General features: G+C 67.0%; 45 protein-coding genes and 1 pseudogene. 33 read left to right on the forward strand and 13 right to left on the reverse strand.

Features of this window, described 5'->3' with window-relative positions; genetic code table 11:
* Window positions 1-321: 321 nt before the first annotated feature.
* Window positions 322-1191 carry a LysR substrate-binding domain-containing protein gene (locus AB1I47_RS18090; protein WP_354685118.1) on the reverse strand — a complete coding sequence of 290 codons (870 nt, stop codon included), beginning with the start codon at window positions 1189-1191 and terminating at the stop codon, window positions 322-324.
* A gap of 80 nt (window positions 1192-1271) precedes the next feature.
* On the opposite strand from AB1I47_RS18090, the gene AB1I47_RS18095 reads away from it, so the two are divergent.
* Complete coding sequence (locus AB1I47_RS18095; RefSeq protein WP_354685119.1) at window positions 1272-2336, forward strand: NAD(P)H-dependent flavin oxidoreductase; 1065 nt, start codon at window positions 1272-1274, stop codon at window positions 2334-2336.
* A gap of 340 nt (window positions 2337-2676) precedes the next feature.
* Here the strand turns inward: AB1I47_RS18095 and AB1I47_RS18100 are convergent, their stop codons facing one another.
* The 3 genes from AB1I47_RS18100 to AB1I47_RS18110 all read right to left on the reverse strand — a co-directional run bounded on the left by AB1I47_RS18100 (window position 2677) and on the right by AB1I47_RS18110 (window position 6257).
* The gene (locus AB1I47_RS18100; protein WP_354685120.1) at window positions 2677-3543 is read right to left on the reverse strand and encodes an HTD2 family dehydratase; all 867 of its coding nucleotides are present in this window, start codon (window positions 3541-3543) and stop codon (window positions 2677-2679) included.
* A gap of 34 nt (window positions 3544-3577) precedes the next feature.
* Window positions 3578-4960: an MmgE/PrpD family protein gene (locus AB1I47_RS18105; RefSeq protein ID WP_354685121.1), complete on the reverse strand. Its 1383-nt coding sequence runs from the start codon at window positions 4958-4960 to the stop codon at window positions 3578-3580.
* Between the two features lie 127 nt (window positions 4961-5087).
* Window positions 5088-6257: an acyl-CoA dehydrogenase family protein gene (locus AB1I47_RS18110; RefSeq protein ID WP_354685122.1), complete on the reverse strand. Its 1170-nt coding sequence runs from the start codon at window positions 6255-6257 to the stop codon at window positions 5088-5090.
* Window positions 6258-6788: 531 nt separating this feature from the next.
* Between AB1I47_RS18110 and AB1I47_RS18115 the strand changes: the two genes are divergently transcribed.
* Together AB1I47_RS18115 and AB1I47_RS18120 are read left to right on the forward strand one after the other, a co-directional pair.
* The gene (locus AB1I47_RS18115) at window positions 6789-7256 is read left to right on the forward strand and encodes an MgtC/SapB family protein (protein WP_354685123.1); all 468 of its coding nucleotides are present in this window, start codon (window positions 6789-6791) and stop codon (window positions 7254-7256) included.
* A 146-nt stretch (window positions 7257-7402) separates the two neighbouring features.
* Window positions 7403-7912 carry a DUF2628 domain-containing protein gene (locus AB1I47_RS18120; protein WP_354685124.1) on the forward strand — a complete coding sequence of 170 codons (510 nt, stop codon included), beginning with the start codon at window positions 7403-7405 and terminating at the stop codon, window positions 7910-7912.
* Window positions 7913-7930: 18 nt separating this feature from the next.
* Here the strand turns inward: AB1I47_RS18120 and AB1I47_RS18125 are convergent, their stop codons facing one another.
* Window positions 7931-8833, reverse strand: a complete 903-nt coding sequence (locus AB1I47_RS18125; RefSeq protein WP_354685125.1) for a LysR family transcriptional regulator — start codon at window positions 8831-8833, stop codon at window positions 7931-7933.
* 203 nt (window positions 8834-9036) lie between these two features.
* Here AB1I47_RS18125 and AB1I47_RS18130 point away from each other — a divergent pair, with 203 nt between their 5' ends.
* The 7 genes from AB1I47_RS18130 (at window position 9037) to AB1I47_RS18160 (ending at window position 21927) form a co-directional block, all read left to right on the forward strand.
* Window positions 9037-9951, forward strand: coding sequence for an SDR family NAD(P)-dependent oxidoreductase (locus AB1I47_RS18130; protein WP_354685126.1), 915 nt, complete (start codon window positions 9037-9039; stop codon window positions 9949-9951).
* A gap of 26 nt (window positions 9952-9977) precedes the next feature.
* Entirely contained in the window at window positions 9978-11201 is a 1224-nt protein-coding gene (locus AB1I47_RS18135) for a CaiB/BaiF CoA transferase family protein (protein ID WP_354685127.1), read from the forward strand.
* A 98-nt stretch (window positions 11202-11299) separates the two neighbouring features.
* Window positions 11300-11506, forward strand: coding sequence for a DUF6494 family protein (locus AB1I47_RS18140; protein WP_354685128.1), 207 nt, complete (start codon window positions 11300-11302; stop codon window positions 11504-11506).
* 275 nt (window positions 11507-11781) lie between these two features.
* A complete protein-coding gene (locus AB1I47_RS18145) occupies window positions 11782-13980 on the forward strand; it encodes a type I secretion system permease/ATPase (RefSeq protein ID WP_354685129.1) in 2199 nt (732 codons plus the stop codon).
* Entirely contained in the window at window positions 13964-15364 is a 1401-nt protein-coding gene (locus AB1I47_RS18150) for an HlyD family type I secretion periplasmic adaptor subunit (protein WP_354685130.1), read from the forward strand. The genes AB1I47_RS18145 and AB1I47_RS18150 overlap by 17 nt, the downstream gene beginning before the upstream one ends.
* Window positions 15365-15438: 74 nt before the next feature.
* Window positions 15439-20376, forward strand: coding sequence for a beta strand repeat-containing protein (locus tag AB1I47_RS18155; protein WP_354685131.1), 4938 nt, complete (start codon window positions 15439-15441; stop codon window positions 20374-20376).
* 195 nt (window positions 20377-20571) lie between these two features.
* Entirely contained in the window at window positions 20572-21927 is a 1356-nt protein-coding gene (locus tag AB1I47_RS18160; protein ID WP_354685132.1) for a TolC family outer membrane protein, read from the forward strand.
* Between the two features lie 9 nt (window positions 21928-21936).
* Here the strand turns inward: AB1I47_RS18160 and AB1I47_RS18165 are convergent, their stop codons facing one another.
* Window positions 21937-23100 (reverse strand): AraC family transcriptional regulator, encoded by a 1164-nt coding sequence (locus AB1I47_RS18165; RefSeq protein ID WP_354685133.1) that lies wholly within the window; start codon window positions 23098-23100, stop codon window positions 21937-21939.
* A gap of 305 nt (window positions 23101-23405) precedes the next feature.
* On the opposite strand from AB1I47_RS18165, the gene AB1I47_RS18170 reads away from it, so the two are divergent.
* The 8 genes from AB1I47_RS18170 (at window position 23406) to AB1I47_RS18205 (ending at window position 34666) form a co-directional block, all read left to right on the forward strand.
* The gene (locus tag AB1I47_RS18170; protein ID WP_354685134.1) at window positions 23406-24410 is read left to right on the forward strand and encodes a tripartite tricarboxylate transporter substrate binding protein; all 1005 of its coding nucleotides are present in this window, start codon (window positions 23406-23408) and stop codon (window positions 24408-24410) included.
* Between the two features lie 34 nt (window positions 24411-24444).
* Window positions 24445-26178: a long-chain fatty acid--CoA ligase gene (locus AB1I47_RS18175; protein ID WP_354685135.1), complete on the forward strand. Its 1734-nt coding sequence runs from the start codon at window positions 24445-24447 to the stop codon at window positions 26176-26178.
* A 34-nt stretch (window positions 26179-26212) separates the two neighbouring features.
* Window positions 26213-27196 (forward strand): tripartite tricarboxylate transporter substrate binding protein, encoded by a 984-nt coding sequence (locus tag AB1I47_RS18180; protein ID WP_354685136.1) that lies wholly within the window; start codon window positions 26213-26215, stop codon window positions 27194-27196.
* Between the two features lie 14 nt (window positions 27197-27210).
* Complete coding sequence (locus AB1I47_RS18185; protein ID WP_354685137.1) at window positions 27211-27987, forward strand: enoyl-CoA hydratase/isomerase family protein; 777 nt, start codon at window positions 27211-27213, stop codon at window positions 27985-27987.
* A gap of 153 nt (window positions 27988-28140) precedes the next feature.
* The gene (locus AB1I47_RS18190; RefSeq protein ID WP_354685138.1) at window positions 28141-29328 is read left to right on the forward strand and encodes an acyl-CoA dehydrogenase family protein; all 1188 of its coding nucleotides are present in this window, start codon (window positions 28141-28143) and stop codon (window positions 29326-29328) included.
* Between the two features lie 409 nt (window positions 29329-29737).
* Complete coding sequence (locus AB1I47_RS18195) at window positions 29738-31660, forward strand: PrkA family serine protein kinase (RefSeq protein WP_354685139.1); 1923 nt, start codon at window positions 29738-29740, stop codon at window positions 31658-31660.
* 37 nt (window positions 31661-31697) lie between these two features.
* The gene (locus tag AB1I47_RS18200; RefSeq protein ID WP_354685140.1) at window positions 31698-32960 is read left to right on the forward strand and encodes a YeaH/YhbH family protein; all 1263 of its coding nucleotides are present in this window, start codon (window positions 31698-31700) and stop codon (window positions 32958-32960) included.
* A gap of 152 nt (window positions 32961-33112) precedes the next feature.
* Entirely contained in the window at window positions 33113-34666 is a 1554-nt protein-coding gene (locus tag AB1I47_RS18205) for a SpoVR family protein (RefSeq protein WP_354685141.1), read from the forward strand.
* Between the two features lie 309 nt (window positions 34667-34975).
* Here the strand turns inward: AB1I47_RS18205 and AB1I47_RS18210 are convergent, their stop codons facing one another.
* Entirely contained in the window at window positions 34976-36166 is a 1191-nt protein-coding gene (locus AB1I47_RS18210) for a helix-turn-helix transcriptional regulator (protein ID WP_354685142.1), read from the reverse strand.
* A gap of 621 nt (window positions 36167-36787) precedes the next feature.
* On the opposite strand from AB1I47_RS18210, the gene AB1I47_RS18215 reads away from it, so the two are divergent.
* Window positions 36788-37570: an SDR family NAD(P)-dependent oxidoreductase gene (locus AB1I47_RS18215; RefSeq protein WP_354685143.1), complete on the forward strand. Its 783-nt coding sequence runs from the start codon at window positions 36788-36790 to the stop codon at window positions 37568-37570.
* Window positions 37571-37606: 36 nt separating this feature from the next.
* Window positions 37607-39190, forward strand: coding sequence for a fatty acid--CoA ligase (locus AB1I47_RS18220; protein ID WP_354685144.1), 1584 nt, complete (start codon window positions 37607-37609; stop codon window positions 39188-39190).
* Window positions 39191-39277: 87 nt separating this feature from the next.
* Here the strand turns inward: AB1I47_RS18220 and AB1I47_RS18225 are convergent, their stop codons facing one another.
* The 3 genes from AB1I47_RS18225 to AB1I47_RS18235 all read right to left on the reverse strand — a co-directional run bounded on the left by AB1I47_RS18225 (window position 39278) and on the right by AB1I47_RS18235 (window position 42125).
* Entirely contained in the window at window positions 39278-39769 is a 492-nt protein-coding gene (locus AB1I47_RS18225) for a DUF421 domain-containing protein (protein ID WP_354685145.1), read from the reverse strand.
* Between the two features lie 156 nt (window positions 39770-39925).
* Window positions 39926-40921: a Bug family tripartite tricarboxylate transporter substrate binding protein gene (locus AB1I47_RS18230; protein ID WP_354685146.1), complete on the reverse strand. Its 996-nt coding sequence runs from the start codon at window positions 40919-40921 to the stop codon at window positions 39926-39928.
* A 109-nt stretch (window positions 40922-41030) separates the two neighbouring features.
* Complete coding sequence (locus AB1I47_RS18235; protein ID WP_354685147.1) at window positions 41031-42125, reverse strand: porin; 1095 nt, start codon at window positions 42123-42125, stop codon at window positions 41031-41033.
* Between the two features lie 314 nt (window positions 42126-42439).
* On the opposite strand from AB1I47_RS18235, the gene AB1I47_RS18240 reads away from it, so the two are divergent.
* The 13 genes from AB1I47_RS18240 to AB1I47_RS18300 all read left to right on the forward strand — a co-directional run bounded on the left by AB1I47_RS18240 (window position 42440) and on the right by AB1I47_RS18300 (window position 55726).
* Window positions 42440-43318 carry an alpha/beta fold hydrolase gene (locus tag AB1I47_RS18240; protein WP_354685148.1) on the forward strand — a complete coding sequence of 293 codons (879 nt, stop codon included), beginning with the start codon at window positions 42440-42442 and terminating at the stop codon, window positions 43316-43318.
* Between the two features lie 230 nt (window positions 43319-43548).
* Window positions 43549-43854, forward strand: a complete 306-nt coding sequence (locus AB1I47_RS18245; RefSeq protein WP_407935859.1) for a recombinase-like helix-turn-helix domain-containing protein — start codon at window positions 43549-43551, stop codon at window positions 43852-43854.
* Window positions 43855-43902: 48 nt separating this feature from the next.
* Window positions 43903-44976 carry an aromatic ring-hydroxylating dioxygenase subunit alpha gene (locus AB1I47_RS18250; RefSeq protein ID WP_354685150.1) on the forward strand — a complete coding sequence of 358 codons (1074 nt, stop codon included), beginning with the start codon at window positions 43903-43905 and terminating at the stop codon, window positions 44974-44976.
* The gene (locus AB1I47_RS18255) at window positions 44969-45742 is read left to right on the forward strand and encodes an SDR family oxidoreductase (RefSeq protein WP_354685151.1); all 774 of its coding nucleotides are present in this window, start codon (window positions 44969-44971) and stop codon (window positions 45740-45742) included. Before AB1I47_RS18250 ends, AB1I47_RS18255 begins: the two co-directional genes overlap by 8 nt.
* 40 nt (window positions 45743-45782) lie before the next feature.
* The gene (locus AB1I47_RS18260) at window positions 45783-46319 is read left to right on the forward strand and encodes a cupin domain-containing protein (RefSeq protein ID WP_354685152.1); all 537 of its coding nucleotides are present in this window, start codon (window positions 45783-45785) and stop codon (window positions 46317-46319) included.
* Window positions 46320-46350: 31 nt separating this feature from the next.
* Entirely contained in the window at window positions 46351-47199 is an 849-nt protein-coding gene (locus AB1I47_RS18265; RefSeq protein WP_354685153.1) for an IclR family transcriptional regulator, read from the forward strand.
* A gap of 5 nt (window positions 47200-47204) precedes the next feature.
* Window positions 47205-48008, forward strand: coding sequence for an SDR family oxidoreductase (locus AB1I47_RS18270; RefSeq protein WP_354685154.1), 804 nt, complete (start codon window positions 47205-47207; stop codon window positions 48006-48008).
* Window positions 48001-49716, forward strand: a complete 1716-nt coding sequence (locus AB1I47_RS18275) for a thiamine pyrophosphate-binding protein (protein ID WP_354685155.1) — start codon at window positions 48001-48003, stop codon at window positions 49714-49716. Before AB1I47_RS18270 ends, AB1I47_RS18275 begins: the two co-directional genes overlap by 8 nt.
* A gap of 12 nt (window positions 49717-49728) precedes the next feature.
* The gene (locus AB1I47_RS18280) at window positions 49729-50529 is read left to right on the forward strand and encodes an aspartate dehydrogenase (protein WP_354685156.1); all 801 of its coding nucleotides are present in this window, start codon (window positions 49729-49731) and stop codon (window positions 50527-50529) included.
* Window positions 50530-50680: 151 nt separating this feature from the next.
* Entirely contained in the window at window positions 50681-52159 is a 1479-nt protein-coding gene (locus AB1I47_RS18285) for an aldehyde dehydrogenase (RefSeq protein ID WP_354685157.1), read from the forward strand.
* Between the two features lie 22 nt (window positions 52160-52181).
* Window positions 52182-53156 carry a VOC family protein gene (locus tag AB1I47_RS18290; protein ID WP_354685158.1) on the forward strand — a complete coding sequence of 325 codons (975 nt, stop codon included), beginning with the start codon at window positions 52182-52184 and terminating at the stop codon, window positions 53154-53156.
* Between the two features lie 31 nt (window positions 53157-53187).
* Window positions 53188-54144, forward strand: coding sequence for a PDR/VanB family oxidoreductase (locus tag AB1I47_RS18295; protein WP_354685159.1), 957 nt, complete (start codon window positions 53188-53190; stop codon window positions 54142-54144).
* Window positions 54145-54418: 274 nt separating this feature from the next.
* Window positions 54419-55726 (forward strand): MFS transporter, encoded by a 1308-nt coding sequence (locus tag AB1I47_RS18300; RefSeq protein ID WP_407935862.1) that lies wholly within the window; start codon window positions 54419-54421, stop codon window positions 55724-55726.
* Between the two features lie 75 nt (window positions 55727-55801).
* Here the strand turns inward: AB1I47_RS18300 and AB1I47_RS18305 are convergent, their stop codons facing one another.
* From AB1I47_RS18305 to AB1I47_RS18315, 3 genes and pseudogenes are all read right to left on the reverse strand, one after another.
* Window positions 55802-56146 (reverse strand): tripartite tricarboxylate transporter substrate-binding protein, encoded by a 345-nt coding sequence (locus tag AB1I47_RS18305; protein WP_354685160.1) that lies wholly within the window; start codon window positions 56144-56146, stop codon window positions 55802-55804.
* 53 nt (window positions 56147-56199) lie between these two features.
* A pseudogene (locus AB1I47_RS18310) lies at window positions 56200-56406 on the reverse strand (isocitrate lyase/phosphoenolpyruvate mutase family protein); the annotation flags it as partial.
* 11 nt (window positions 56407-56417) lie between these two features.
* Window positions 56418-57509, reverse strand: a complete 1092-nt coding sequence (locus AB1I47_RS18315; protein ID WP_354685161.1) for a TauD/TfdA family dioxygenase — start codon at window positions 57507-57509, stop codon at window positions 56418-56420.
* Between the last annotated feature and the right edge of the window lie 162 nt (window positions 57510-57671).

The raw sequence follows: 57671 nt of genomic DNA on the forward strand, positions 1-57671 counted from the left end.
TGTCCGGACTGGAAGCGCTGCAGCTGCTGGTGGAAGACCTGCCGCAGACCGCGGTGATCGTGCTGACCGTGTCGGGGGGGGGGGGGGGGGGGGGGGGGGCCCGGGGGGGGGGGGCGGGGGGGGGGTTGGGGGGGGGGGGTTTACAGCGGCCGAAGATACAGGCGGATTGAGGGGTGGGGGGATGGCTCGCGCTGATTGTCTCGATGCTTGACGGCTCGCGTAGCTGGTGACATGTTGTCGCCTCTCGTTAGTGTCGCCTACAGAGACCACTCGGCGTGAGGCGGGCCCCGCCGACGTTGAGCATCGGCAGGGCATCCGTCGTCAGATTCTCTTCAGCTGGTTCAACAGATTCTGGAATGCCGGCACGTCATATCCGGTACGCCAGACCAGGCAGGTGTCGGCGCGGCCGGCTGGCAGGGTCTTGAGAGCGTGAGGTGCTTTGCTCAGGTCGAGCACGCTCTTCGGCAGCAGCGTTACGCTTGCACCTGCCGCCACGCAGGCGATCATGGCGTGGTAAGACCCCATCTCCTGTACCGTCCAGTCGGTGTTCTCGGCAATGCCCAGTTGCTCTTCAGCGAGGGCACGGTATGTGCAGCCCTGTGCAAACGCGGCCAGGCATCGTGTCTGTACGTCGGCAGGCCTCTTCGCAGACGACTCGCTCGCTGGCAGGACAAACAGCAGCTCTTCAGACCACGCTGCTTTCGCTGTCATGCCCATTTTTTCGAGTGTTTCTTCTTCCTCAAGACCCGGCGGCAACGCCAGGAAGGCGCAATCCAGTTGACCCGTGCGCACATGTTCGAAAAGCAAGCGTGAAGGGCCTGTACTGACCTGCAGACGAGTGCGCGGGTAGCGGGAATGATAGGCAGCGAGCAATGCCGGCAGGCGACTCGCTGCGGTGCTCTCCATGCAGCCCAATCGTAAAGCGCCGCCTGCCAGGCCACCTGTCACGACGTTTCGCGCCTCCTCTTCCAGGGCAAGAAAGCGTTGTGCGTAACCGAGAAAACGCTCGCCTGCGGTCGACAGACTCATGCGTTTGCCGGTGCGCACGAACAACTCCACGCCGATGTCTGCCTCGAGCAATTGAATCCGCGTGGTCACGTTCGACTGAGCTCGTCCCAGCCGCGCGGCAGCACGCGTGATGCTCAATTCTGCCGCCACCATGCAAAAGATCCTGAGCGACTCCAGATCCACGATGTTCTCTTACAAAGATCGATAATGTGATTATACTCTCAGAAAGAGAATCTCTACTACCTACTCAACCGGGAGTCATCATGGCCATATCCAGTCCCTTTCTCGCGCAGTTTGGCATCCAGCACCCCATCATTCAGGCGCCCATGGCGGGCGTTTCCACGCCTCGGCTGGCAGCGGAGGTCTCGAACGCAGGGGCGCTCGGGTCAATTGGCATCGGTGCCAGTACGGCTGCACAGGCTCGTCAGATGATCGAGGAGACTTTTGCTCTCACATCGAAGCCCTTTAACGTCAATGTCTTCTGTCATGCGCCAGCGCATCGCGACGCCGCTCGCGAGGCTGCCTGGCTGCAGTACCTCGCGCCGCTGTTTACCGAGGCGGGCATCGAGGTGCCGACATCACTGGTCGAGATATACAAGTCCTTCATCGAGGACGACGACATGCTTCAAGTGCTGCTCGATCTGCGCCCGGCCGTGGTCAGCTTCCATTTCGGCCTGCCGACCCGCGACCGCATCCAGGCCTTGCATCAGGCAGGCATTAAGACCCTGGCGACTGCTACCGATCTTGATGAGGCGCTCCAGATCGAGCAGGCCGGCGTGCATGCCATCGTGGCACAAGGCATTGAGGCAGGCGGCCACCGCGGGATGTTCGACCCGGAGGCTGTCGACCAGCGCTTGTCTACGTCTGTACTCGTGCGGCTGCTGGCGCGGCGGTCAAAGCTGCCAATCATTGCTGCCGGCGGCATGATGGACGGGCAGGGCATCAAGGCGGCGCTTGACCTTGGCGCCGTGGCGGCGCAGATGGGTACGGCCTTTATCCTGTGCCCGGAATCCTCGGCCAACGCAAGTTATCGTGAGAATCTCAAGAGCGAGCGTGCCGCGGTAACGCAGCTTACTGCTGCGTTGTCGGGTCGGCCCGCGCGCGGCATGGTCAATCGCTTGATTGCCCATGGGGAAGCACCGGGAAGCCCGCGACCCGCCGACTACCCCGTGGCCTACGATGCAGCGAAGCAACTGTCTGCGGCTGCAGTGAAGCGCGGCAACAATGAATTTGCAGCGCAATGGGCTGGTCAGGGGGCGCTCCTGGCTCGCGAACTCCCGGCGCGCGAACTTGTGCAGCGACTCGTTGAGGAGTTGCGCGACGCTTAATCGTGACGCCCCGAACTCATCATTGATGGTGAATTCGAGCATCACTATTCGTCATTTCACGTGATGGGCTGGCTCGCCTATCGTAAGGTCCTCTGGAAGCGTTCCTTCATCGATCGTTGATTTTTGGTTCTGATTGAACCTTAGAAACCTCAACGAGCCCAGCAGGGAGGGCTAGACCGGCATTTGAGGGCTCGCGGTACTGGTGGTCCTCTGCATGCGCACACGAGGGGATGCATCGATTATCAAAACGGACGTGCCGCAGCGCATTTTCAATTGCCAATGTGTACTCCCTCTCCCGCAAGCGGGCGCAAGCGGGAGAGGGGAGCAACCCGCCAGCGCATTAACCTTCCACTTCCGCCCACCCCTGCATCGCCTGCCCGCCAGCATCATCTCCCGTCCACAACACCAGCCGCCCCGGCTGCGCCGGATCCGCGGCACCGCCAACACTGACCAGATCCTGATCAAACAGCGGCGCCAGCCCCCGAAAGCCAAAGCGTTTCACCCGCGTCTGCGGCATTTCCCGCGCCACCAGGTCCAGCATCAGCATCGCCTGCATCGGCCCGTGCACCACCAGACCCGGGTAGCCCTCCACGTTGCGCGTGTATTCGCGATCGTAGTGAATGCGGTGCCCGTTGAACGTCAGCGCTGAATAGCGGAACAGCATCACCGGATCCGCCCGCAGCGTGCGCTGCCACTGGGCAGTATGTCCCAGCCGCGGACGCGGCGGCTGCGGCGTGGCCGGATCCGGCATCGCGCGGTAGACGATATTGTGCCGCTCGTTCACCGCAGCCTTGCCGTTGACAGTCAGCTCATGGTCGACCGCAACGAACCACAACTCGCCGGTGCGTCCCGTCTTGTACTGCACGTCCTTGATGGTGGAGGTGCGCGTCACGGTATCGCCGATATGCAGCGGGTGGTGGAAGCTCAGCTCGCTGCCGGCCCACATGCGGCGCGGCAGCGGCACCGGCGGGAAGAAGCCGCCGAGCGCGGGATGGCCGTCGCGGCCCAGTTCGCGTTGGGGCGCGCGCGGCAGGAAGTACAGCCAGTGCCACAGCGGCGGCAGCGGACCGGCGGCAATGGCTTCGGGGTCGAGGTCGAACGTGGCCGCGAGGCCGATGACCGGTTCCGGCGACAGCGTTTCGGTGCGGGATTCGCTGCGGCCGATCCAGCCGCGCAGGCGTTCGAGTTCGGCGTTGGCGTCAGTCATGGAGTCAGTGCTCGGTTTGGACATGTGGTGGTTCTCAGCCCGCGGCGGGCAGCCAGTCGTTGACGTTCGGGGCCTGCTCAAGGCCCCACACGCGCTGGATGATGGCGCGCATCTCGGCCTCGCTGGCACCGTGGCGGAAGGCGCCGAGCTGCAGCGCCTTGGCTTCCAGCTCCGGGCGCGACAGCGTGTTGTCGGGATCGCCCTTGGGCACGTCGACGCGCGCGGCCAGCGTGCGGCCATCGGTCGTCTTTACGGTCACGCGGCCGATCCACTGGCGCGGGTAGGCGGCGTTGATCTCGTCGTCGAGTTCCATCTCCACCTTGCCGCGGAAGGCGGCCACCTGCGGGTCAGGCAGCGCATGCTGCTCGAACTCGCCCAGCCCGGCATGGCCATGCACGGCCACCAGCCCCAGCACCGTGCCCATCGAGAACTTGGCCTGGTGGATGGTGGCCGGGTTGACCACCGGGCCCAGCACGTCGATGGCGCCCTGGTGCACATGCGTGGTGACGCTGGCGATCTGGTCCGCGGTGATGCCTTCGCGCTGCATCAGCGCCTTGAGCGCATCGGCGGCCGGATGCGTATGCCGGCAGGAGGCAAAGAACTTGAACGAGGTCTCGGCCGTGGCCCAGCGCGTGCCGAGGCCGTCGGTCAGGCAGGCGGGATTGGCGTCGCTCGACATGCCCGCGGCCATGCCCTGCTTGCCTTCGAGGATCTGTTTGGCGCCGGTAAAGCCCGCACGCGCGAGCCACGCGGACTGCAGCCCGTCGGCAGCGGCCTTGGCGGTGTGCAGTTGCTTGGAGTCGGCGGCGTCGCGCAGGAATTCCCACAGGCCGGCGGCCTGCGTGCCTGCGGAGCCCAGCGCCTGGTTGATGCCTTCGGCATCAAGGCCATAGAGCTTGGCGACCGCAACGGCGGCGGCCAGCGTGCCGACGGTGCCGGTGGTGTGGAACACGCGATAGTGCGAGCGGCCCATGAACTCGCCGATGCGGATGCCGGCCTCGTAGCCGGCGATCGAGGCCAGCAGCACTTCGGCGCCGGTCTTGCCCTCGGCCTGCGCGGCGGCCACCACCGCGGGGAATACCACCGCGGCCGGGTGCAGCACCGAGCCGTTATGCACGTCGTCCTGCTCGACCACGTGCGACGAAGCGCCGTTGATCAGCGCGGCGAAGTAAGGCGAGGTACGGCGGCGGTCGACCAGCACCTCGGCGCCGCCCTGCGCCGGACCCATGGCCGCGGCGAACTCCTGCAGCTTGCGCACGGCCGGCGCGTCCTTGCCGGCGATGGCCGAGGCGATCCAGTCGAGAAACAGGTCCTTGGTGCGCTCGATCACGGGCGCGGGCACGTCGGCCAGCCTGAGATTGGCGAGGAAATCGCAAAGCTGGCGGGTGGGGTAGGTAGTGTCTGCGGATTGGCTCATGCCGGCTCCGGTGATCAGGTACGGTCTTGCGGAAAAGAAAAAGGCGCCCGTTGTCCGGGCGCCGCGATGGCTCAGATGGTCTTCCGGTCCACCAGCGCGGCGCTCTCCCGGACAGACATGCGCCGCCTCAGAACGAACGCGGCAGTTCGAGCACGTGCTCGGCCACGAAGGACAGGATCAGGTTGGTCGAGATCGGCGCCACCTGGTACAGGCGCGTCTCGCGGAACTTGCGCTCGATGTCGTACTCGGCGGCAAAACCGAAGCCGCCGTGGGTCTGCAGGCAGACGTTGGCCGCTTCCCACGAGGCGTCGGCGGCCAGCAGCTTGGAGATATTGGCCTCCTTGCCGCAGGGCTTGCCGGCGTCGAACCGCTGCGCCGCCTTGTAGCGCATCAGGCTGGCGGCCTCGACGTTGATATACGAGCGCGCGATCGGGAATTGCACGCCCTGGTTCTGGCCGATCGGGCGGTCGAACACGATGCGGTCGCGCGCATAGTTGCTGGCGCGCTCGACGAACCAGTAGCCGTCGCCGATGCATTCGGCGGCGATCAGGATGCGCTCGGCGTTGAGGCCGTCGAGGATGTACTTGAGCCCCTTGCCTTCCTCGCCGATCAGGTTCTCGGCCGGGACTTCGAGGTTGTCGAAGAACAGCTCGTTGGTTTCGTGGTTGACCATGTTGCGGATCGGCTTGACCGTCAGCCCCTTGCCGATGGCGTCGCGCAGGTCGACCACGAACACCGACAGCCCTTCGGACTTGCGCTTGACCTGGTCCAGCGGCGTGGTGCGCGCCAGCAGCAGCATCAGGTCCGAGTGCTGCACGCGCGAAATCCAGACCTTCTGGCCATTGACGATGTACTTGTCGCCCTGGCGCACCGCGGTGGTCTTGAGCTTGGTGGTGTCGGTGCCGGTGGTGGGTTCGGTCACCGCCATCGACTGCATGCGCAACTCGCCCGAGGCGATGCCGGGGAGCCAGCGCTTTTTCTGCTCGTCGGAGCCATGGCGCAGCAGGCAGCCCATCACATACATCTGGCCGTGGCAGGCGCCCGAATTGCCGCCGCTGCGATTGATTTCTTCCATGATGACCGAGGCCGCGGTCAGCGACAGGCCCGAGCCGCCATACGATTCAGGGATCAGTGCCGAGAGCCAGCCGGCCTGCGTCAGCGCCTGGACGAACTGCTCGGGGAACGCGTTCTGTTCTTCCACGCGCTGCCAGTAAGCCGAATCGAAGCCGGCGCAGAGGTCGCGCACGGCTTCACGGATTTCGGGGTAGAGCTGGTCGTGGTCCTTTTCTGCAAGCATGGGATGGCCCGGTTCGATTTGAATGGAGGCCATTATTCCCGACCCCCCGGCATGCCGAAATTCGGATTTGCGAAAGAGCGGCTTAGGGCGGCCGGAAGCGGGGTGCAGCGAAAGAAGGGCGGAACGGGGGCACTGCGCGACAACGCCCGGCAGGGCCGGGCGTTGCGATGCGCGGGCGCCTGGGCGGCGCCGCGCGGTTGGGCAGGGGCCGGTGGCCGCAGCCGGGCCCCGCGGATCAGTGTACGAACAGCCAGATCAGAATCAGTACAAAGGCTGGGACACCAAGTAGCCAGGCGAGGATGTAGGGCATGGTGTGGCTCCTGTCGAAGTCTTGTCTCGGTGATTCCAATATAGGAATCCCGATATAACGGGGCTGTCGGGGAGGTTCCGCTTGCCTTGTAGGACGCCGCCGCACGTGCAAAAACGCGCTAATCGGGCAGGTGCCGCCGGCGTCCCGCGCCGCATCGCCGGGTTATGCGCGCGCATCCCGTGCTACGCTCAGGTCTGCATCACTGCACCCGGAGGGACGCGATGGATGGAGTCTGGTCGGACATCTACACTGCCTTGCGCGCGGAATTCGCCGATGTGACTGACGCTGGCGAGTTGACCCGCATCCTGGTGCGGCTGACCGTGGCGGTAGTGCTGGGCGGGCTGATCGGCTATGAGCGCGAGTCGTCCGGCAAGGCCGCCGGGCTGCGCACCCATATGCTGGTGGCGCTGGGCTCGGCGCTGTTCGTGCTGGTGCCGCTGCAGGCGGGCGTGCCGCTGGCCGACATGAGCCGCGTGCTGCAGGGCCTGACCGCGGGCATCGGTTTTCTCGGCGCCGGCGCCATCCTGAAGCAGAGCGACGAAGCCCATATCAAGGGCCTGACCACCGCGGCCAGCATCTGGATGGTCGCGGCCATCGGCGTGGCCGCCGGGCTGGGGCGCGACACCACCGCGGTGATCGCCACCGTCTTCACGCTGATCATCCTGCAGATCCTGCAGCGCTGGAAATAGGCCGCCGGCGCCACCGTACCCGCCGGGTTTGCCCCAATCTCCACCGCAATGCGCGCCAGCGCACGCAGCGCGCGCGCGGCGCGGCCTATGCTGTGGCACAGGTTGCGCCGCGATGGCAAGGCGCCGCCGCTGCAGGGGAGGTTGGCATGAAAGCATCGATCCGTGACGACGCGGCGCTGGCCGCGTTCGTGGGCGCGCGCTACCCGTTCTACCACGCGCGCTGGGCCAGGGCCGAAGTCAGTGGCGGCATGTCGTGGAACTGGGCGGCGTGCCTGCTGGGGCCGTTCTGGATGGCCTACCGGCGCATGTACTGGCAGGTGGGCGTGTATGCGCTGATCGTCTGCGCGGAGCCGGTGGTGCATGCGCTGTTGCGGCTCGACATGCCGCTGATCCTGTCGCGGCCGATGCTGGTTGTGCTGGCGCTGCTGCTGGGCATGTACGGCAACGAGCTGTACCGCTGGCATGCCGAAGGCACCGTGCGGCGCCTGCGCGAATACCACTGGTCGCCCGAGCGGGTCAACGATTCGCTGGCGCGCTGCGGGCGCACGAGCTGGCCGGGCGTCTTTGCCATGGCCTTGCTGCTGGCGGTGATGGCGGTGTCGCTGTTGCCGCTGGCGCGGCTGGTGGCGCATTCCGTGGGGCTGGCCGCGGGCTGAGCAGCAAGGCCAGCGGGCTTACACCGGCTCGCGCGCCGCGTCCACCAGGTACTGGATCAGCGTTTCCGCAAACTGGGGCAGCTCGCGCCCCGGGCGGCGGCACAGCCGCAGCTCGCGCTTGGCCCAGTCGTCTTCCAGCTGGATAAAGCGCAGCACCTTGCGGCTGGCGTAGCGCCGCGCGCAGCTGTTGGGCACGATGGCGATGCCCGCGCCTGCCTCCACCATGCGGCACACCGCATCGAAGCTGCCCACCTGGATGCGCAGGCTGATGCGCTTGCCCATGCCGCTGGCGATGCGGTCCAGGAACGACTGGATCGCGCTGAACTGGTTCAGGCCGACGAAGCGGCAGGTATCGAGCAGGTCGGCGAAATGCAGCCGCTTGAACGCCGGCAGCGGGTGGTTGACCGGCGCGATCACGATCAGCTCGTCGCTGCACAGGTGCATCACGTCCAGGTCCTCGGTGGCGACCTCACCGGCAACGATGCCAAGATCGGCCGCACCCGCGCTGATCGCCGAGACGATCTCCTGCGACAGGTGCTCTTCCAGCTCGATGTCCACGTCCGGGTTTTCCGTCAGGAAGCGCGACACGCCGGTCGCCAGGAAGGAATTGGTGGCGGTAGTGTTGGCCAGCAGCCGCACCCGGCCCTTGACGCCCTTGGCGTAGGGGCGCAGGTCGGCATGCAGGCACTCCAGCTCGCGGAAGACCTCGCGCGCATGGCGCAGCAGCGCATCGCCGGCCGGCGTGAGCCGCACGCCCTTGACCTGGCGGATCAGCAGTTGTGTCTGGAACGCCTCTTCCAGTTGCTTGATGCGCGTGCTGGCCGCGGGCAGCGACAGGAAGCTGCGCTCGGCTGCGCGGGTCAGGTTCTCCGTCTCGCCGACGTTGAGAAAGAGGCGGAGGTCGGTCAGGTCGTAATGCATGGGCTTCCGTCGGGCCTAAGGCCACTTTTGTGATTCGTGAATTCCAAAGTCGCGGGTGCCAATTTATCGTAACCCGTGCGGCCTGGACATCCGGATTGACCGCATCGGCGGGCCTTATGCCCGCGGCAAAGGGGTGTTCGCACGGTTTGCGGTCGGTGACCGCACAAAAAGTATTCAGAGGACGAGTTCACAGGAGACATGCAATGAGCGGTTTGATGGCGGGCAAGGTTGCGCTGGTAACGGGCGCGGGTGGTGGGATCGGGCGCGGCATCGCGCTCGCAATGGCCGCCGCCGGCGCCAGGGTGGTGGTCAATGACCTGGGCGTGTCGATGACCGGCGAAGGCGGCGATACCGGGCCCGCGCAGCGCGTGGTGGAGGAAATCCGCGCCGCCGGCGGCGAGGCCGTGGCCAACACGGACAGCGTGTCGACCTGGAACGGCGCCAATGCGATCGTGCAATGCGCGCTGGATAACTTCGGCCGCATCGACGCCGTGGTCAACAACGCCGGCAACCTGCGCGACCGCATGTTCTTCAAGATGAACGAGGAGGAATGGCGCTCGGTGATCGACGTGCACCTGCACGGCACCTTCTTCGTCAGCCGCGCCGCCGCCAACTACTTCAAGGACCAGGAGAGCGGCGCCTACGTGCACATGACCTCGACCTCGGGCCTGATCGGCAACCTGGGCCAGGCCAACTACTCCGCGGCCAAGCTGGGCATCGCCGCGCTGTCCAAGTCGATCGCGCTCGACATGCAGCGCTTCAACGTGCGCTCGAACTGCATCGCGCCGTTCGCCTGGAGCCGCATGACCAGCTCGATCCCGGCCGAGACCCCGGAAGAGAAGGCGCGCGTGGCCAAGCTGCAGAAGATGGAAGCCGGCAAGATCGCCCCGGTGGCGGTCTACCTCGCCAGCCCCGCGGCCAGCGAAGTCAACGCCCAGATCTTCGCGGTGCGCGCCAACGAGATCATGCTGATGAGCCAGCCGCGCCCGGTGCGCTCGGTGCATCTGAGCGAAGGCTGGACCCCGGAGAGCGTGGCGGAGATCGCGATGCCCGCGATGCGCAACAGCTTCTTCAAGCTGGAGCGTTCGCCCGACGTGATCGGCTGGGACCCGATCTGATGCCGGCCGCGCAAGGCGCGCCACGGATGCAGGGCGCTCTGGCCGGCGTGCGCGTGCTGGACCTGTCGCGCATCCTGGCCGGCCCGTGGTGCGCGCAGAACCTGGCCGACCTTGGCGCCGAAGTGATCAAGGTCGAGCGCCCCGGCGCGGGCGACGACACGCGCTCGTGGGGGCCGCCGTGGCTGCCCGGCGCGGACGGCCAGCCTTCGCGCGATGCCACCTACTTTGCCGGCGCCAACCGCGGCAAGCAGTCAGTGACGCTGGATATCGCCAGCCCGCAAGGGCAGGCGATCGTGCGCGAGCTGGCGGCGCAGTCGCAGATCGTGCTGGAGAACTACAAGGTCGGCGACCTGAAGCGCTACGGGCTGGACTACGACAGCCTCAAGGCGATCAATCCTTCGCTCGTCTATTGCTCCATCACCGGCTACGGCCAGACCGGCCCGAGCGCGCACAAGCCGGGCTATGACTTCATCTTCCAGGGCCTGGGCGGCCTGATGAGCGTCACCGGCGAGCGCGACGACCTGCCTGGCGGCGGGCCGCAGAAGGTGGGCGTCGCGGTGGTGGACATGCTCACCGGCATGTACGCCACGGTGGCCGTGCTGGCCGCGCTGCGCCATGCCGAGCGCACCGGCGAAGGCCAGCATATCGACATGGCACTGCTGGATGCGGTGGTCGCGGTCGGCGCCACGCCGATCATCGCGCAGCGCGTGACCGGCAAGGCGATGCCGCGCTTTGGCAATGCGCACGCCAACATGGTGCCCTACCATGTGTTCGCCACCGCCGATGGCTACATGATCGTGGCGGCCGGCAACGACGGGCAATGGCAGGGCTACTGCCGCGGCATCGAGCGTCCCGATCTTGCCGCGGACGAGCGCTTCGCCACCGGCTCCGGCCGCATCGTCCACCGCGAAACGCTGGTGCCGATGCTCGAGGCCCACATGCGCACGCGCCCGACGGCGCACTGGGTGCGGGCGCTGGAGGCGCAGGGCATTCCGTGCGGGCCGATCAACGACTACGGCCAGGTGCTGGAAGACCCGCAGGTGCGGCATCGCGAGCTGCAGGTGGACCTGGTGCGCGAAGACGGCAGCGTCTGCCCGACGGTCAAGAGCCCGCTGCGGCTGGCGGCAACCCCGGTGCAGTACGACGCGCCGCCGCCGCGGCTGGGCGAGCATACCGAGCGCGTGCTGCAAGGCGTGCTGGGCCTGTCGGCAGAACGGATCGCGCAGTTGCGGGAGCAGGGCGTGATCTGATCGGCCGGCCACGGCGGGGGCCTGCACAAGGCCCCCGCATCGCCTAGGCTGTCTGGGTAGCGGCCAAAAGCCGGGTTCCGGGAGACAGGGAGACAGCCATGAACGAGGAAACCTTCAACCTCAGCATCCGCAAGTTCCTGAAGGTCGTCGGCGTCAGTTCGCAGCGCGAGATCGAGCAGGCGATATCGAAGGCGCTGGCCGACGGCACCATTGCCGGCACCGAGCACTTCCCGGTCTCGGTGACGCTGGAAATGCCGGGCGTGCGGCTCAATGTGCGCTTCGACGGGGAAATCCATCTCGAGTAAGCCAGCTGTACCGGGTTATCCGTTTCGCGCGTGAAACGCCAAACGGATGATCCGGCCCCATCTTTTTGCTGCGCGCATTGATCCATCTGTCCGATGTGCGCGCAAGTCCCCCTCGCATATTCTTGCGAAACACGACAAACCAATGGGACCGGGGGGACACCATGGCTCGATGCACGCTACCCATGCGCTGCGCACGCGGCGCGCAAGGCCGCAGGGTTCGCCACGCCCGCCGTTGCGCCGGCCACTGGCCGCGCTGAAGCGCTCCGGCCTTTGCCATGCATGCCGCTGCCGCTGCGCCTGCACCCCACGGCGAGGACACGGGCTGGCACATGCCGGAGCCGGCATGCCGGCACGACCGTCCCGACGATCCGCTGCTGGCGTGCCTGCTCTGGCTGGCCCGGCGCTTCGAGCGGCCGGTCTCGGCCGAAGCGCTGGTCGCGGGCCTGCCGCTTGAAGCGCACCGCCTGACCCCGGCGTTGTTTGCGCGCGCGGCAGCGCGTGCCGGCATGTCGGCACGGCTGGTCAGGCGCCGGCTCGACGCAATCCCCGAACTGGTACTGCCCGCCATCCTGCTGCTCGACCAGGCGCAGGCCTGCGTACTGCTGCGCCGCGGCAACGACGGCATGCTGACGGTCTGCTGGCCGGAGTGGGGCGAAGGCGAGCAGGCGGTCCGCAGCGAAGACCTGCTGGCCCGATACACCGGACATGCCATCTTCGCCCGGCCAGCGCACCGCTTTGAAGCCACGGACAACGATGCCGCGCAGGCGCCGCCGCACCAATGGTTCTGGGGCGTGATGCGGCAGTCGTGGCCGGTCTACGGCGAGGTGATGGTGGCCTCGCTGCTGCTCAGCGTGTTCGCGCTGGTGATGCCGCTGTTCACCATGAACGTCTATGACCGCGTGGTGCCCAACCATGCGCTGGAAACGCTGTGGGCGCTGGCCATCGGCGTGGGCCTGGTGCTTGGCTTCGAACTGGCGATGCGCACGCTGCGCGGGTATTTCGTCGACGTGGCGGGCCGGCGCATCGATGTCACGGTCTCCGCGACGGTGTTCGAGAAGGTGCTGGGCATCGAGATGAAGTCGCGGCCCGCGTCGGTGGGGAGCCTCAGCAGCCAGATTCATGAGTTCGAGTCGGTGCGCGAGTTCCTGACCTCGGCCACCATCACCACGCTGGTCGACCTGCCGTTTGCCGTGGTGTTTATCGCGGCGATGTTCTGGGTTGGCGGTCCGCTGGCATGGGTGCCGCTGCTGACGGTGCCGCTGGTGATCGGCGTCAGCCTGGCCCTGCAGGGCCCGCTGTCGCGCGCGGTGCGCGCCAGCAGCGCCTGCGCGGCGCAGCGCCAGGCAGCGCTGGTCGAAACCCTGGTCGGGCTCGAGACCATCAAGACCACCGGTGCCGAGGGCGCCGCCCAGCGCAACTGGGAGCAGGTGGTCGGCCAGATGGCGAAGCTGGGGCTGCGCGCGCGGCTGCTGTCGGCGTGCGTCATCAACGTGTCGCTGTTCGCCCAGCAGGCCGCCACGCTGGCGGTGGTGGTCATGGGCGTCTACCTGATCGCCGACGACCGCCTCACCATGGGCGGGCTGATCGCCTGCACCCTCCTCGCCGGCCGCGCGCTGGCGCCCCTGTCGCAAGTGGCCGGGCTGACCACGCGCTATCACCAGGCGCGCACCGCGCTGGCCGGCATCGACCGGATGATGGCGCTGCCGGTGGAGCGCCCGCCGGGCAAGCATTTCGTGCACCGTCCGCCGTTGCGGGGCGAGATCGAATTCCGCCAGGTCGGCTTCCGCTACCCGGGCCGCGACAGCGCGGCGCTGGACGGGGTGTCGTTCCGCATTGCCAGCGGCGAGCGCGTCGGCCTGATCGGGCGCATCGGCTCGGGCAAGACCACCATCGAGAAGCTGATCCTGGGCCTGTACGCGCCGGACGCCGGCACGGTGCTGGTCGACGGCGCCGAGGTGCGCCAGCTCGATCCCGCCGCGCTGCGGCGCGATATCGGCTATGTGCCGCAGGACGTGATGCTGTTCAGCGGCACCATCCGCGACAACATCGTGATGGGCGCCCCGTACGCCGACGACGAAGCCGTGCTGCGCGCGGCGCGGCTGGGCGGCGTCAGCGACTTTGCCGACCGGCTGCCCGACGGCTATGACCTGCGGCTCGGCGAGCGCGGCGAAGGGCTGTCGGGGGGGCAGCGCCAGGCCATCGCCATCGCCCGCGCCGAGCTGCTGCAGCCGCCGCTGCTGTTGCTCGACGAACCCAGCAGCGCGATGGACAACCGCACCGAAGAACAGTTCAAGGCGCGGCTGGCCGCGGCGCTGGGCCCGCGCACGCTGATCCTGGTCACGCATCGCGGCTCGCTGCTCAGCCTGGTCGATCGCCTGATCGTGATGGACCAGGGCCGCATCGTCGCCGACGGCCCTAAGGCCGAAGTACTGAACGCGCTCGCGGGGAGAAAGCTCCATGTCGCCTCGGCCTGAGCCCCAATGCAGTTCGCCGTTGCGCCGCCTGGCACGCCGGCTCGCCGCCGCGCTGAAGCCGCGCGCCGACGACACCGACTTCATGTGCGAGCGCGACGCGGCGGCGATGGCGGGGCCGCGCTATTTCACGCACTGGATCCTGTGGTGCGCGCTGGTCTTCGTGCTGGCGGCGCTGGCGTGGGCCGCGCTGGCGCACGTGGATGAAGTCACGGTGGGCGAGGGCAAGGTGATCCCGTCGAGCCAGGTGCAGGTGGTGCAGAACCTCGAAGGCGGCATCATCGCCGAGATCATGGTGCGTCCGGGCGAAGTGGTGAAGAAAGACCAGGCGCTGATGCGCATCGACGATACCCGCTTCACGGCTTCATACCAGGAAGGGCGGACCAAGGACGATGCGCTGGTGGCGCGCATTGCGCGCCTGAGCGCCGAGGCCGCCGGCACGGCGTTCGTGGCGAGCGCATCCGACGATGCCGACAGCCGCCGCTTCGTGGCCGAGGAGCGCTCGCTGTTCGAATCGCGCAAGCGCGCCTTCGACGCCAACCTCGCCGTGCTGCGCCAGCAGTCCGAGCAACGGCGCCAGGAGCTGAGCGAAAAGCGCTCGCGCGAGCAGCAACTGCGGCAAAGCCACCGGCTGGTGGCGCAGGAGCTGGCGATGATGCGCCCGATGGTGGCGCAGGGCGTGGTGTCAGACGTCGACGTGCTGCGGCTGGAGCGGCAGACCAATGACCTGAAGGGTGAGCTGGATGCCACGCGGCTGGCCATGCCGCGGCTCGAAGCAGCCTACCGCGAAAGCCTGCAGAAGCTTGACGAAGCGGCCACGCATTTCCGTGCGGAGGCCATGAAGGAACTCAACCAGGCCAAGGCCGAACAGGCGGCGCAGAGCGCCACCAACACCGCGCTGCAGGACCGTGTCGACCGCACGCTGGTGCGCGCGCCGCTGGCAGGCATCGTCAAGCAGATCAAGATCAACACCGTCGGCGGCGTGGTGCAGCCCGGCATGGACCTGCTGGAAATCGTGCCGCTGGAAGACACCTTGCTGGTAGAGGCGCGCGTGCGCCCGGCCGATATCGCCTTCCTGCGGACCGGGCAGCCGGCGATGGTCAAGCTGTCGGCCTATGACTTCTCGATCTACGGCGGTTTCCCCGGCACCGTCGAGCATATCAGCGCCGATACGCTGACGCCCGAACGCCCGGGCGAGCGCCCCGAAAGCTACTACCTGGTGCGTGTGCGCACCCGCGACAACCGGCCCGGCGGCAGCGCCGTGCAGGTGCCGATCCTGCCCGGCATGGTGGCTACGGTCGATGTGCTGACCGGCCGGAAGACGGTGCTCCACTATCTGCTCAAGCCCATCATCAAGACGAAGGAAATGGCGTTCCGCGAACGATAAGCGGGCGCTGCACATCACGACAACAAACAATGCCTGGCCAAGCGCCGGCAACTCAGGACGGAGAGAGAGAAATCATGGCAACCCTGACTGGCACTAACGGCAGCGACAACATCAGCGGCACCACGTCCGCCGACACCATCCTGAGTGGCAACGGCAATGACTATGTCAGTGCCGGCGACGGCAACGATTATGTCGATGCCGGCAACGGCGACGATATCGTAGAAGGCGGCAGCGGCAACGACACGCTGCTGGGCGCCAACGGCAAGGACCGCCTGTTCGGCGGACTCGGCAACGACAACCTGTCGGGCGGCAACGGCACCGACGCGGTCTATGGCGGCGGCGGCGATGACGTGATCGGCAGCGCCGACGGTTCGTCGGCACTGTACAGCGGCGACAACGGTGGCGATACGCTGTACGGCGACGGCTACGACAGCTATGCCGACTACCTGCAAGGGCGCAGCTCGGCCCAGCCCGGCAACGACCGGATCCAGGGCGGCAACGGCGATGACCTGATCTACGGCGACAATGGCAACAACGCTGCCGTGGGCGGCGATGACATCATCGCGGGCGGCGCCGGCAAGGACACCATCTCTGGCGAAGGCGGCAACGACAATATCGGCGGCGGCGTAGGCGGCGATACGCTGAGCGGCGGCAGCGGCGGCGACGTGTTCGTCTACCACGCGGTGTCGGACTCCACCGCCGCCGGCATGGACGTCATCACCGACTTCCAGAAGGGCGCCGACCGCCTCGACCTGCGGCCGGTGCTGGGCAATACCGGTTTCGAATGGGGTGGGCGCGAACCCACGGCCCATGGTGCCTGGTTCGAGCAATCGGGCGGCAACACCTATGTCTACGTCGATGTCGACGGCAATCCCGCCACGGCGGAGATGGTGATCAAGCTCAATGGCCTGCACGACCTGGCCAAGACCGACTTCGCCGGCTACGATAACCATGCGCCCACCGCCGCGGCCGACAGCAACCGGATCGGCGAGGATAACTCGCCCAACCCGATCACCGGCAATGTGCTGGCCAATGACAGTGATGTCGATGCCGGCAACGTGCTGGCCGTGGGCAATCCCGGCACCTATGTCGGCAACTACGGCACGCTGACTATCCATGCCGATGGCAGCTACAGCTATATGCTGGACAATGGCAACGCGCAGGTGCAGGCGCTGCGGCCCGGCGAGCAGGTGCAGGAGACGTTCGGCTATAGCGTGACGGATGGGCTGGCGAGTGCGTCGTCGTCGCTGACCATCCGGATTAACGGCGCCAATGATGGCGCGACGATCACGGCGTCGGCGAACGAGGATACGGCGGTGACGGAAGCGGGCGGGGTGGCGAATGCCAGCGCCGGCGATGCGTCTGCCGGTGGCACGCTGACGGTCAGTGATGTCGATACTGGGGAAGCGCATTTTGCCGCTGTGCCTGCGCAAAGCCTGGCTGGGCAGTACGGTACCTTTACCTTCGACAGCAATACCGGTGCGTGGACCTACACGCTCGACAACAGCAAGGCTGATGCGCTGACTGCGGGGCAGCAGGTCAGCGATTCGCTGACGGTAGCTTCCGCCGACCTGACCGCGCAGCAGACCATCACGGTCAACATCACTGGCGCCAACGACCATGCCACGATCACGGCGTCGGGAAGCGAGGATACGTCGGTGACCGAGGCGGGCGGTGCAGCCAACGCCGATGCAGGCGACGCCTCGGCCAGCGGCACGCTGACGGTCACCGATATCGATGCTGGCGAAGCGCATTTTGCGGCTGTGCCTGCGGAAAAACTCGCCGGCCAGTACGGGACCTTCACCTTCGACAGCAATACCGGCGCCTGGACCTACACGCTCGACAACAGCAAGGCCGATGCATTGACGGCCGGCCAGCAGGCCAGCGATTCGCTGACTGTGGTTTCGGCCGATCTGTCAGCCCAGCAAACCATCACGGTCAACATCACCGGCGCGAACGACCACGCCACCATCACGGCTTCAGGCACCGAGGATACGTCGGTAACCGAAGCCGGCGGTGTGGCCAACGCCAATGCCGGCGACCCTTCGGCCAGCGGCACGCTGACCGCCAGCGATGCCGATGCCGGCGAAGCGCACTTCGCCGCCGTGCCTTCCGACAGCCTGATCGGGCAGTACGGCAGCTTCACGTTCGACAGCAATACCGGCGCCTGGACCTACACGCTGGACAACAACAAGGCCGATGCGCTGACTGCGGGCCAGCAGGTCAGCGACTCGCTGACGGTGTTGTCCGCCGACCAGACCGCGCAGCAGACCATCACCGTCAATATCACCGGGTCCAATGACCACGCCACCATCACCGCGTCGGCCAGCGAGGATACGTCGGTCACCGAAGCCGGCGGGGCGGCCAACGCGATGGCGGGTGACACATCGGCCAGCGGCACGCTGACGCTCAGCGACGTCGACACGGGCGAAAACCACTTCTCCGCCGTGCCGACGCTGAGTCTGATCGGGCAGTATGGCTTCTTCAGCTTCGATACCTTTACCGGTGCCTGGACCTATACGCTCGATAACGACAAGGCGGATGCGCTGACCGCCGGGCAGCAGGTCAGCGATTCACTGACGGTGACTTCCGGCGACCAGACCGCGCAACACACTATCACCGTCAACATCACCGGCACCAACGACCACGCCATCATCACGGCGTCTGGCAGCGAGGATATGTCTGTGACCGAAGCTGGCGGCGCGGCAAACGCCATTGGCGGCGATGCTTCGGCCAGCGGCACGCTGACGGCCAGCGACGTCGATACCGGCGAAGCGCACTTTGCCGCGGTGCTGCCCGCCGATCTGGTCGGCCAGTACGGCACCTTTACGTTCGACAGCAATACCGGTGCGTGGACCTATGCGCTCGACAACAGCAGGGCCGACGCGCTGACTGCAGGCCAGCAGGCCAGCGATTCGCTGATCGTTGCGTCCGCGGACCTGACCGCGAAGCAGACCATTACGGTCAACATCACCGGCGCGAATGACCACGCCACCATCACGGCGTCGGGCAGCGAAGACACGGCGGTAACCGAAGCGGGCGACGCCGGAGATCCCGGCGACGCTTTCGCCAGCGGCAAGCTGACGGTCACCGACGCCGACAGCGGCGACGCCCACTTTGCACCGGTGCCGGCTGAAAGCCTGCTCGGCCGGTACGGCACCTTCACCTTCGACAGCGCCACCGGCGCCTGGACCTACACGCTCGACAACAGCAAGGCGCAGGCGCTTGCAGCGGGCCAGCAGGTCACCGAAACGCTGTCCGTGCAATCGTCGGACCTGACTGCCACGCAGGCGATTACCGTCAATATCACCGGTACCAACGACGCTGTGGTGAATGCCGTGCCCGCCGCGCAGGTCGCCATCGAAGACACGCCGGTGGTGTTCAGTTCGGCCAACGGCAATGCGTTCAGCATCTCGGACGTCGACAACGGCAGCCACACCGTGACGCTGACCGCGAGCGGCGGCACGATCACGCTGAACGGTATCGCCGGGCTGCAGTTCCTGGCCGGCGACGGCAGCGCGGATGGCACCATGACGTTCACTGGCACCGACGCGGCGATCAATGCCGCGCTGGATGGCCTGCGCTTCGTTGGCGATACGGACTATGCGGGGGTGGCGTCGGTGCGGATGCAGACCAGCGATGGCGCTTCGGTCGATACCGACGTGGTGGCGGTGACGGTCAGTCCGGTCAATGACGCGCCGATGGCGGCAGCAGACGTGGTCTATGTCTCGAACTCCACCCAGGGCATCCTGATCCCGGTCAGCGCACTGCTCGGCAATGACGGCGACGTCGACGGCAGCGCCATGACGATTACGGCCTTGGGTTCTGCCTCGGGTGCGGTCAGCAACCTGATGTTCGCGCCGGGCACCAATAACAGCTACGTCATGTTCAACGCCAGCAACGCGGCGTCGGGTAGCTTCAGCTACACCGTTTCCGACGGCGCGGGCGGCACCAGCACGGCGACGGTCACGGTCAATGTCTCGTCGACCAACGGGCCTGCCACGGTGTCGCTGGCGAGCCTCAATTACCAGGCGTCCTATCTGGATGGCGGCAGCAACATCGATACGCTGACAGGCGCCGCGGTTGGCGACGTCTTTATTGGCGGAGCGGCCGCCGACACGCTCAGGGGCGGCGCCGGCGACGACGTGCTGCGCGGCGGCTCGGGCGACGACACGCTCGACGGTGGCACCGGCATCGACATGCTGGATTTCTCAGATGCGAACGGCAGCCTCACCTTTACCCTGACGCAGAGCAGCAGCGGCACGCTCGTCAACCAGACCAGCCTCGGCCTGGACCGGGATACGTACAGCAATATGGAAGGCGTGATCGGTTCGCGCTTCAACGACACGCTGACCGGCAGCACGTCCGGCGACATCCTTCGTGGCGGCGCGGGCAATGACACGCTCGACGGCGGTGCCGGCATCGACCTGATCGACATCTCCGATGCCATCGGCGCGGTGTCCTTCACGCTGACGCAAAGCAGCACCGCCACCGCGGTCAACCTGAGCGCGGCGGGCCTGGGTACCGACAGCTACCGGAACATGGAAGGCGTGATGGGTTCGGCTTTCAACGACACCCTCACCGGCTCCGGCGGTAACGACGTATTGCGTGGCGGTGCGGGCGATGACCAGTTGTTCGGCGGCGGCGGCAACGACGTGCTGACCGGCGGCGCCGGCGCCGACACGCTGACGGGTGACGCCGGCAGCGACACCTACCGCTTCGTGCGCACCGATGCCGCCTCGGTCGACACGATCACCGACTTCGACCTGGCGGCGGAAGCCGCCGGCGGCGATGTGCTGGATCTGTCCGACCTGCTTTCCGGCTCAGGCGTGACCGCCGCCAATGCCGGGCAGTTCGTGCGGCTGTCGGAAGTGGATGGCAATACCGTGGTGAGCCTGGACCGGGACGGCAGCGGCACGGCCGCGGCATTCCAGGACGTCGCCGTGCTGCAGGGCGTGGTGGGGCTGGACCTCAACACGCTGCTGAGCAACGGCAATATCCACACGATCTGAGGCAGGAGCAAGGACGAGAAGAAAGCGAAGGGACAGGCAGCAGAGCAGTACCGGTACGCCGGCGAAGTTGAAAAACCATAATAAGCGAGTAGCACACCGCTTTTCCGTATCGCGCAGGCTGGCGGCATGGGCTCGGACAGACATGCCGCCGGCAGGCCGGTATGGTTCAGCACGGTGGGACCGACTGGGGGAAGCATGACCACGACATGGTGCCGGCTGGCACATGTACTGCTATGGGCGGCGGCCATGGTGGTGCCGCAGCACGCGGCGGCACAGGCGCTGCGCCAGGCAGTCGAGCAAGCCGTGCATACCAATCCCGAGGTGCTGGCCGCGGGCAGCCGCCGGCTGGCCGCCGACGAGGGCCTGAAGCAGGCGCGTGCCGGCTACCTGCCGCGGGTCGATGTCAACGCTGCCACCGGGCGCGTGCGCCTGGACAGCCACAGCACGCGGCTGATGGGCCTGTCCGATTCTTCCTATGCCAGCCACACCGCCGGCGTCACCATCTCGCAGATGCTGTTCGATGGCTTTGCCACCAGCAGCGACGTCGAGCGCCAGGGCGCGCGGATCGACGGCGCGGCCTTCCGGGTGGGCGCCACCGCGGAGGATATCGCGTTGCGCACAGTCGGCGTCTATGTCGAGGTGCTGCGCCGGCAGGAGACCGTGGCGATCGGCATGGCCAATCTCGAAGCCCATCAGCACATCCATGACCAGATCCGGCTGGGCGCCGACAACGGCGTGCTGCGCCGCGCCGACCTGTTCCAGGCGGAAAGCCGGCTGGCGCTGGCCCAGGCGAACCTGCGGGCCGAGCAGGGCGCGTTGCGCGATGCGCTGACGGCCTACCTGCGCGTGGTCGGCGCACCGCCGGAGACTTTGGCCCGGCCGGAGTCGCTGTCGGCACTGCTGCCCGCCACCGAACGCGAGGCGCAGCAGGTGGCCAGCGCCAGCCATCCCGCCCTGGGCGCCGGTCAGGCCGATATCGCCGAAGCGCAGGCCGGGCGCTCGCTGGCCAAAGCGGCGATGTGGCCGCGCCTCGATCTGGAGGTGGGCGTGGGGCGCGACCGCGACCGCGTGCTGGGCACCACCGACGAGCGCAGCGTGATGCTGCGCATGCGCTACAACCTGTTCCGCGGCAACGCCGACAAGGCGCGCGTCAACGAGGCCGGCTACCAGATACAGGAAGCCGAACAGAACCTGGACCGGCTGCGCCGGCAGGTGCAGGAAAGCGTGTCGCAGGCGTATAACGCCTACCTGACCGCGCAGGACCGGCTGGCGAGCCTGAGGCAATACGTCGAGGCCAGTGATGCCACGCGCGTCGGCTACGGCCGCCAGTTCCGGCTCGGCCAGCGCACCCTGCTGGACCTGCTCAATGCCGAGAACGAGTACTTCAGCGCCCGCACGGCCTACGTGACCGGGCAGTACACCGAGCTGGCCAGCCAGTACCGGATCCTTGCCGGCATGGGTTTGCTGCTGGCGACGCTGCAGGTGCCGCTGCCCCGGGAGGGCATGGTGCAGGCGGGGCAGCGCACCGGGTGGCCGGTGGGCCAGAGATAGGCGCTGGCCTCAGCCCGGCACCGCCTCCGCGCGCATCCCGCGCAACCGATACTCGCCCGGCGCCACGCCGGTCCACTTCTTGAAGGCACGATGGAAGGTGCTCGGCTCCGAGAAACCGAGCCGCAGCGCCACATCCAGCAACGTCATGCCCGGACGCTCCAGCATGCCGATGGCCACGTCGCGGCGCAGGCTGTCCTTGATGCTCTGGTAGCCGCGGCCCTCGTCGCGCAGCCGGCGGCGCAGCGTCTGCGGCGTCAGGCGCAGCACCTCGGCCATCTGCTCCAGCGACGGCAATTCGCCATCCAGGTGCGAGCGCAGGTGCTGGCGGATCCGTTCGGCCAGGCAGCAGTTGGCGCGGTAGCGGATCAGCAGGTTGCGCGGGGTCTCGCGCAGGAATTCGCGCAGGCTGTCCGCATCCTGCATCACCGGCATGCGCAGGCACGCGGCGTCGAAGTGCAGCGCGGTGACCGGCTGGCCGTAGTGCACCGCGGCCTTGAACACGCGCCCGGTGTCGGTGCCGCACTGCGCGGGCGCGGCGCTCAGGTCGACGCGGCGCAGCGGGATATGCTGCGCCACCAGCCAGCTAACCAGCGCATAGGCATGGAAGACAAAGGTCGATTCGGCAAAGCTGCGGCAGGCCGAGGCCGGTGCGCGCGGATGCAGCTCCACCGTGGCGGTGCTGCCGTCGGCGCTCAGGTGCAGCCGCGGCGCGAAGGCGTCGATATGCAGCCGGTACAGGCGCATGCCAGTGCGGAGGGCGTCTTCGAGCGTGGTGCAGTGGACCAGCCGCGCGCACGCCTGGGCGAACACGCCCGGCGTGACCGGCCGCTCCAGCAGCCCCCACAGCTCGTCGCGCGTGACGCGGCGCAGCGTGCGGATCAGCGCGGCGTACTGGCCCTGGGTCACGCGCGCGGTGGGCGAGGCCAGCAAGGCGGGCGAAATGCCGGCGCGGCGCAGCAGCGCGTCGATGTCCAGGCCGAGCCGGCGCGCCCCCAGCAGGATGTGGTCGACATGCAGCACCGCGATGGTGTGGCGCGCCGGCGCCGCCGTGGCGGGCGGCGGCTCTGCCGGTCGGAGCGGGCATGGCTCGGGCAAGCCGGGCAGCGGGCCGCCGGCGATGTGCAGCTTGCCGGGCGGGGAGAGGCGGTGCGATGACAGGGCGGCGGTGTGCATGGGTCTCCTCGCAGGCTGGCGCGTCGCCGTCGCGTGGGGCGCGGCGGTCATATTCGCTGGCTGGGCCGGTCTTTTCGCCACCTTAACAAGCCGTGCGCGCGCCGCACAATCGGGATTTGCCAAAGCCTGGCTTTCGCCTGAGCGATTCGGCCAATCATTTTGGCGAGTCTGGTCATTGTCCGAGCACCGCAGCATCGCGCACTCTCGGGCTCATAAAAGAGACGTGTGCCGGAACACCGGCCCGGCGGGACGCAAAAGGGACAGAACCCCCGCGCCCGATACCAGACACCAAAGGAGACAAGCACATGCAGGCTCATCGTCGTAGTGCATTGCGGCGCCTGTGCGCCGGGGTACTGGCCGTGGCCGCCGCCGGGGCCGGGATGCTGGCTTCCGGTGCCGCCTGGGCGCAGGGGGCGTTTCCGTCGAAACCGGTGCGGCTGATCGTGCCTTACCCCGCCGGCGGCGCCACCGACGTGCTGGCGCGCGCTCTTGCCGATGGCCTGGGCAAGGCCTGGAAGCGCCCGGTGGTGGTGGAGAACCGCCCCGGCGCCAGCAGCATGATCGGCTCCGAAGCCGTGGTCCGCGCCGAGGCCGACGGCCATACCGCGCTGCTGACGATTACCACGCTGGTGCAGGCGCCCAGCCTCTACACCAGGCCGCCGTTCGACCCGGTCAAGGATCTGGTCGCGGTGTCGGAGCTTGCCACCACCAACCTGGTGTTCGCCGTGCACAGCTCGGTGCCGGCCAACAGCCTGAAAGAATTTATCGAGCTGGTCCGCGCCAGGCCTAAGCAGTTCTCCTACGGCTCCTATGGCACCGGCTCCAGCGGCCACCTGTACGGCGAGATCTTCAAGGAGTCGGCCAGGCTCGACATGGTCCACGTGTCGTACAAGGGCGAGGCGCCGGAGTTGAACGACCTGCTCGGCGGCCAGGTGCCGGCCGCCGTCATCTCGGTGATGGGCGCCAAGCCGCACCACGCCACCGGCCGCCTGCGCGCGCTGGCGGTGACCGGCGCCGGCCGTTCGCCGCACCTGCCGGAGGTGCCGACCTTCCGTGAGGCGGGCGTGGCGGGCATGGACGGGCAGGGCTGGTTCGGCCTGTTCCTGCCGGCCGCCACGCCGCGGCCCATCGTCGACAAGTTCTCCGCCGACGTCAACCGCATCCTGGCCCAGCCCGACGTGCGCAAGCGCATGAACGACCTCGGCATCGTGCTGACCGGCAGCACGCCTGATGCCTTCGCCCAGGTGGTCCAGGCCGACTACGCCCGCTGGGGCAAGGTCATCCGCGTGAACAACATCCGCCTCGACTAAGACTTTCCCGAACTAACCTGTCGATTTGCTGCACATGATGCCTGCTACGAGCACTACCCACCCCGACAAACCGCCGTTGCGTTCGCCCGCCTGGCCGCCCGGCCTGCCGGCCACGTTGCATACGCCGCGCACCAGCCTGTTCTACAACGTCGAGGCCGCGGCGCGCCGCTATCCGGACAAGACCGCGATCCAGTATTTCGGCACCGCGATTTCCTACGCGCGCCTCCAGGACGAGATCGAGCGGATGGCGGGCTACCTGCAGCAGGCCTGCGGCATCCGGCCGGGCGACCGCGTGGTGCTGTGCAGCCAGAACTGCCCGCAGTACATCATTGCCTATTACGCGATCCTGCGCGCCGAGGCGGTGGTGGTGCCGGCCAACCCGATGTGGCTGGAGGCGGAGCTGGCGCACGTGGTCGAGGACAGCGGCGCGGTGGCCGCGTTCGCCGGCAGCGAGCTGTACCCGCGCATGGCACCGCTGCACGGTCCGGCGCTGCGCCACGTGATCGTGCACGACTACGGCGCGATGCTGCGCGACGACGGCGGCTTGCCGGTGCCGGCATGGCTGCGCGAGCCCGCGCCGGCACTGCAGCCCGCGCCGTCCGGCGCAATGCCGGTGGCATGGGAAACGGCCAGCGCCGCCGGGCACCGCCCGCTGCCGCACCAGGCCGGCCCCGACACGCTGTGCATGCTGGCCTATACCTCGGGCACCACCGGCAATCCCAAGGGCTGCATGCATACCCACGGCACGCTGATGACCGCGGCGGCGGGCTCGCAGATCTGGCGCAGCAGCACGCCCGAGTCGGTGGTGCTGGCGGTGGCGCCGATGTTCCACCTGCTGGGCATGCAGAACTGCATGAACTCGCCGCTGTACCTGGGTGCCACCGTGGTGCTGATGCCGCGCTGGGACCGGGCGCTGGCCGCCGACCTGATCAAACGCTACCGCGTCTCGGTATGGGGCGCGCCGCCGGCGATGCTGGTGGACTTCTTCGCGCAGCCCGACGTGGGCCAGCGCGACCTGTCGAGCCTGGCCTACCTGGGCGGCGGCGGCGCGCCGATGCCGGATGCGGTCGCCAACATGCTGCAGGAGCGCTTCGGCCTGCCGTACGTCGAGGCCTACGGCATGACCGAGACCGCCGCGTTCCTGCTGTCCAACCCGCGCCATCGGCCCAAGCGCGAATGCCTGGGCATCGCCACCTTCGGCGTGGATGCGCGCGTGATCGACCCCGAGACGCTGCAGCAACTGCCGCCGGGGCAGACCGGCGAGATCGTCGCCCACGGCGGCCAGGTGATGCTGGGCTACTGGCGCAACGCTGAGGCCAACGAGGCCGCGTTCATCGAACTCGACGGCAAGCGCTTCCTGCGCACCGGCGACCTGGGCGTGGTGGACGAGGAGGGCTACTTCTTCATGCGCGACCGGCTCAAGCGCATGATTAACGCGTCAGGCTTCAAGGTCTGGCCGGCCGAGGTGGAAAACCTGCTGTACGCGCACCCGGCCATCCATGAGGCCTGCGTGATTGCCGCGCGCGACGAACGCCGCGGCGAGACCGTCAAGGCCGTGGTGGCGCTGCGCCCGGAAGCGCGCGGCACCGCCGAGGCCGATCCGGACCGCATCATGGCCTGGTGCCGCGAGCGCCTGGCCGCTTACAAGGTGCCGCGCATCGTCGATGTCGTCGATGCGCTGCCCAAGTCCGCCACCGGCAAGATCCTGTGGCGCGCCCTGCAGGAACGCGAGATGCAGGCGGATAGCTCGCAGACCCCGCGCGCCTGAGCCTCGCCGCGATACAGAGAAAGAGAGAGACAGCATGCAGCAAAGCAGACGCAACTGGCTGGCGCAGGCCGGCACCCTGGCCGGCGCGGCCGCGCTCGGCGGCGTGGGCCGGGCCTTCGCGCAGCAGCCGTACCCGAACAAGCCGATCCGCCTGATCGTGCCGTACCCGGCCGGCGGCGGCACCGACACCGTCGGCCGTCTGGTCGGCCAGCGCCTGGCGGAAAGCCTGGGCCAGCCGGTGGTGGTGGAGAACAAGCCCGGTGCCAGCGGCATGCTGGGCAACGACCTCGTCGCCAAGGCGCCGGCCGACGGCTATACCCTGCTGCTGGCGATCACCGCGCTGATCCAGTCGGCCAGCCTGTACAAGCGCATGCCGTACGACGTGGGCAAGGACTTCACGCCGGTGTCGCTGATCGCCAAGTCGTCGGACCTGTTCGTGGTGCCCAACCGCGTGCCGGCCAGCAATATGCGCGAGTTCCTGGCGCTGGCCAAGGCCGGCAAGCTCAGCTACGGCTCGTATGGCAACGGCACCTCGTCGCACCTGCACGGCGAGCTGCTCAAGCAGCAGGCTGGCATCGAGCTGACGCACATCCCCTACAAGGGCGCGGCGCCGCTGGTCAGCGACCTGCTTGGCGGGCAGGTGGACTCGGCCTTTGTCGACGTGACCTCGGCCAATGCCCATCTGGGCAGCAACAAGTTCAGGATCCTGGGGATTACCGGCAGCCAGCGCTACAAGGCGCTGCCCAATGTGCCGACCTTCACCGAGCTGGGCCTGCCGGGCTTCGAGCCCAACGGCTGGTTCGGGCTGTTCCTGCCGGGCGGCGCGCCCAAGGAAGTGACCGCCAAACTGGCGGCCGAGACCGCGCGCATCGTGCGGCTGCCGGAGGTGACGCAGAAGCTCACCGGCATGGGCCTGCAGCCGGTCGGCTCGACACCGCAGGAGCTGGCCGCGGTGGTCAGTGGCGACACGCCCAAGTGGGCGAAGATCGTGCGCGACGCCAATATCCAACTCGACTGAACGGAGCCTGACAAATGGAAACCATCCGCTTCGCCGTCGAGGACGGCATCGCCACGCTGACGCTCGACGCGCCACGCAAGAACGCGTTGTCGCTGGCCATGCGCGAGGAGATTGGCGAAGTGATTCGCCAGCTACGCGCCGACGACAGCGTACGCGCACTGGTGCTGGCCGGCGCCGGCACCGATTTCTGCTCGGGCGGCGATATCAGCTCGATGCAGGTGGAGATCGACGCGGCGCAAGGGCGCAGGCGCCTGCAGCACGTGCACGGCTGGCTGGAGGACCTGATCCAGTTCGAGGTACCGGTGATCGCAGCGGTCGACGGCGCGGCCTACGGCGCCGGCTTCAGCCTGGCGCTGACCGCCGACATCATCCTCGCCACTCCGCGGGCGCGCTTCGGCCTGCCGTTCCTGCGCATGGGCCTGATCCCGGATTGTGGCGTGTTCTACACGCTGCCCCGGATCATCGGCCTGCAGCGCGCCAAGGCACTGATGTTCTCGATGAAGGAGCTCAACGCCCAGGCCGCGCAAGACCTTGGCATCGTTATGGAAATCGTGCCACCGGACACGCTGGCCGAGCGCGCGCAAACGTTCGCGCGCGCGTTCACCGAGGCCTCGCCGGTGGCGGTCGCGCTGACCAAGCAGGCGCTGAACGCGTCGCTCAACCAGGACCTGCACACCATGCTGGCGATGGAGGCGGACGGGCAGGGCATCGCCTTCTCCACGGAATACCGGATGGAGGCGGCCAACCGCTTCATGGCCAAGCAGCCGCTGCGTTACCGCTGGCCCGACTGACGGCGCATGCCAGCCGCTTGATGCATCGCAGCAACCGGCTGGGGCGTCATCGCACTGTTTACTTATATAGGTATGCGGCCGACGGCCTTCGCATGCCTTCTCCCTTTTTACGCTGACTTTCGCGCTTATTTCGCGTTTACCCTCTCAACCAATATGGCATCCCACGACCATCACGCGGCGGGCGCCGCACGCCAGACCCCCTGGATGACCGAAGACCTGGTCATGTTCCAGGACACTGTGCGCCGCTTCGTCGAGCGCGAACTGGCGCCCAACGAGGCCCGCTGGGCCGAACAGGGCTATATCGACCGCGAGGTCTGGCGCCGCGCCGGCCAGGCCGGCATCCTGTGCGCCAGCATTCCGGAGGAGTACGGCGGCGGCGGGGGCAGCTTCGCGCACGAGGCCGTGATCACGCGCGAAATGGCGCGCGCCATCTGCACCAGCCTCGGCAATAACGTGCACAGCGGCATCGTGGCACATTACGTGCTGAACTACGGCACCGAGGCGCAGAAGCGCAAATGGCTGCCGCAGATGGCCAGCGGCGAGATGGTGGCGGCCATCGCCATGTCGGAACCCGGCGCGGGTTCCGACCTCAAATCGGTACGCACCCGCGCAGTGCGGGAAAAGACCGACAACGGGGACTGCTATCGCATAAACGGTGCAAAGACTTTTATTACGAACGGTTACCACGCCGACCTCGTTTGCCTGGTCGCCAAGACCGATCCCCAGGCCGGTTCGCGCGGCGTTTCGCTGATCATGGTGCAGACGCGCGACCTGCCGGGGTTCCGCCGTGGACGCATCCTGGAGAAGATCGGGCAGAAGGGGCAGGACACCGCCGAACTCTTCTTCGACGACGTGCTGGTGCCGTGCGAGGACCTGCTCGGCGAGCAGGAGGGGCAGGGTTTTTATCAGCTCATGCAGCAGCTGCCGCAGGAGCGGATGATCATCGCCCTGGGTGCGACCGCGTCGATGCAGCGCGCGATCGAGCTCACCACCGAATACGTGCGCGAGCGCAAGGTGTTCGGCCAGCCGCTGGCAGAGCTGCAAAACACGCGTTTTCGCCTTGCCGAGTGCAAGACCGAGGCAACGATCGCCGCTACCTTCGTCGATGACTGCATGATGCGGCTGATGCAGGGCCGGCTCGATGCGGCCACCGCGGCGATGGCCAAGTGGTGGTGCACGCAGAAGAACTGCGAGATCATCGACGAGTGCCTGCAGTTGCACGGTGGCTACGGCTACATGATCGAATATCCGATCGCGCGAATGTACGCCAACGCACGTGTAGGCAAGATCTACGGCGGCTCCAACGAGATCATGAAGGAGCTGGTGGCGCGCACGCTCTGACCCATTGTCAGCACTCCAGGTACGTGAGTGCGCGTCGAAAAGAAGGCCGGCACAGATGCCGGCCTTTGTGCTTCCGGTTACAAAACCGGATGTGCACGGATGGCGGGAAAGGTGTAAGGTGTGTCACAAGCATGGTCAATGGCCCGTCGCGTGCGGGGGCGAAGCCGAACTGAAAATCAGCCAAAAGCTGACAGCGAATCAGGCAGGAAATGCAGCGGCGAAACAAGCGTTGCATTGACGCAAGATTCGTCAACTCGGACTCCACCATCGCCGTTATTTGACTATGATGAAGTAAAGACTTCGCAACATGACAGGTCGCCAGGCCGGGGTGGTGTGCCGCCGAAGTTGTGCGGAGTCTTAGGGGTAGAACTACCTTCGCCTCGGACGTGGACTCTGACGGGAGTGAGGTATGGACATTTTCGGCCACTACGCTACGCGCTTCGAAGCTCGCAAGGAAGAGGAATACAGCATCCAGGAGTACCTGGAGATCTGCAAAAAGGATCCGACTGCCTACGCGACCGCTGCCGAACGCATGCTCGCCGCGATCGGCCAGCCTGAGTTGGTGGATACCCACCATGACCCCAGGCTGTCTCGACTGTTCTTCAACAAGGTCATTCGCATCTATCCGGCCTTCCGCGACTTCTACGGCATGGAGGACACGATCGAGCAGATCGTCTCGTTCTTCAAGCACGCGGCGCAAGGCCTCGAAGAGCGCAAGCAGATCCTGTATCTGCTCGGACCTCCCGGCGGCGGCAAGTCCTCGCTCGCGGAGAAGCTCAAGTCATTGATGGAGCAGATTCCCATCTACGCGCTCAAGGGATCGCCGATCCATGAGTCGCCGCTGGGCCTGTTCTCGCCGGAGGAAGACGGCAAGATCCTCGAAGAGGACTACGGCATTCCGGTGCGCTACCTGAACACCATCGCCTCGCCATGGGCGGTCAAGCGCCTGCACGAGTTCAACGGCGACATCACAAGGTTCCGCGTGGTGAAGCTGCGTCCGTCGGTGCTGTCGCAGATCGCGATCTCCAAGACCGAGCCGGGCGACGAGAACAACCAGGACATCTCGTCGCTGGTGGGCAAGGTGGACATCCGCAAGCTCGAGGACTTCCCGCAGGACGATCCGGACGCGTACTCGTATTCCGGCGGCCTGTGCCTGGCCAACCGCGGCCTGCTCGAGTTTGTCGAAATGTTCAAGGCGCCGATCAAGGTGCTGCACCCGCTGCTGACCGCGACGCAGGAAGGCAACTACAAGGGTACCGAAGGGTTCGGCGCGATCCCGTTCGACGGCGTGATCCTCGCGCACTCGAACGAGGCCGAGTGGCAGACCTTCAAGGCCGACAAGAACAACGAGGCTTTCCTCGACCGGATCTACATCGTCAAGGTGCCGTACTGCCTGCGCGTGTCCGACGAGGTGAAGATCTATGACAAGCTGCTGCGCAGCAGTTCGCTGTCGGCCGCGCCATGCGCGCCCAACACGCTGAAGATGATGGCGCAGTTCGCGGTGCTGACCCGCATCAAGGAGCCGGAGAACTCGAACATCTTCTCGAAGATGCGCGTCTATGACGGCGAGAGCCTGAAGGACGTGGACCCGAAGGCGAAGTCGTACCAGGAGTACCGCGACTACGCCGGCATCGACGAAGGCATGAACGGGCTGTCGACGCGCTTCGCGTTCAAGGTGCTGTCCAAGGTCTTCAACTTCGACAACACCGAAGTGGCGGCCAACCCGGTGCACCTGCTGTACGTGCTCGAACAGCAGATCGAGCGCGAGCAGTTCCCGCCGGAACAGGAAGCGAAGCTGCTGTCGTACATCAAGGAGTACCTGACCACGCCGTTCGTGGAGTTTATCGGCAAGGAGATCCAGACCGCGTACCTCGAGTCTTACTCTGAATACGGCCAGAACATCTTCGATCGTTATGTGGTGTTCGCCGACCTGTGGATCCAGGACCAGGAGTACCGCGATCCCAATACCGGCGAGATCCTCGACCGCAATGCGCTGAACGACGAGCTGGAGAAAGTGGAAAAGCCCGCGGGTATCTCGAACCCGAAGGATTTCCGCAACGAGATCGTCAACTTCGTGCTGCGGGCGCGGGCCAACAACGGCGGCAAGAACCCGGTCTGGACCAGCTATGAAAAGCTGCGGATGGTGATCGAAAAGCGCATGTTCTCCACCACGGAGGACCTGCTGCCGGTGATCTCGTTCAACGCCAAGTCTTCGCGCGAAGACCAGGACAAGCACGAGAACTTCGTCAACCGCATGGTCGAGAAGGGGTACACGCCCAAGCAAGTGAGACTTCTGGTGGAGTGGTATCTGCGCGTAAGAAAATCATCGTAACGGCGCCGCGGAACAGGTCTCTCAACGAGGGCAACATATGGCTACGGTCATCGATCGGCGCGAGAACGGCGGCAACAAGAGTGCCGTCAACCAGCAACGTTTTATCAAACGCTACCGCGAGCAGATCCGGCAAGCAGTGGCAAAGGCGGTGTCCGGCCGGAAGATCATGGACATCGAGCAGAGCGGCCAGGTGTCCATTCCGGTCAAGGACATCTCCGAGCCGATCTTCCACCACGGCCCCGGCGGGCGGCGCGAGTGGATTCACCCTGGCAACAAGAAGTTCGTCAAGGGTGATTCCTTCGACCGCCAGCAGCAGGGCGGTGGCGGCGGCGGTTCGCGGGCCAGCGACAGTGGCGAAGGCGAGGACGATTTCGTCTTCACGCTGTCGCGCGAGGATTTCCTTAACTTCTTCTTCGAGGACATGGCGCTGCCGGACCTGGCCAAGCGCCACCTCGCCAAGATTGCCGAAGTGCGCAAGGTGCGCGCCGGCTTTTCCATCGACGGCACGCCTTCGAACCTGTCGATCCTGCGCACCATGCGCAGCTCGCTGGGGCGGCGTATCGCGTTGTCCAGCCCTTACCAGAAGCGCCTGCGCGACCTGGAGCTGGCCTATGCCGAGGCGCTGGAAAAAGACGGCCCGTACGCCGAGCACACGCTCGAGCTGATGGAGAAGATGCGGCACCTGCGCGCCTGCATCGACCGCGTGCCGTTCATCGAGAAGCTCGACCTGCGCTACAACAACCGCGTGCTGAAGAAGCGCCCGCAGGCCCAGGCGGTGATGTTCTGCCTGATGGACGTGTCCGGCTCGATGGACGAGAGCCGCAAGGACCTGGCCAAGCGCTTCTTCATGCTGCTGTACCTGTTCCTGAAGCGCAACTACGAACGCATCGACGTGGTGTTTATCCGCCATCACACGGTGGCCAAGGAAGTCGTCGAGGAAGATTTCTTCCACTCGCGCGAGTCCGGTGGTACCGTGGTGTCGAGTGCGCTCAAGCTGATGGTGGAAGTGATCCACGACCGCTATCCGCCGAGCCAGTGGAACATCTACTGCGCGCAGGCCTCCGACGGCGACAACTGGGCCGGCGACTCCGAACTGTGCGGGCGCCTGCTGCGCGAGTCGATCCTGCCGCTGGTGCAGTACTACGCCTATGTGGAAGTGGCGTCGGAAGAACCGCAGAACCTCTGGGAAGAGTACCTGACGGTCAAGAACCAGTTCGATCACTTCGCGATGCAGCGCATCATCGGCGCGGACGAGATCTACCCGGTGCTGCACGACCTGTTCCAGAAGCGCGCGGCGTAGACTGGCAACGATCCGGTCTTCCGGGCCATTGGGGCCGGAGGGCTGAAGTGAACACGAATGGCGAGGCAACGCGGACCACGCGGCGCGGCAATGCCGTGCGCGCCGCAGCGGTCCGGCGCCTCGCCTCGGGCAACGGGGAAAAGGGGTAAAGGATGGCTTATCTCTCCACGGGTTCGGAATGGACCTTCGAGCTGATCAACCGGTATGACCGCGAGATCGCCCGCATCGCCGGCGAATTCGGGCTGGACACCTATCCCAACCAGATCGAGATCATCACGGCCGAGCAAATGCTCGACGCCTACGCGTCGGCAGGCCTGCCGGTCGGCTACAGCCACTGGTCCTACGGCAAGCACTTCCTGGCCTCCGAGCGCAGCTACCAGCGCGGCCATATGGGGCTGGCCTACGAAATCGTCATCAACTCCAATCCCTGCATCGCCTACCTGATGGAGGAGAACACCATGCCGATGCAGGCGCTGACGATCGCGCACGCCTGCTACGGCCACAACTCCTTCTTCAAGGGCAACTACCTGTTCCGCACCTGGACCAACGCGGACGCCATCGTCGACTACCTGCTGTTTGCCAAGAACTACGTGGCCGAGTGCGAGCAGCGCTACGGCGAGCAGGAAGTGGAGTTGCTGCTGGATTCGTGCCACGCGTTGCAGAACTACGGCGTGGACCGCTACAAACGGCCGAAGAAGCTGTCCATCACCGAAGAGAAAGCGCGCCAGGCCGATCGCGAGAACTACCTGCAGATGCAGGTCAACGACCTGTGGCGCACGCTGCCCAAGCACCGTCCGCATGCGCTGTCGTCCGAGGACGATACGCAGGAACCCGAGACCACCTTCCCGCCGGAGCCGCAGGAGAACCTGCTGTACTTCATCGAGAAGAACGCGCCCAAGCTGGCGCCGTGGCAGCGCGAGATCGTTCGCATCGTGCGCAAGATCGCGCAGTACTTCTACCCGCAGCGCCAGACCAAGGTGATGAACGAAGGCTGGGCCACGTTCTGGCACTACACCATCATCAATCAGCTCTATGAAGAGAAGCTGGTCAACGACGCGTTCATGATGGAGCTGCTGCAGGCCCACACCAACGTGATTTACCAGCCGCCGTACCACAGCCCGTACTACAGCGGCATGAACCCGTACACGGTGGGTTTCCTGCTCTTCCAGGACCTGCGCCGCATGTGCGAGAACCCGACCGACGAGGACTACCGCTGGGCGCCGGAGATCGCCGGCAGCGACTGGCGCACCACGCTCGACTTCGCCATGCGCAACTTCAAGGACGAGAGCTTCCTGCTGCAGTTCTTGTCGCCGCGCGTCATCCGCGAGCTCAAGCTGTTCTCGGTGCTGGACGACGACCGCGAGGGCAAGCTGCGCGTGACCGCGATCCACGATGACGAGGGCTACCGCGCGATCCGCCAGTTGATGGCCGCGCAGTATGACCTGTCGAGCATGGAGCCCAATATCCAGGTCACCAATGTCGACGTGGGCGGCGACCGCTCCCTGACGCTGCGGCACCTGCAGAACGACCGCCGGCCGCTGGCGCACAACTTCGACGAGGTGATCCGGCACGTGACGCGGCTGTGGGGCTTCACGGTGCGGCTCGAGGTGGCCTACGAAGACGGGCGCACCGAGCTCAAGTACGAATGCAAGCCGGAGCGACGCCACCGCCGGTCGCACGGGGGCGGCCTGAGCCTGGCCGCCTGACCCGTTGATATGAGACCTTACCTGGTGGTTGCCCGCGGCCTACGCGACGGGTGCAGGCTCGCACCAGCCCCGCACCAGCTCCACCGCCTTGCGGCCGGTGCTGGCGGGGACCTGTTGGCCAAGTACTGCCTTGCCCAATATCCGGCTCCACCAGCGCTCCGAATCATTGCTGCGGGAGAGGGGCAGGGGGAGAGGGCAGGCGGTGGCATACCGCAGGTGCCTGACTTCGTCGACACGCTCGGCCCTCTGGTGCATCGCTTCCTGGCCGCGGCACAGGCAGCGGTCGGCAAAGGGAAGTAGGGAAGGGGCTCAGGCCGCCCGAGTCGGACGCGGCGCGCGCGGCCGGGTGGCCGAAGTCACCCCGGCGCGCTCCAGGTTCACGCCGGGCAGCAGGTGCAGCAGGCGCACCAGTTCAGACTGGCGGTGCGTGCCGGTCTTGCGCAGCGTGTCGCGGATATGCACGCGCACGGTGTGAGGGGACAGGAATTCCCGCTCGGCGATCTCGTTGAGGGTTTCGCCGGCAGCCAGGCGGATCGCGATAATGCTCTCCTTGCGCGACAGTCCGAACAGCGAGGTCAGCACGCCGGCATCGAGCACCGAACGCGATTCCGAATTGCCCAGCAGCAGCATCGCCGCTGGCAGTTGCCACGGGCCCTCCACCGGCTGGCGCGAGACCAGCGGCGTGACGATGATCGGCACCGGCTGCCCGCCGGAGGTGATATGCATCCACGAACCCGAGGCCGCGTCGGCGCCGCGGCCGCGCACCGCGCCGTCGAGCAGCCGGCGCAGCACCGCCTGCAGCGCGTCGCTGTGGGCGCGCAGCACACCGTCCTGCAGCGACAGGTGACTGTCTGCCTGCACCAGCGCCTCGGCCCAGCTATTGGCGTAGCGCACGCGCAGGTCGGCCTGCAGCACCATCACGCCGAAGTCCAGCGTATCGAGCCCGGCGAGCCCCAGGCTGGCCAGCCCGCTCAGTTCGAAATTGCGCTGTTGCATCCGGGCCGCACGCACCCAGTGCGGCATCACATGCGACAGCCGCCGTTCGCGCTGCCCCGCGCTGATGCTGCCGGCGCTGGTGCCGCTCATCAGCACGCAGACTTCGGCGTTTTCAATCAGGCGCATGCCCTGTTCCAGCCCGCTGCAGGCCAACGTGGCGCTGGCCGCCTGCGCCATCCGGCCGTCATGCGAGAGCGCCGCCGTGGCTTGCGCGAGCGCCGGCCCGTCTGAGGTGGCACAGCAGGCGCCGAGGTGGGGCAGCTCGAGCGGGGCGGGCATCCAGTCCGGAACGCTGACGCCGCTGGTGAAGCAGCCGTGCGGGGTCACGCCCAGGCGGGCATGGCCCGCAAGCTTGTCCCAGATCAGGTAACGGGGGCTGCCGGTGGAGGTGTAGCGGGAGAAGAGATCGAGGGCGGCGGGCATGGCCGCGACGTCCAACGCTGACTCGTAGATGGAGTCGACCAGACGATGAAAGTCCTCGTCCGTAGTCGGGTGTTCGCCCATGTTCTGATTCCCCCCGGTGGCAAACGCCTCTTGCTCTGCGCCACGGCAAGTGGCCATCTTCTTGTGTTATCGGTTCCGTTCCGGTTTTCTGTATTGGCACCGGATACGGATGCTGCAGCGACTGTCGGCACCGCCCGATACCGGGCGGTTGCCATACGCCAATCATGCCAAACAATGTTGTATGTTTTTATCCCCCGTGTCGGGGGGTGGAAACACGGATTGTGGGGCGCTTGTCCTGCGGTCCTGCCCGTGCGGGCGCTGATGCTGCGGTGCCGCAATGGTAATCGCCGACTTGAATTCTTCAAAATTTTCAGCGCTGACACAGTCGGGGGCGTTTCAAGCACGCCACACCCTGGCGAGCAATGGTCGGAAAACAGTCGGGAATACGGTAGGGGAATACGCGAGCAAAACGACGGCGCCGTACCCGTTTCTGCGTGCCACCTCGCACCGGCGGCAGGATGGTCCTGGCATTCGTCGCTTCAGACGATGCGTGGACTGCGCCGATCCACGAATCTCGACCCCACTCCGGCACAGACGCTCTGCGCGCCCGCCGGCGACATCGCAACCGCGGCGCCGCGCCTGATCGGCCCGGCCATGGACAAGAGACAAAGGAAAGACGGTATGGAACTCAATGCATCGGTATCGGCAGTGTTGACGGGCGGAGCCTCGGGCCTGGGTGCGGCAACGGCCCGTGCGCTGGCGGCGCAAGGCGTGCGCGTGGCCCTGTTCGACCTCAACGCGGAAAAGGGCGAGGCACTGGCGCGCGAACTTGGTGGTGTGTTCTGCCAGGTCAACGTCACCTCCGAAGCCGAGGTCGAAGCTGGCTTTGCCAGGGCGCGTGCCGCCATCGGCCAGGAACGCATCCTCGTGAACTGCGCCGGCACCGGCAACGCCATCAAGACCGCTTCGCGTGCCAAGGAGGCGCCGGACCAGATCAAGTTCTTTCCGTCCGATGCCTTCGAACGCATCATCCAGATCAACCTGATCGGCACGTTCCGCTGCATCGCGCGCTCGGCCGCGGGCATGCTGACGCTGGATGCCGCCAGCGGCGAGCGCGGCGTGATCATCAACACCGCGTCGGTGGCGGCGCAGGACGGCCAGATGGGGCAGGCCGCCTACTCGGCATCGAAGGCCGCCGTGGTCGGCATGACGCTGCCGATCGCGCGCGACCTGGCCAGTGAAGGCATCCGCGTCAACACCATCATGCCCGGCATCTTCAATACGCCGCTGCTGCAGGGCGCGGCCGAGAACGTCAAGGCCGCGCTGGCCGCTTCGGTGCCCTTCCCCAAGCGGCTGGGGCAGCCGGAAGAGTTCGCTTCGCTCGCCGTGGAGATGTGCCGCAACGGCTATTTCAACGGCGAGTCGGTGCGCCTGGACGGCGCCATCCGGATGGCGCCGCGCTGAGCCGCGCGGGCCATCGCCAACTAGACGGAGACGCGGATGGATTTCAGCTACCTGACGACACTGCCTCACGCGGTACGCCACTTCGCCCGCCTGCGGCCCGAGGCGGTCGCGTATTCGTTCGAAGGCCGGCAGACCACCTATGCCGGGTTCGACAGCAATACCGACCGGGTGGCGCAGGCGTTGCTGGCTGACGATGTCGGCGTGGGCGACCGCATTGCCTATATCGGCAAGAACAGCGATCACTATTTCGAGCTGCTGGTGGGTGCCGGCAAGTGCGGCGCGGTGATGGCACCGGTCAGCTGGCGGCTGGCGCCACCGGAGGTGGCGTTTATCGTCGGGCATTGCGATGCGGTGGTGCTCTTCGTCGGAGCGGAGTCCGCTGCCATGGTGACACAGCTGCTGCCGTCGCTGCCGATGGTGCGCAAGGTGATCGCCATGGAACCCTGCGCGCAGCTCGCCGACCGGCCCTGCTATGCGGACTGGCGCGACGCCCAGCCTGCCACGCCCCCGGCGCACCAGCCGGCCGCCCACGACGTCGTGCTGCAGCTCTATACATCCGGCACCACCGGTCGGCCCAAGGGCGCGATGCTCACGCACCGCAACCTGACCATCGGCACCGAGATCAGCGAACGCGAGGGCACGCCGTGGTCGCACTGGACCGCGGATGACATCTCGCTGGTGGCAATGCCGGTGGCGCATATCGGCGGTTCCGGCTGGGGCCTGCGCAACCTGCTGGCCGGCGCCACCGGCGTGGTCGCGCGCGAATTCGATCCGCGCGCGGTGCTCGACTTTATCGAGAGGGACCGCATCAGCAAGCTGTTCCTGGTGCCGGCCGCGATGCAGATCGTGCTGCGCGATCCGCGCGCGCGGCAGGTCGATTATTCGCGCCTGAAGTACCTGCTGTACGGTGCCGCGCCGATCCCGGCGGCGCTGCTGCGCGAGGGCATCGAGGTGTTCGGCTGCGGCTTCGTGCAGCAGTACGGCATGACCGAAACCACCGGCACCATCGTGGCGCTGCCGCCAGAGGACCACACCACCGACGACGTGCCGCGCATGCGCGCCGCCGGCAAGCCGCTGCCTGGGGTCGAACTCAAGGTGGTGGACTATGAAGGGCGCCAGCTCGCGCCGGGCGAGGTCGGCGAAGTGGTGGTCCGCGCGCAGCACAATATGGCGGGCTACTGGAAGCAGCCCGAGGACACCGCGCGCACCATCGATGCGCAAGGGTGGCTGCGCACCGGCGACGCCGGGTATATGGACACCGAGGGCTACCTGTACATCCACGACCGCGTCAAGGACATGATCATCAGCGGCGGCGAGAACGTCTATCCGGCCGAGGTCGAGAGCGCGATCTACGCCCACCCGCAAGTGGCGGACGTGGCAGTGATCGGCGTGCCGGACGAAAAGTGGGGCGAGGCGGTCAAGGCCATCGTCGTGCTCAAGCCTGGCCAGGACGCCGACCGCGATGGCATCCTCGCGTGGACGCGGCAACGGCTGGCGGGCTTCAAGGTACCCAAGAGCATCGATTTCGTCGACGCGCTGCCGCGCAACCCGTCGGGCAAGCTGCTGCGGCGCAAGCTGCGCGAGCCGTTCTGGGAGGGGATGAACCGGCAGGTGAACTGAAGCTGGTTTGCCTGGCACGCTGCTGGTTTGCTGCCCTCTCCCGCCTGCGTGAGAGGGGAGCACGCAGAGACGCATTTTTCTCCGCCGCTACTTCTTCTTGATCACGCTGACCTTGCCATCGGCTTCCATGTACAGCGCCTTGACCTCGTCGAGCGATTCCACGCCCTGCTCCCGGTATTTGGCTTCGAGCTCGTCGTCGGTGATCGATTCGCGCCGCATGTTTTCTTGCAGCTTGGCGCCGTCGCGCACCAGCATCACCCGCTTGGCTTCGGCAAAGCGCTGGAAAGTCGGGAAGTGGTAGGCCAGCAGGTCGATCAGCCGGTTCCACGCGACCAGCGTGATCACCAGCAGCACTGCATCGGAAACGCTTTCGCCATCGCCCGCCATGCCGTTTTGCGCCGCGTCGGCGACGATGACAATCACCAGCAGGTCAGCGATGCCAAGCGAGCCGATGTCGCGCCGTACGACGAAACGGAACAGCAGGAACAGCGCCCAGTACATCACCGTGCCGCGAAAGATGATCTCGAGCGGTGAGATGCTGAAGAAGAGCGCTTCGCGCCAGTCGAAAGAGAAATCCATGCACTATACCCAGCAACTTCCGGGCCACTTTGCAAGGACGGCGGCTGTGGCGGCGGCGCCGCTGCGCACAGGTAGTTCTTACACCAGGCGGGTACAGTTTGCTGCGCGCAAAAGGGTTGGAACCCCGCCCGCGGCGGGATTCCCGGCACCGAGGCCTCAGTCGGCCTGGATGCCGAACTCCTTGACGATCTTCGTATAGCGGGTGGTGTCGGCGGCGATCAGCCTGGACAGCGTCGCGGGCTCGCCGCCGGCAGGCGTCACCGCGATGGTGGCCATGCGCGACACCACGTCGGGCATCTTCAGGATCTCGTTGACGTGGGTGTTGAGCAGCCGCACCACGTCGGCCGGCATGTTCTTCGGACCCAGCAGCGCCTGCCATGCGCCGATCTCCACATCCTTGTAGCCCAGTTCGGCCAGCGTCGGCACGTTCGGCGCGAACGGCGAGCGCTTCAGGTCGGCCACCGCCAGCGGCACCAGGCTGCCATTGCCCACGTACTGCGCCACCGCGCCGTAGGTGACGTAGGTCATCGGCACCTGTCCGCCGATCACGTCGACAATCGCGGGCGCGAGGCCGCGGTAGGGCACCTGGCTGATCTTGACCCCGGCCGACTTGTTGAACAGCTCGCCCATGATATGCATCGGCGAACCGTTGCCCGGCGTGGCGTAGGTTTCGACCTTGCCGGCCTTGGCGCGCGCCACCAGGTCGCTCATCTTCGTGATGCCGGTGCCCTTGCTCACCACCACGAACAGCGACTGCGTGCCGATCTGCGCGACCGGCGTGAAGTCGTGCTGCACGTCGTAGCTGGCGCCGGTGCCGGCCTTGAGCACCAGCGGTGCGATGGCGACCGTGTTGGGCGCGAGCAGCAGCGTGTAGCCGTCCGGGTTGGCGCGCGCCACGTAGGCGCTGCCGATGGTGCCGGCGGCGCCGGTGCGGTTTTCCACCACCACGGATTGCTTCAGGCGCGGGGCGAGCTTTTCCGCGAACAGGCGGGCAAGCACGTCGACATCGCCGCCGGCGGGATAGGCGACGACGATGGTGATGGGCTTGTTCGGGTACGCGCCCTGGGCCAGGGCGGTGCCGGCGGAGGCGGCGGCGACCAGCGCGGTCGCGGCGGCCAGCGTGGCGAGTACTTTGCGGCGTGCGGACTTCATGATGTTCAGACCTCGGGAAAACTGGGCACCCCGACCGTGCGGGGGGCGCTATGGCTGGGAAAGCCCGGCGCCTGCGATGGCGCCGGGTGACCGCCTGGAATCAGACAGCTCAGAAAACGTGCTTGATGCCGATCATCGAGCCCCACTGGTTCTCGCCCGGACGCGGGTTCGAGCCCGGCGAGCCGCCGCTGACCGACATCGCGAGCTGGCCGCCGTTGTTGATAAAGCCGGCGGTCGCATAAACCGAGGTGCGCTTGCTGAAGCTGTACATCGCGCGCAGCGTATACAGCATGGCCTGGTTGTCGCTGCCGTGGTAGTTCAGGAAGTAGACCTGGCCGGCCAGGTTGATCGCGGGCGTGACGTCATAGGAGGCGCCGGCGTAGTACAGGTCGCTGACCGGCGTGGGGCTGCCTTCGTTGTCGCGGCGGATCCAGCCGGCGCCGATCTTGGTGCGCTTGAGCAGCATGTAGCCGCCGACCGACAGGCGGTCGTCGGTCAGGTTGCTGTTGGTCAGGCCGCCGAATGCGCCGGGGCCGCCGCGCTGCGAGTCGTAGGCCGCGGTCACGCCCCAGGTCTTGTTGTCATAGCCGAGCATGGCCGACCACTGGCGGCATGCCTTCTTGTCGGCGGGGTTCTCGCCGGCGCAATTGGTGCCCGAGGGGCTCGGGCCGGCGTTGACCACGTCGCGCCCGAAGCTGTAGGTGGCGCCCACCACGAAGCCGCTGAAGTTGGCCTTGTACGACACCGCATTGTCGGCGCGCGTATTCGGCAGGTAGCTGTCGAGCGAGCCGGAGCCGTACACGTTGGGACCCAGGACATCGCTGTCGAGCGTGGCCCAGAACAGCATGGTGTACTGGCGGCCGAACGAGAGCTGCCCGTACTGGTTGCTGAGCCCCACCAGCGCCTGGCGCCCGAACAGGCGGCCGCCCTGGTTCGAGGTGCCCGAGTCAGGCGAGAAGCCCGATTCCAGCACGAAGATGCTCTTCAGGCCGCCGCCCAGGTCTTCCGTGCCGCGGATGCCCCAGCGCGAGGGCACGGTGGCGGTCAGGTTGGGCATGCGCACCAGGCCGTCGCCGTTGGCGCCCACGTTGCTTACGTACTCGACACCCGTATCGATAACCCCGTACAGGGTGAGCGAGGACTGCGCCGAGGCCAGCAGGGGGAAAGCCGCGGCCAGGGCTGCGGCGATTCGTGCAAGTTTCATCTACCAGTTTCCTTCCGTTTTCCGTCTTGTCGTCTTGTGGTCCGCGGCCACTGCGGATGGCGGCTGCGTATGCGGTTTCGGTCTCTTTTGTGTTTTATATATGAAACATCAAACAACATAAGAAACGTTGACCAAAATATAGCCGCGAGTTTCCATAAGATGTGAGGAGGGTTATCCCTAGTGAGTCCGCGTCAGGACGGGCAGGACTGGCTCTGCGTGGCGGTTTTCCGCTTCCCTATCGTTAACCCTGATCCCGGTTGCACCCACACGCGCCTATGCTTCAAAAGTTTTATTCTCAAACCTAAGTTTTATATATGGAACAAAATCAGCCCCATATGCCGGCCGAGCCAGACCGGCGGTTGCTGGAAGCCCTCGACAGCGGGTTTGCGGAGCGTGTCGTGCGAGTCGGGCCCGACGGCGCACAGGTGGCTTACCGCAGCGGTGGCACCAGCGGCCCGGTGATCGTGCTGCTGCACGGCATCAGCTCTGGCGCGGCGTCGTGGCTGCCGTGCGCCAGCCTGCTGGCCGCTCAGGCGCGGGTGATTGCCTGGGATGCCCCGGGTTACGGCAACTCGACGCCGCTGGCGCAGCAGCGGCCGCTGGCGGCTGACTACGCGCAGCGGCTCGACGGCCTGCTGCAGGCACTGGGCGTACAGCCGGCGCTGCTGGTCGGGCATTCGCTTGGGGCGCTGATGGCGGCCGCCTATGTCGCCAATGCGCGCCAGCTGCCGGCGCGGTTGCTGCTGCTGAGCGTGGCGCAAGGCTATGGCGCGCCGGGCAAGGAAACGCAGGCGCAGCAGGTGGCGCGGCAACGGCTGGAAGCGCTCGAGTCGCTCGGTGTCGATGGCCTCGCACAGCGGGGGCCGGCGCGCCTGCTGAGCGAGGAGGCCGATCCCGGTGCCCAGGCGTGGGTACGCTGGAACATGCAGCGGCTGAACCCGGACGGCTATCGCCAGGCGGTGGCAATGCTGTGCGGCGTCGATATCGACGCCTACCTGGCACGCCGGCCCGCGGCGCTGCCGACGCAGATCGCCTGCGGCAGCCGCGACGTGGTCACCACGCCGCCCGCCTGCGGCACGCTGGCCGAACGCTTCGGCCTGCCGTTCGCGCTGATCCCCGATGCCGGCCACGCCTGCTACATCGAGCAGGCCGCCGCCACTGCCCGCCTGATCCGCTCGGCACTGCCTGCCTGAACCCGGCGGCGCCGTCCGGCGCCGCCCCCCGGCGCGTCGATTGCGCCGCCTTGCCCTCGCATCGCGGGTTTACCCCAGTCAATTTTTGCGACCACGTTGTCTATAGTCGTACCTGTGTTCAATATCTAAACCAGTGTTTCATTAGTAAAACACGACGGGCGCAAAGCAAGGCGCATCCGGACGGCGGTGGAACACAGTCCCCCAAGCTGCAAGACATGGAGCAAAGCGCAATGGAAAGCCTCTCGTACAACCCGAACCTGGTGCCCTGGGAGCGTCCGGCGCCGAACAACGTCGCAGGCAAGGGCCATATCGAGCAACCCGGCAAGGTCACCAACATCGTCTGGCAGACCCGCGCCAGTGCCCCGAGCGCCTACGAGAACGCGCTGGGCGATGCCCTGGAAGCCGCGTTCGAGGGCGGCGCGCAGAACCCGCAGGACATCGTGCGCGCCTTCAATGCCGCTGGCTTTCTCGGCGTCGACGGCCAGCCCTGGACCGAAGAGCGCTTCCTCTCCGAAATGCGCCGGCTGGGCGCCTGAGACCACGGCCCGCCCGCCCTCCACGAACCGCGTCGTAGCGAGAACAACATGGAATCGAACAAGCAAGCCCGCGCTGAAGCCCGCCTGAACACCGGCCTGCGCAATTACTGGTACCCGGTCGCCGCCTCATGGGCGGTCTCCCACGCCCCGATCGGCATCACCCGCCTGAGCCAGAACATCGTGCTGTGGCGCGACGGCGAAGGCCAGGTCCACGCGCTGGAAGACCGCTGCCCGCACCGCGGCGCGCGCCTGTCGATGGGCTGGAACCTGGGCGACCGCGTCGCCTGCTGGTACCACGGCGTCGAAGTCGGCGGCGACGGCCAGGTCAAGAGCGTGCCGGCGGTCGAGAGCTGCCCGCTGGAAGGCCGCACCTGCGTGCGCAGCTACCCGGTGCAGGAGAAGGCCGGCGCGATCTTCCTGTGGTTCGGCGACCGGGCCCCGCAGCAAGGCGAGGGCAGCCCCGACGAGCTGCGCCTGCCGGAAGAGCTGGTCAGCGACGAGCACAGCCACTTCCTGTGCGTGGCGCACTGGGACTGCAACTATCGCTATGCCATCGACAACGTCATGGACCCGATGCACGGCGCCTACCTGCACGCGGTGTCGCACTCGATGGCCTGCGGTGAGAAGTCCGCGGTGATGCAGATCCGCGAGACCGAGCACGGCCTGGTGTTCGAGAAGACCGGCCAGCGCGGCGTCAACTTCGACTGGGTCGAGTTCGGTGAAACCGGCACGCTGTGGCTGCGCCTGGCGATTCCGTACCGCGCCAGTGTCGGCCCCGGCGGCCCGTTCGGCATTGTCGGCATGGCCACGCCGGTCGATGAAGACCACTGCATGGTGTTCTTCTGGCGTACCCGCCACGTGCAGGGCTGGGAACGCGACGTGTGGCGCTTCCTGTATCGCAACCGCCTGGAGCAGCTGCACTGGGACGTGCTGGAGCAGGACCGCATGGTGCTCGAAATGATGGCGCCCAATGCGCGCGACCACGAGATGCTGTACCAGCACGATGCCGGCATCACGCGCGTGCGCCGCCTGCTGAAGCGCCGTGCCGAGCAGGAAGTCGCCGACGAGCCGGTGGCCATGTTGAAGCCCGCCCAATCCGCCGGAGCCGCGAGCCATGCCTGAGGCCATCAAGAACAACACGCTGCTGGCCGGGCGCAAGGTGCTGGTCACCGGCGCGGCACGCGGCCTGGGCCTGGCCTTCGCCAAGGCGCTGGCTGAAGCCGGCGCCGCGGTGGCGATGGCCGACATCCTGGCCGAGCGCCTGCAGCAGGAAGCCGACGCGCTGCGCGCCGCCGGCCTGAAGGCAGTGCCGGTGCCGGTGGATCTGGCTGATCCGGCCTCGGTGCAAGCCTGTGCCGACGCCGCGGTCAAGGCGCTGGGCGGCCTCGATGGCCTGGTCAACAACGCCGCCGTGACCGACTCGGGCGGGCGCGATGCCGCCGCCATCGACATCGCCACCTGGGACCGCGTGATGAACGTCAACGTGCGCGGCACCTGGCTGATGACCGCCGCCTGCCTGCCGGCGCTGCGCGCCAGCGGCCGCGGCGCGGTCGTCAACCTGGCGTCGGACACGCCGCTGTGGGGCGCGCCCAACCTGCTGGCCTACGTGGCCAGCAAGAGCGCCATCATCGGCATGACCCGCTCGCTCGCCCGCGAACTGGGCAAGGACCAGATCACCGTCAACGCGGTGGCGCCGGGCCTGACGCTGGTGGAAGCGACCGAATACGTGCCCCGGCATCGCCACGACCTGTACCGCGAGCAGCGCGCGATCTCGCGCGAGCAGCTGCCCGACGACGTCTGCGGCGCGGTGCTGTTTGCGCTGTCCGATCTTGCCCGCTTCGTGACCGGCCAGACGCTGGCGGTCAACGGCGGCTTTGTCATGCATTGATCCACCGATCCACCGATCCACCGAAAGAGAAGGAATCCAAATGAGCGATCTTTCCCAACAACAAAACATCAAGCGTTCCTGGGACCAACCGGACGGCGCCTCGTTCGACCAGTGGATGGAAAGCCGCGTCGCGCGCTTCTCCACGCGCAAGTACGACTGGGACGCGCTGAAGTTCCAGGCCGACTACGACCCCAAGTACCGCCGCGCGCAGATGCGCTACCTGGGCACCGGCGGCACCGGCGTGGCCGCTGATACCAACACCGTGCCGTCGGAGCACTTCACCTTCTCCACGATGATCATCCCGGCCGGCCATGAAGGTCCGTCGCATCTCCACACCGACGTGGAAGAGGTGTTCTTCATCCTGCGCGGCAAGATCAAGCTGATCCTGGAAAAGGATGGCGAGCGCTACGAGACCATCCTGACCGACCGCGACCTGGTCTCGGTGCCGCCGGGCGTCTACCGCGAGGAAATCAATATCGGCGAGGAAGACGCGCTGATGTGCGTGATGCTCGGCGCCAAGAAGCCGATCACGCCGACGTACCCGCCCGAGCATCCGCTGACGAAGATCAAGCGCTGATGCCGGCATCCGCCCTCCGCAAGCACCGACCATGACCACCAGCGCAATCCCGGCCACCCAGGCCGCTGCCAACGAGACCCCGGACAAGTACATCGTCCCGGGACTGGAGCGCGGCCTGCGCCTGCTCGGCGAGTTCAGCAGCAAGGACCGCACCATGTCGGCCGCGGAACTGGCGCGCCGCCTCAAGGTGCCGCGCTCGACCGTGTTTCGCCTGCTGGCCACGCTGGAAATGCTGGGCTTTGTCGAACGCGCCGATGGCGGCCGGGATTTCCGGCTGGGCATGGCGGTGCTGCGGCTCGGGTTCGAGTACCTGGCCTCGCTGGAGCTGACCGAGCTGGGCCGCCCCGTGCTGGAGCGGGTGCGCGACGAGATCGGCTACCCCACCAACCTGGTGGTGCGCGACGGGCGTTCGATCGTCTACGTGGCCAAGGCGGTGTCGCCGCGGCCGTTCGCGAGCTCGGTCAACGTCGGCACGCGGCTGCCGGCGCATGCCACGGTGCTCGGGCGCGTGCTGCTCGAAGACCTGTCGCTGGGCGAGCTGCGCGCGCTGTATCCGGAATCGCACCTCGAAGTGTTTTCCGACAGCACGCCGCGCACCGTCGATGAACTGCACGACATCGTCCAGCGCGACCGCGAACGCGGCTACGTGCTGCAGGAAGGCTTCTTCGAAGCCAGCATCTCCACCATTGCAGCACCGGTGCGTGACCGCACCGGCAAGGTGGTGGCGGCGCTGGGCGCCACCATCCCCGCCGCGCATATCGATCCGGAGCAACTGGACGCGATGGTGGAACAGGTCAGGAATGCCGCGGGCGAGCTGTCGCGCCTGCTCGACTACCGCCCGTCTGCCTCCGGCAAGGTGGTGAATCTGTATCGGGAGTGAGGACAATGTCCATGATTGAACTCGACGGCAAGGTTGCCGTCGTTACCGGCGGGTCCTCCGGCATCGGGCTGGCGACCGTCGAACTGCTGCTCGAAGCGGGCGCCGCCGTCGCCATGTGCGGCCGCGATGAAGCCCGCCTGCGCAGCGCCGAAGCGCAGCTGCGCGAAACATTCCCCGGGTGCCGGCTCTATGCCGCCACCTGCGACGTGCTCAAGCCTGAACAGGTCGCCGCCTTTGCCGCCGCCGTGCAGGCCACGCTGGGCAACGCCGACATGCTGGTCAATAACGCCGGCCAGGGCCGCGTGTCGACCTTCGCCGATACCGAGGACGCCGCCTGGATGGAAGAACTGCAGCTCAAGTTCTTCTCCGTGATCCACCCGACGCGCGCGTTCCTGCCGCAGCTCGAGAAGTCGGGCCAGGGCGCGATCGTCTGTGTCAACTCGCTGCTGGCGCAGCAGCCGGAGCCGCACATGGTCGCGACTTCGGCCGCGCGCGCCGGCGTGCTCAACCTGGTGCGTTCGATGGCCACCGAGTTCGCGCCCAAGGGTGTCCGCGTCAACGGCATCCTGATCGGGCTGGTGGAGTCGGGCCAGTGGCGCCGCCGCTTCGAAGCGCGCCCTGAAGAAGACCGCCAGCTGGACTGGGCCGCATGGACCGCGCGCCTGGCCCAGCAGAAACATATTCCCCTTGGCCGCCTGGGCCTGCCTGTGGAGGCAGCCCGCGCCATCCTGTTCCTTGCCTCGCCGTTGTCTTCGTACACCACGGGCAGCCATATCGATATCTCCGGAGGACACTCCCGTCATGCCTAATCAGCAACAGTACGAACAACAGCAGGTCACCGTGGGCTGCGCCATCACGGCGTTTCTCGAACAGTGCGGCGTCAAGGCTGCATTCGGTGTGATCTCGATCCACAACATGCCGATCCTCGACGCCATGGGCGAGCGCGGCAAGATCCGCTTCGTGCCGGCGCGCGGCGAAGCGGGCGGCACCAATATGGCCGATGCCTACGCCCGCACCACCGGCGGGCTGGGCGTGTGCCTGACCAGCACCGGGACCGCCGCGGGCAATGCCGCCGGCGCGATGGTCGAAGCACTGACCGCTGGTACGCCGCTGCTGCACATCACCGGCCAGATCGAGACGCCGTACCTCGACCAGAGCCTCGCGTATATCCATGAAGCCCCGGACCAGCTCACCATGCTGAAGGCCGTGTCCAAGGCCGCCTTCCGCATCCGCAGCGCCGATACCGCCATCAGCACCGTCAAGCTGGCGGTGCAGACCGCGCTGACGGCGCCGACCGGCCCGGTCAGCGTCGAGATCCCCATCGACATCCAGGCCGCGCTGATCGATATGCCGGCCGACCTGCAGCCGCTGCCGGTGCCGAAGCACGTGCCGTCGGCCCACGCGCTGGACGCGCTGGCCGAACGCCTGGTCAACGCCAGGCGCCCGCTGCTGTGGCTCGGCGGCGGTGCCCGCCACGCCTCGGCGCAAGTGCGCCGCCTGATGGACCTGGGCTTCGGCGTGGTCACCAGCACGCAAGGCCGCGGCATCGTGGCGGAAGACGATCCGCGAACGCTTGGCGCCTACAACCTGCACAAGCCGGTCGAGTCTTTCTACCAGACCTGCGACGCGATGCTGGTGGTGGGTTCGCGCCTGCGCGGCAATGAAACGCTGAAGTACGAACTGAAGCTGCCGCGTCCGCTGCTGCGCATCGACGCCGACCCGGCCGCCGAAGGCCGCTGCTACCTGAGCGACTACTTTGTCAGCGGCGACGCCGCACTCGCGCTGGACGCCCTGGCGGACCGCCTCGAAGGCCGTCTGCAGGTCGACCCGGCCTTCGCCGCCGACCTGCGCCGCGCCCACAATATCGCCGTCAACGGCCTGGTCGACGGCCTCGGCCCGTACTCGGCGCTGGTGCAGGCGCTGCAGGAAGCGGTTGGCCGCAACTTCAACTGGGTGCGCGACGTGACCGTGTCGAACAGCACCTGGGGCAACCGCCAGCTGCGCATCTTCGACTCGCGTGCCGGCGTGCATGCGCTGGGCGGCGGCATCGGCCAGGGCCTGGCGATGGGCATCGGCGCCGCGATCGGCGCGGCGGCTACCGCCTCGGGCAAGAAGACCTACACGCTGGCCGGCGACGGCGGCTTCATCCTGAACCTGGGTGAGCTGGCGACGGCCGTGCAGGAACGCGCCGACATGGTCATCGTGCTGATGAACGACAAGGGCTACGGCGTGATCAAGAACATCCAGGACGCGCAGTACGGTGGCCGCCGCCACTACGTCGACCTGCATACGCCGGACTACGCCACGCTGGCCAAGTCGCTGTCGCTGCGCCATGCGCGCGTCAGCAACCTGGCGGATATCGGCGCCGCGCTGGAGCAGGCCACGGTGGAAGCCGGCCCGTTCCTGCTGGAGATCGACATGCTGTCGATCGGCTCGTTCAAGACCGCGTTTGCCGGCCCCCCGGTGAACAAGGACACGGAAGAGCCGGCGCGTGAACAAACGACTGTAACCGCCTGAGGGAGTCCAGAGATGCTGCATGTGTCCATGGTTGGCTGCGGCGCGATCGGTCGCGGCGTGATGGAGTTGCTGAAGAGCGATCCGGACGTGGTCTTCGACGTGGTGATCGTGCCCGAGCACACCATGGACGAGGCCCGCGGCGCGGTGTCCGTGCTGGCGCCGAGCGCCCGGGTGGCGACACACCTGGATGACCAGCGGCCCGACCTGCTGGTTGAGTGCGCCGGCCACCATGCGCTGGAAGAGCACATCGTGCCGGCGCTGGAACGCGGCATCCCGTGCATGGTGGTGTCGGTCGGCGCGTTGTCGGAGCCGGGCATGGCCGAGCGGCTGGAAGCGGCCGCGCGCCGCGGGGGGACCCAGGTGCAGCTGCTGTCGGGCGCGATCGGCGCGATCGACGCGCTGGCCGCGGCGCGCGTCGGCGGGCTGGATGAGGTCATCTACACCGGCTGCAAGCCGGCGCGTGCGTGGACCGGTACGCCGGCTGAGCAGTTGTTCGACCTGGAGGCGCTGACCGAGGCGACGGTGATCTTCGAAGGCAGCGCGCGCGACGCGGCGCGCCTGTATCCGAAGAACGCCAATGTCGCCGCCACGGTGTCGCTGGCCGGCCTGGGGCTGGACCGCACGTCGGTGAAGCTGCTGGCCGATCCGCATGCGGTGGAGAACGTGCATCACGTCGAAGCGCGCGGTGCGTTTGGAGGGTTTGAGCTGACCATGCGCGGCAAGCCGCTGGCGGCGAATCCAAAGACGTCGGCGCTGACGGTATTTAGTGTGGTGCGGGCGCTGGGGAATCGGGCGCACGCGGTATCGATTTGAAGGACTGAGGCGGTAGCGAACCGAGGCGCTGACGACCGCTGCGTGTTTGCTCCCCTCTCCCGCAAGCGGGAGAGGGGAGTCCGGCAGCAGCATTTGACAGGGCCACCGCAGCAAGACCCGGCAGGCAAAGACAGACTTAGCAGGCAACGACATGAAACCCCAAGAAGTACTCCCCATCTGCATCGCCGGCGCATGGCGCCTGGGCACCGGCGACCGCAACGCCACGCGCTACCCCGCCACGGGCGAAGTCGTGGCCGAGCTCAACGCCGCCAGCCTTGCCGACGTCGAAGAAGCCGTGCAGGGCGCCCACAACGCTTTCCTCACCAGCGGCTGGGCCCAGCGCAAGCCGCATGAGCGCGCCGCGGTGCTGTATCGCGTGGCCGAACTGATCCGCGCCCAGGCCGAGCCGCTGGCCCAGCGCCAGCGCCTGGATAACGGCAAGCCGATCAGCGAGACGCGCGCCCTGGTGGCCAGCGCCGCCGGCACCTTCCAGTTTTTTGCCGCCGCCTGCGAAACGCTGGAAGAAACCATCACGCCGCAACGCGGCGACTGCCTGACCATGAGCGTCTACGAGCCGATGGGCGTGGTCGCGGCGATCACGCCGTGGAACTCGCCGATCGCCAGCGAGGCGCAGAAGATGGCGCCCGCGCTCGCCGCCGGCAACGCCGTGGTGGTCAAGCCTGCCGAAGTCACGCCGCTGATGGCGCTGGAGCTGGCGCGCATCTGCGAAGAAGCCGGCGTGCCCAAGGGCCTGATCAGCGTGCTGCCGGGCAAGGGCTCGGTCATCGGCGACGCCATCACCAAGCATCCGCTGGTGCGCCGCGTGTCGTTCACCGGCGGTACCACCACCGGCAAGCACATCGCCCATATCGCCGCCGACAAGATGATGCCGGTGTCGCTGGAGCTGGGCGGCAAGTCGCCGACCATGGTGTTCGACGACGCCGACCTGGACCACGCGGTCAACGGCGTGCTGTACGGCATCTTCAGCTCGTCGGGCGAGTCGTGCATCGCCGGCTCGCGCCTGTTCGTGGCCCGCTCGCAGTACGAGGCCTTTATCGACCGCCTGGCCGCCGGCGCCGCGCACCTGCGCGTGGGCGACCCGGCCGACGAGCGCACCCAGATGGGCCCGCTGATTACCGACCGCCACCGCGACAGCATCGAGTCGTATGTCGCGGCCGGGGTGGAAGAGGGCGGCCAGCTGCGCACCGGCGGCCTGCGTCCCGACGTGGCCGGCCTGCCCAACGGCTACTTCTACACGCCGACCATCATCGAAGGGCTGGATAACAACGCCCGCATCTGCCAGGAAGAGATCTTCGGGCCGGTGCTGGTGGCGATCCCGTTCGACGACGAGGACGACCTGATCGCGCAGGCCAACGACAGCGTCTATGCGCTCGCCGCCGGCATCTGGACGCGCGACTACAAGCGCGCCTGGCGCGTGGCACGTGCCGTGCAGGCGGGCAATGTGTGGATCAACACCTACAAGCAGTTCTCGATCGCGACGCCGTTCGGCGGCTGGCGCGACAGCGGCCTGGGCCGCGAGAAGGGACGGCTTGGCATCCTGCAGTACATGGAGCAGAAAAGCGTGTACTGGGGCCTGAACGAACAACCGCTGCCGTGGGCGAACCACTGAACCCGGCAGGCTGGAGAGAAGCATGATCAAGGTATTGGGAATCGACGAGATCGTCTACGGCGCGGATGACTTTGACGCCTGCCGTGGCTTTTTCACCGACTGGGGCCTGGCCATCAAGCGCGACGACGCACAGGGCCTGGACTTTGAAACGCTGAACGGCTGCCGCGTGCTGGTGCGCCGCATCGAGGACCCGTTGCTGCCGCCGGCGATCGAAGCCGGCCCGACGCTGCGCGAAGTGGTGTGGGGCGTCGAGTCGCAGGCCTCGCTGGACCAGATCGCCGACAGGATCGCCGATGCGCCCGGCTTCGTGCGCCAGGGCGAGGGCGAATCGCTGCGCGTCGGCTGCATCGACCCGAACGGCCTGGCCGTGCGCTTCCAGGTGACGCGCAAGCATGACGTGCAGGTGGAATGCGCGCTGATGAACACGTGGAACGAAAAGCCGCGCATGAACCAGCGCAGCCCGATCTACGACCACGCCACCCCGATCGAAGTTGGCCACGTGGTGTTCTTCGTCAAGGACGTGAAGGCGACGGAACGCTTCTATGTCGAGAAGTTCGGCTTCGTCCCGTCGGACCGCTATCCGGACCGCGGCGCATTCCTGCGCTGCGCGGCGGAGGGCGGCCACCACGACCTGTTCCTGCTGCAGCTGCCGGAACCGAAGAGCGGCCTGAACCATGTCGCCTTTACCGTGCGCGATATCCATGAAGTCTTCGGCGGCGGCATGCATATCTCGCGCAAGGGCTGGGAAACCCAGCTCGGCCCGGGCCGCCACCCGATCTCGTCGGCCTATTTCTGGTACTTCAAGAACCCGGCCGGCGGCCTGATCGAGTACTACGCCGACGAAGACCAGCTCGACGAGCACTGGGAGCCGCGCGCCTTCGAGCCCGGCCCCACCATGTTCGCCGAGTGGGCGATCGAGGGCGGCATCGACGGGAACACCCGCCGCCAGAAGAACGCGGGTGGACCGGCAGGCAAGTTCCTGACCGAGAAGCGGTAAGCCAGCAGCAAGCGCAAACGAAGGAAGCAGCATGAGTGCCCACCAGTCCCTGACCCTGCGCGTCCAGGCCATGCGCTACGAAGCGCGTGGCGTGGTCAGCATCGAACTGCAAGATCCCGAAGGGAAGACCCTGCCCGAGTACAGCCCGGGCGCCCATATCGACCTGCACCTGGGCAATGGCCTGGTGCGCAGCTACTCGCTGTGCGGTGCGCCCGAGGCGCGCCAGCGCTATACCGTGGGCGTGCTGCTGGACCGCGGCAGCCGCGGCGGCTCGCGCTACGTGCATGAGCAACTGCGCGTGGGCGCCACGCTGACCGTGGGCGCGCCGCGCAACAACTTCGAACTGGACGAGAGCGCCGCGCACACGGTGCTGGTCGCCGGCGGCATCGGCGTCACGCCGATCGTCTGCATGGCACGCCGGCTGGCAGAGCTGGGCAAGTCGTTCACGATGATCTATTGCGCCCGTTCACGCGCCGAGGCGGCGTTTGTCGAGCAGCTGTCGGCGCATGGCGATGCGGTGCGCTTTCATTTCGATGATGAAACCGGCGCCCCCCCGGACCTGAACGCGATGCTGGCCGGCCAGGAGGCGCAGACGCATTTCTACTGCTGCGGCCCGGGCCCGATGCTGAAGGCGTTCGAAGCCGCGTGCGAGGGGCACGGCTATCCGAACGTGCATATCGAACGCTTCGCCGCCGACCCGTCGACCGAGGCGGTGCAGGAGGGTGAGTACGTGGTGCAGCTGTCGCGCACCGGGTCCCTTGTCAAGGTGCCGTCGGGCAAGTCGCTGCTGGACGCGTTGCTCGATGCCGGCGTGGAGATGGACTATAGCTGCCGCGAAGGCGTGTGCGGGTCTTGCGAGACCGCGGTGCTGGAGGGGTGTCCGGATCATCGCGACAGCGTGCTGAGCAACAGCGAGCGGGCCAGCAACAAGACCATGATGGTGTGCGTGTCTGGCTGCAAGGGTAGCAAGCTGGTGCTGGACCTGTAATTTCCCGCTTGTTTGCGCCCCTCTCCCGCGCGCGGGAGAGGGGCGCAAACCGACGCGGTACTCACGCCTCAAACGGGCGGATGCCTGCCATCCTCAAGAAATAGACGAGACTCACGTGTTGACCCAGAGACAAGACGCAGCGCCGCCCGGCGCAGCGGTGACCGCCACCGCAGGTATCGTGACCACCGCCGACACTGCCAGCCAGGGCGCCGCCACGGCAACCGCCCGCACCGGCTCGCTCACCCGCGGCAACATCGTCGCCCGCATCGAACGCATGCCGGGCAACGCCATGCATATCCGCGCCCGCCTGCTGATCGGCCTGGCCACCTTCTTCGACGGCTTCGATGTCATCGCCATTGCCGCCACGCTGCCGCTGCTGATCGCGCAGTGGTCGCTGACGCCGGGCCAGATCGGCGTGCTGATCGCGGCGCCTTCGGTTGGCCAGCTGGTCGGCGCGCTGCTGTTCCCCGGGCTGGCCGAGCGCTTCGGCCGGCTGCGCTCGATCGGCTGGAGCGCGGGCATCATCGGCCTGATGAGCATTGCCTGCGGCTTCGCGCCGTCGTTCGAGATCTTCTTGCTGCTGCGCATCGTGCAGGGCCTCGGCCTTGGCGGTGAGCTGCCGGTGGCCGCCACCTATATCAACGAAGTCACGCGCGCGCATGGCCGCGGGCGCTTCGTGCTGCTGTACGAGGTGGTGTTCCCGATCGGCCTGATGGTGTCCAACGGCGTTGGCGCCTGGCTGGTGCCGCACTACGGCTGGGAGGTGATGTACTTTATCGGCGGCGTGCCGCTGGTGCTGTTCTTCATCCTGCGCCGCGTGATCCCGGAATCGCCGCGCTGGCTGGCGGAGAAAGGCCGTCTTGAAGAAGCCGATGCCGCACTGCGTGCGTTCGAGGCGCGCGCCAAGGGTCCGCTGCCGCCGCCGGTCAATGCCGGCAGCTACGACCGCATGACCCAGCACCCGCGCCGCCGCGTGCGTGACCTGGTCAGCCAGGCCTACCTCGGCCGCACGCTGGCGGTATGGATGCTGTGGGCGACCTGCGGCTTTATCCAGTACGGGCTGTCGACGTGGCTGCCTACGGTCTACAAGACCGTCTACCACGCGCCGCTGCAACTGGCGCTGAACCTTGCCGCCGGCGCCTCGGTGCTGGGCGTGGTCGGTTCGCTGGTGTGCGCGATGATCGTCGACAAGGTCGGACGCAAGCCGGTGATCAACGTGTCGTTCCTGCTGTGCGCGTTGTCGCTGGTGCTGGCGGGCGTGTTCCACGCCTCCTCAGTGTACGTGGTGGCCATCTTCTGCGCGCTGGCGATGGGCTTCCTGGCGAGCGGGTTTATCACCGCCTATGTCTATACGCCGGAGCTGTACCCGACCAGCGTGCGCGCGATGGGCTGCGGCCTGGGCGGCGCTTGGCTGAAGCTGGCGGCAATCTTTGCGCCCGGGTTGATTGCCGGCACCATCGGCAGCGGCAACCTCAGCGTCGCCTTCTTTGCGCTGGCGGTGGTGCCGGCGCTTGCGGCCATCACCGTGCATTTCCTCGGCATCGAGACCAAGGGTCGGGTGCTGGAGGAACTGGAGGTCTGAACGGGCGCTGCTCGTCCCGTTCCCTTGGGGGCCGCACCGCGAACCGGTGCGGCCCTTTTTCTTTGCGCGGAGCGCTCAGCTCATCCGCGCCCCTGTAACCGCCACTACCTTGGCCCAGCGCGCGATCTCGCCCTGCAGGAACTGCGTGAACTGGGCGGCATCGTTGCCCACCGGCACCAGCCCTTCGCCGGTCAGGCGCTTGCGCATTGCCGGCGACGCGACCGCTGCCCGCACGGCTTTCTCCAGCCCGGCCACCACATCCGCCGGCATGCCCGCTGGGCCCAGCAGGCCATACCATGAGCTGTAGTCGAAATTGGGCACCACGTCGGCGATCGGCGCGATGTTCGGGAACGTGGCCAGCCGCTTCAGGCTGCTGACGCCCAGTCCCTTGACCCGGCCGGCCTGCAACAGCGGCTGCACCGTGGCGACATTGCCCAGCAGCAGGTCAGGCGCGCACCGTGCGCTGCGTGTTGGCGCGCGAGCACATCGGCGGTCTCGGTGGCCGTGGTCAGGCCCACGTCGGAGCGGCCCAGCAGCGTGTAGGCGACCGCGCCGCCGGACAGGTACAGCGCCTCGAAACCGGCCTGTTCGGCCAGCAGCGCGCTGAGCGCATCGTAAACGCCCGGGGCCAGCACCGGCTCGCGCCGGCGCAGGCGTTCTTTCAGCGAAAGCGTTTGCATGCCGGCGCCGCTCATGCCGTGGCTCCCTCGGCAGCCTTGGCCGCATGTTCTGCCAGGATGCGCGCCATGTCTTGCTTGAGTACTTGCGGGCGCCAGGTCTCGAATGCCATGCCGAGCACGGCCGCCTGGCGTTTCTCATAGTCGAGGAAGGCCTGCGTGATCTCGCTGCCGCGCACGCCGCCGCGCACCGATCCGGCACGCACGTCGCCGTAGTACTCCTTCCAGTCGTCGGGCAGCGGCTGCGAACCCGGCACCGCCAGCCACAGGCGGAACAGATGGCGCTTGCGGTCCGGCTCTTCATAGTCCTCGAACGGCGTGCGCGAGTGCAGCGTGACGTAGTTGTTCAGCAGCTGCATGTCGCCTTGCTCCAGCTCCATGGTGAAGCACAGCTGGTCGCTCGGCATCAGTTCGTCGAGCAGGTCAAGGGCCTCGATCTGCGCGGGCGTCAGGCGCGGCAGTTCGGCAAAGTCGCGCTGGGCGGCGTCGGTGTTCTTGCGGTTGGTGCGCGCCGAGAAATACTCGGGATGGCTGCCGAAGATCGGGCAGCGGTAGTACGGCGGCTGGCTCGGGTCCTGCGTGCCCTGGTAGCTGTGGAAGAAGGTGCCCTTGAGCACCGGGATCAGGTCGGGGCGGCGGCGCTGCACTGCCTCATACAGCGCGATCGAGCTGATCACGTTGCTGGTGCCGCCCGCGCGCGCCGTGCGTCGGCACAGCAGGCCCACCACGTCGCACGAATCCTGGTGGAAATCCAGCCCGGCATTGGTGTTGTAGCCGCGGCCGCCCTTGACCTTGTACTCGCCGCCTTCGTTGCGCACGTCGTTCATGAACTCGCTGGCGCGGTTCTGCGTGCGGCCCACGCCCATGTACAGGCTCATGCCCCAGTAGGCCAGGCGCGATTCCTCCTCGGTCCATTCGTCAACCGGGAAACCCTTGACCAGGCACATGCCCCAGCCGCCCTGGGTGATGTCGATGGCGCGCCTGAGCACGGCGCGCGCGGCCTCGTTGAGCGGGAAGTCGGCCTGTTCCATCTCGAGCAGCGGCTTGTTCAGCGCCTTGGCGTGGTTGAGGGCTTCACGCATGCCCTGGATTTCTGGCTCGTTCATGCGCAGGATCCAGGAAGGGTCGTCGCGGGCTTGTCGGGCAGTCCAGGCGACGGGGCGTTGCGATGCGGCGATGGGTGACATCTCGGGGGTCTCCTTCGTGTGTTGTGCGTGACGTTGGAAGCAGTCTAGCGACGTCGCCTATCATTAGAAAAGCGAACATAT

It is taken from the genome of Cupriavidus necator, assembly GCF_040578825.1.
In the GTDB taxonomy this organism is placed as follows: domain Bacteria; phylum Pseudomonadota; class Gammaproteobacteria; order Burkholderiales; family Burkholderiaceae; genus Cupriavidus; species Cupriavidus necator_E.

Bases quoted from the DNA above. Each gene is read 5' to 3' on its own strand.
- AB1I47_RS18095 (WP_354685119.1), top strand. From the start codon at position 1,272: ATGGCCATATCCAGTCCCTTTCTCGCGCAGTTTGGCATCCAGCACCCC.
- AB1I47_RS18100 (WP_354685120.1), bottom strand. From the start codon at position 3,543: ATGACTGACGCCAACGCCGAACTCGAACGCCTGCGCGGCTGGATCGGC.
- AB1I47_RS18105 (WP_354685121.1), bottom strand. From the start codon at position 4,960: ATGAGCCAATCCGCAGACACTACCTACCCCACCCGCCAGCTTTGCGAT.
- AB1I47_RS18110 (WP_354685122.1), bottom strand. From the start codon at position 6,257: ATGCTTGCAGAAAAGGACCACGACCAGCTCTACCCCGAAATCCGTGAA.
- AB1I47_RS18115 (WP_354685123.1), top strand. From the start codon at position 6,789: ATGGATGGAGTCTGGTCGGACATCTACACTGCCTTGCGCGCGGAATTC.
- AB1I47_RS18120 (WP_354685124.1), top strand. From the start codon at position 7,403: ATGAAAGCATCGATCCGTGACGACGCGGCGCTGGCCGCGTTCGTGGGC.
- AB1I47_RS18125 (WP_354685125.1), bottom strand. From the start codon at position 8,833: ATGCATTACGACCTGACCGACCTCCGCCTCTTTCTCAACGTCGGCGAG.
- AB1I47_RS18130 (WP_354685126.1), top strand. From the start codon at position 9,037: ATGAGCGGTTTGATGGCGGGCAAGGTTGCGCTGGTAACGGGCGCGGGT.
- AB1I47_RS18135 (WP_354685127.1), top strand. From the start codon at position 9,978: ATGCAGGGCGCTCTGGCCGGCGTGCGCGTGCTGGACCTGTCGCGCATC.
- AB1I47_RS18140 (WP_354685128.1), top strand. From the start codon at position 11,300: ATGAACGAGGAAACCTTCAACCTCAGCATCCGCAAGTTCCTGAAGGTC.
- AB1I47_RS18145 (WP_354685129.1), top strand. From the start codon at position 11,782: ATGCATGCCGCTGCCGCTGCGCCTGCACCCCACGGCGAGGACACGGGC.
- AB1I47_RS18150 (WP_354685130.1), top strand. From the start codon at position 13,964: ATGTCGCCTCGGCCTGAGCCCCAATGCAGTTCGCCGTTGCGCCGCCTG.
- AB1I47_RS18155 (WP_354685131.1), top strand. From the start codon at position 15,439: ATGGCAACCCTGACTGGCACTAACGGCAGCGACAACATCAGCGGCACC.
- AB1I47_RS18160 (WP_354685132.1), top strand. From the start codon at position 20,572: ATGACCACGACATGGTGCCGGCTGGCACATGTACTGCTATGGGCGGCG.
- AB1I47_RS18165 (WP_354685133.1), bottom strand. From the start codon at position 23,100: ATGCACACCGCCGCCCTGTCATCGCACCGCCTCTCCCCGCCCGGCAAG.
- AB1I47_RS18170 (WP_354685134.1), top strand. From the start codon at position 23,406: ATGCAGGCTCATCGTCGTAGTGCATTGCGGCGCCTGTGCGCCGGGGTA.
- AB1I47_RS18175 (WP_354685135.1), top strand. From the start codon at position 24,445: ATGATGCCTGCTACGAGCACTACCCACCCCGACAAACCGCCGTTGCGT.
- AB1I47_RS18180 (WP_354685136.1), top strand. From the start codon at position 26,213: ATGCAGCAAAGCAGACGCAACTGGCTGGCGCAGGCCGGCACCCTGGCC.
- AB1I47_RS18185 (WP_354685137.1), top strand. From the start codon at position 27,211: ATGGAAACCATCCGCTTCGCCGTCGAGGACGGCATCGCCACGCTGACG.
- AB1I47_RS18190 (WP_354685138.1), top strand. From the start codon at position 28,141: ATGGCATCCCACGACCATCACGCGGCGGGCGCCGCACGCCAGACCCCC.
- AB1I47_RS18195 (WP_354685139.1), top strand. From the start codon at position 29,738: ATGGACATTTTCGGCCACTACGCTACGCGCTTCGAAGCTCGCAAGGAA.
- AB1I47_RS18200 (WP_354685140.1), top strand. From the start codon at position 31,698: ATGGCTACGGTCATCGATCGGCGCGAGAACGGCGGCAACAAGAGTGCC.
- AB1I47_RS18205 (WP_354685141.1), top strand. From the start codon at position 33,113: ATGGCTTATCTCTCCACGGGTTCGGAATGGACCTTCGAGCTGATCAAC.
- AB1I47_RS18210 (WP_354685142.1), bottom strand. From the start codon at position 36,166: ATGGGCGAACACCCGACTACGGACGAGGACTTTCATCGTCTGGTCGAC.
- AB1I47_RS18215 (WP_354685143.1), top strand. From the start codon at position 36,788: ATGGAACTCAATGCATCGGTATCGGCAGTGTTGACGGGCGGAGCCTCG.
- AB1I47_RS18220 (WP_354685144.1), top strand. From the start codon at position 37,607: ATGGATTTCAGCTACCTGACGACACTGCCTCACGCGGTACGCCACTTC.
- AB1I47_RS18225 (WP_354685145.1), bottom strand. From the start codon at position 39,769: ATGGATTTCTCTTTCGACTGGCGCGAAGCGCTCTTCTTCAGCATCTCA.
- AB1I47_RS18230 (WP_354685146.1), bottom strand. From the start codon at position 40,921: ATGAAGTCCGCACGCCGCAAAGTACTCGCCACGCTGGCCGCCGCGACC.
- AB1I47_RS18235 (WP_354685147.1), bottom strand. From the start codon at position 42,125: ATGAAACTTGCACGAATCGCCGCAGCCCTGGCCGCGGCTTTCCCCCTG.
- AB1I47_RS18240 (WP_354685148.1), top strand. From the start codon at position 42,440: ATGGAACAAAATCAGCCCCATATGCCGGCCGAGCCAGACCGGCGGTTG.
- AB1I47_RS18245 (WP_407935859.1), top strand. From the start codon at position 43,549: ATGGAAAGCCTCTCGTACAACCCGAACCTGGTGCCCTGGGAGCGTCCG.
- AB1I47_RS18250 (WP_354685150.1), top strand. From the start codon at position 43,903: ATGGAATCGAACAAGCAAGCCCGCGCTGAAGCCCGCCTGAACACCGGC.
- AB1I47_RS18255 (WP_354685151.1), top strand. From the start codon at position 44,969: ATGCCTGAGGCCATCAAGAACAACACGCTGCTGGCCGGGCGCAAGGTG.
- AB1I47_RS18260 (WP_354685152.1), top strand. From the start codon at position 45,783: ATGAGCGATCTTTCCCAACAACAAAACATCAAGCGTTCCTGGGACCAA.
- AB1I47_RS18265 (WP_354685153.1), top strand. From the start codon at position 46,351: ATGACCACCAGCGCAATCCCGGCCACCCAGGCCGCTGCCAACGAGACC.
- AB1I47_RS18270 (WP_354685154.1), top strand. From the start codon at position 47,205: ATGTCCATGATTGAACTCGACGGCAAGGTTGCCGTCGTTACCGGCGGG.
- AB1I47_RS18275 (WP_354685155.1), top strand. From the start codon at position 48,001: ATGCCTAATCAGCAACAGTACGAACAACAGCAGGTCACCGTGGGCTGC.
- AB1I47_RS18280 (WP_354685156.1), top strand. From the start codon at position 49,729: ATGCTGCATGTGTCCATGGTTGGCTGCGGCGCGATCGGTCGCGGCGTG.
- AB1I47_RS18285 (WP_354685157.1), top strand. From the start codon at position 50,681: ATGAAACCCCAAGAAGTACTCCCCATCTGCATCGCCGGCGCATGGCGC.
- AB1I47_RS18290 (WP_354685158.1), top strand. From the start codon at position 52,182: ATGATCAAGGTATTGGGAATCGACGAGATCGTCTACGGCGCGGATGAC.
- AB1I47_RS18295 (WP_354685159.1), top strand. From the start codon at position 53,188: ATGAGTGCCCACCAGTCCCTGACCCTGCGCGTCCAGGCCATGCGCTAC.
- AB1I47_RS18300 (WP_407935862.1), top strand. From the start codon at position 54,419: ATGCCGGGCAACGCCATGCATATCCGCGCCCGCCTGCTGATCGGCCTG.
- AB1I47_RS18315 (WP_354685161.1), bottom strand. From the start codon at position 57,509: ATGAACGAGCCAGAAATCCAGGGCATGCGTGAAGCCCTCAACCACGCC.